51 protein-coding genes and 2 pseudogenes (2 of these 53 running past the window's edge) are annotated in these 55537 nt (G+C 68.4%); 27 read left to right on the forward strand and 26 right to left on the reverse strand.

Annotated elements, in window-relative coordinates; translation table 11 throughout:
- Window positions 1–21, forward strand: the 3' portion of a protein-coding gene (locus ABGI63_RS17055) for an inositol monophosphatase family protein (protein ID WP_349743543.1). It extends 912 nt beyond the left edge of the window; only the last 21 of its 933 coding nucleotides appear in the window; its start codon lies beyond the left edge, outside the window; its stop codon occupies window positions 19–21.
- Between the two features lie 54 nt (window positions 22–75).
- Here ABGI63_RS17055 and ABGI63_RS17060 read toward each other — a convergent pair whose 3' ends face one another.
- The 18 genes from ABGI63_RS17060 to gcvPA all read right to left on the reverse strand — a co-directional run bounded on the left by ABGI63_RS17060 (window position 76) and on the right by gcvPA (window position 22333).
- Entirely contained in the window at window positions 76–444 is a 369-nt protein-coding gene (locus ABGI63_RS17060) for a cupin domain-containing protein (RefSeq protein WP_349743544.1), read from the reverse strand.
- 35 nt (window positions 445–479) lie between these two features.
- Window positions 480–3104 (reverse strand): TonB-dependent receptor domain-containing protein, encoded by a 2625-nt coding sequence (locus tag ABGI63_RS17065; RefSeq protein ID WP_349743545.1) that lies wholly within the window; start codon window positions 3102–3104, stop codon window positions 480–482.
- A gap of 167 nt (window positions 3105–3271) precedes the next feature.
- The gene (glk, locus tag ABGI63_RS17070; RefSeq protein WP_349743546.1) at window positions 3272–4258 is read right to left on the reverse strand and encodes a glucokinase; all 987 of its coding nucleotides are present in this window, start codon (window positions 4256–4258) and stop codon (window positions 3272–3274) included.
- Window positions 4255–5418 (reverse strand): Gfo/Idh/MocA family protein, encoded by a 1164-nt coding sequence (locus ABGI63_RS17075; protein ID WP_349743547.1) that lies wholly within the window; start codon window positions 5416–5418, stop codon window positions 4255–4257. Before ABGI63_RS17075 ends, glk begins: the two co-directional genes overlap by 4 nt.
- Entirely contained in the window at window positions 5415–6479 is a 1065-nt protein-coding gene (locus ABGI63_RS17080; RefSeq protein ID WP_349743548.1) for a sugar phosphate isomerase/epimerase family protein, read from the reverse strand. Before ABGI63_RS17080 ends, ABGI63_RS17075 begins: the two co-directional genes overlap by 4 nt.
- Window positions 6476–7516, reverse strand: a complete 1041-nt coding sequence (locus tag ABGI63_RS17085) for a LacI family transcriptional regulator (RefSeq protein WP_349743549.1) — start codon at window positions 7514–7516, stop codon at window positions 6476–6478. Before ABGI63_RS17085 ends, ABGI63_RS17080 begins: the two co-directional genes overlap by 4 nt.
- Window positions 7513–9216: an amylo-alpha-1,6-glucosidase gene (locus ABGI63_RS17090; protein WP_349743550.1), complete on the reverse strand. Its 1704-nt coding sequence runs from the start codon at window positions 9214–9216 to the stop codon at window positions 7513–7515. The genes ABGI63_RS17085 and ABGI63_RS17090 overlap by 4 nt, the downstream gene beginning before the upstream one ends.
- Window positions 9213–10052 (reverse strand): carbohydrate ABC transporter permease, encoded by an 840-nt coding sequence (locus ABGI63_RS17095; protein WP_349743552.1) that lies wholly within the window; start codon window positions 10050–10052, stop codon window positions 9213–9215. Before ABGI63_RS17095 ends, ABGI63_RS17090 begins: the two co-directional genes overlap by 4 nt.
- On the reverse strand, window positions 10049–11020 hold the full coding sequence (locus ABGI63_RS17100; RefSeq protein WP_349743553.1) for a carbohydrate ABC transporter permease: 972 nt from the start codon (window positions 11018–11020) through the stop codon (window positions 10049–10051). The genes ABGI63_RS17095 and ABGI63_RS17100 overlap by 4 nt, the downstream gene beginning before the upstream one ends.
- A complete protein-coding gene (locus ABGI63_RS17105; RefSeq protein ID WP_349743555.1) occupies window positions 11017–12222 on the reverse strand; it encodes an ABC transporter substrate-binding protein in 1206 nt (401 codons plus the stop codon). Before ABGI63_RS17105 ends, ABGI63_RS17100 begins: the two co-directional genes overlap by 4 nt.
- Window positions 12219–13280 carry an ABC transporter ATP-binding protein gene (locus ABGI63_RS17110; RefSeq protein WP_349743556.1) on the reverse strand — a complete coding sequence of 354 codons (1062 nt, stop codon included), beginning with the start codon at window positions 13278–13280 and terminating at the stop codon, window positions 12219–12221. The genes ABGI63_RS17105 and ABGI63_RS17110 overlap by 4 nt, the downstream gene beginning before the upstream one ends.
- Window positions 13281–13286: 6 nt before the next feature.
- Complete coding sequence (locus tag ABGI63_RS17115) at window positions 13287–14045, reverse strand: sugar phosphate isomerase/epimerase family protein (protein ID WP_349743557.1); 759 nt, start codon at window positions 14043–14045, stop codon at window positions 13287–13289.
- On the reverse strand, window positions 14042–15157 hold the full coding sequence (locus ABGI63_RS17120; protein WP_349743558.1) for a Gfo/Idh/MocA family protein: 1116 nt from the start codon (window positions 15155–15157) through the stop codon (window positions 14042–14044). The genes ABGI63_RS17115 and ABGI63_RS17120 overlap by 4 nt, the downstream gene beginning before the upstream one ends.
- Window positions 15154–17190 carry an aldo/keto reductase gene (locus tag ABGI63_RS17125; protein WP_349743560.1) on the reverse strand — a complete coding sequence of 679 codons (2037 nt, stop codon included), beginning with the start codon at window positions 17188–17190 and terminating at the stop codon, window positions 15154–15156. The genes ABGI63_RS17120 and ABGI63_RS17125 overlap by 4 nt, the downstream gene beginning before the upstream one ends.
- Before the next feature lie 100 nt (window positions 17191–17290).
- Window positions 17291–18094 carry an SDR family NAD(P)-dependent oxidoreductase gene (locus tag ABGI63_RS17130; RefSeq protein WP_349743561.1) on the reverse strand — a complete coding sequence of 268 codons (804 nt, stop codon included), beginning with the start codon at window positions 18092–18094 and terminating at the stop codon, window positions 17291–17293.
- A 25-nt stretch (window positions 18095–18119) separates the two neighbouring features.
- Window positions 18120–19217: an ATP-NAD kinase family protein gene (locus ABGI63_RS17135; protein ID WP_349743562.1), complete on the reverse strand. Its 1098-nt coding sequence runs from the start codon at window positions 19215–19217 to the stop codon at window positions 18120–18122.
- Between the two features lie 18 nt (window positions 19218–19235).
- Complete coding sequence (locus tag ABGI63_RS17140) at window positions 19236–20912, reverse strand: glycine dehydrogenase subunit 2 (RefSeq protein WP_349743563.1); 1677 nt, start codon at window positions 20910–20912, stop codon at window positions 19236–19238.
- A 20-nt stretch (window positions 20913–20932) separates the two neighbouring features.
- Entirely contained in the window at window positions 20933–22333 is a 1401-nt protein-coding gene (gene gcvPA, locus ABGI63_RS17145) for an aminomethyl-transferring glycine dehydrogenase subunit GcvPA (RefSeq protein ID WP_349743564.1), read from the reverse strand.
- Window positions 22334–22438: 105 nt separating this feature from the next.
- Here gcvPA and ABGI63_RS17150 point away from each other — a divergent pair, with 105 nt between their 5' ends.
- From ABGI63_RS17150 to ABGI63_RS17200, 11 genes are all read left to right on the forward strand, one after another.
- Window positions 22439–23332 carry a LysR substrate-binding domain-containing protein gene (locus ABGI63_RS17150; protein WP_349743565.1) on the forward strand — a complete coding sequence of 298 codons (894 nt, stop codon included), beginning with the start codon at window positions 22439–22441 and terminating at the stop codon, window positions 23330–23332.
- 76 nt (window positions 23333–23408) lie between these two features.
- Window positions 23409–25988 carry a DNA mismatch repair protein MutS gene (mutS, locus tag ABGI63_RS17155; RefSeq protein ID WP_349743566.1) on the forward strand — a complete coding sequence of 860 codons (2580 nt, stop codon included), beginning with the start codon at window positions 23409–23411 and terminating at the stop codon, window positions 25986–25988.
- Window positions 25989–26040: 52 nt separating this feature from the next.
- Entirely contained in the window at window positions 26041–26865 is an 825-nt protein-coding gene (locus tag ABGI63_RS17160) for an alpha/beta hydrolase (RefSeq protein ID WP_349743568.1), read from the forward strand.
- A 44-nt stretch (window positions 26866–26909) separates the two neighbouring features.
- Complete coding sequence (gene pyrG / locus ABGI63_RS17165; RefSeq protein WP_349743570.1) at window positions 26910–28553, forward strand: CTP synthase; 1644 nt, start codon at window positions 26910–26912, stop codon at window positions 28551–28553.
- Between the two features lie 13 nt (window positions 28554–28566).
- Window positions 28567–29424 carry a 3-deoxy-8-phosphooctulonate synthase gene (kdsA, locus tag ABGI63_RS17170; RefSeq protein ID WP_349743571.1) on the forward strand — a complete coding sequence of 286 codons (858 nt, stop codon included), beginning with the start codon at window positions 28567–28569 and terminating at the stop codon, window positions 29422–29424.
- A 41-nt stretch (window positions 29425–29465) separates the two neighbouring features.
- Entirely contained in the window at window positions 29466–29756 is a 291-nt protein-coding gene (locus ABGI63_RS17175) for a DUF1330 domain-containing protein (protein ID WP_349743572.1), read from the forward strand.
- Window positions 29757–29854: 98 nt separating this feature from the next.
- Complete coding sequence (eno, locus tag ABGI63_RS17180) at window positions 29855–31141, forward strand: phosphopyruvate hydratase (protein ID WP_349743573.1); 1287 nt, start codon at window positions 29855–29857, stop codon at window positions 31139–31141.
- Window positions 31142–31166: 25 nt separating this feature from the next.
- Window positions 31167–31436 (forward strand): cell division protein FtsB, encoded by a 270-nt coding sequence (gene ftsB / locus ABGI63_RS17185; protein WP_137945018.1) that lies wholly within the window; start codon window positions 31167–31169, stop codon window positions 31434–31436.
- A 12-nt stretch (window positions 31437–31448) separates the two neighbouring features.
- Complete coding sequence (gene pnuC, locus ABGI63_RS17190; RefSeq protein ID WP_349743574.1) at window positions 31449–32090, forward strand: nicotinamide riboside transporter PnuC; 642 nt, start codon at window positions 31449–31451, stop codon at window positions 32088–32090.
- 7 nt (window positions 32091–32097) lie between these two features.
- On the forward strand, window positions 32098–32802 hold the full coding sequence (locus ABGI63_RS17195; protein WP_349743575.1) for an AAA family ATPase: 705 nt from the start codon (window positions 32098–32100) through the stop codon (window positions 32800–32802).
- Window positions 32803–32865: 63 nt separating this feature from the next.
- Window positions 32866–34533, forward strand: a complete 1668-nt coding sequence (locus ABGI63_RS17200) for a bifunctional metallophosphatase/5'-nucleotidase (RefSeq protein ID WP_349743576.1) — start codon at window positions 32866–32868, stop codon at window positions 34531–34533.
- Window positions 34534–34539: 6 nt separating this feature from the next.
- On the opposite strand, the gene hslO is transcribed toward ABGI63_RS17200, so the two are convergent.
- Together hslO and ABGI63_RS17210 are read right to left on the reverse strand one after the other, a co-directional pair.
- Window positions 34540–35496: an Hsp33 family molecular chaperone HslO gene (gene hslO / locus ABGI63_RS17205; RefSeq protein WP_137945015.1), complete on the reverse strand. Its 957-nt coding sequence runs from the start codon at window positions 35494–35496 to the stop codon at window positions 34540–34542.
- A complete protein-coding gene (locus ABGI63_RS17210; protein ID WP_349743577.1) occupies window positions 35496–36020 on the reverse strand; it encodes a gamma carbonic anhydrase family protein in 525 nt (174 codons plus the stop codon). The genes hslO and ABGI63_RS17210 overlap by 1 nt, the downstream gene beginning before the upstream one ends.
- Before the next feature lie 38 nt (window positions 36021–36058).
- Here ABGI63_RS17210 and ABGI63_RS17215 point away from each other — a divergent pair, with 38 nt between their 5' ends.
- The 7 genes and pseudogenes from ABGI63_RS17215 to ABGI63_RS17240 all read left to right on the forward strand — a co-directional run bounded on the left by ABGI63_RS17215 (window position 36059) and on the right by ABGI63_RS17240 (window position 40250).
- Window positions 36059–36847 carry a ferritin-like domain-containing protein gene (locus tag ABGI63_RS17215; RefSeq protein WP_349743578.1) on the forward strand — a complete coding sequence of 263 codons (789 nt, stop codon included), beginning with the start codon at window positions 36059–36061 and terminating at the stop codon, window positions 36845–36847.
- Between the two features lie 26 nt (window positions 36848–36873).
- Window positions 36874–37206: a hypothetical protein gene (locus tag ABGI63_RS17220; RefSeq protein WP_349743579.1), complete on the forward strand. Its 333-nt coding sequence runs from the start codon at window positions 36874–36876 to the stop codon at window positions 37204–37206.
- Between the two features lie 123 nt (window positions 37207–37329).
- A complete protein-coding gene (locus tag ABGI63_RS17225; RefSeq protein WP_349743580.1) occupies window positions 37330–38082 on the forward strand; it encodes a TerC family protein in 753 nt (250 codons plus the stop codon).
- A gap of 28 nt (window positions 38083–38110) precedes the next feature.
- Window positions 38111–38260 (forward strand): annotated as a pseudogene (locus tag ABGI63_RS25900) (BAX inhibitor (BI)-1/YccA family protein); the annotation flags it as partial.
- 135 nt (window positions 38261–38395) lie between these two features.
- Window positions 38396–38959, forward strand: a pseudogene (locus ABGI63_RS17230) (Bax inhibitor-1 family protein); the annotation flags it as partial.
- A gap of 146 nt (window positions 38960–39105) precedes the next feature.
- Window positions 39106–40017, forward strand: a complete 912-nt coding sequence (locus ABGI63_RS17235) for a DMT family transporter (protein ID WP_349743582.1) — start codon at window positions 39106–39108, stop codon at window positions 40015–40017.
- An 80-nt stretch (window positions 40018–40097) separates the two neighbouring features.
- Window positions 40098–40250, forward strand: coding sequence for a hypothetical protein (locus ABGI63_RS17240; protein WP_269841368.1), 153 nt, complete (start codon window positions 40098–40100; stop codon window positions 40248–40250).
- 33 nt (window positions 40251–40283) lie between these two features.
- On the opposite strand, the gene ABGI63_RS17245 is transcribed toward ABGI63_RS17240, so the two are convergent.
- Entirely contained in the window at window positions 40284–40754 is a 471-nt protein-coding gene (locus ABGI63_RS17245; protein WP_137945008.1) for an Lrp/AsnC family transcriptional regulator, read from the reverse strand.
- Window positions 40755–40887: 133 nt separating this feature from the next.
- Between ABGI63_RS17245 and aptA the strand changes: the two genes are divergently transcribed.
- The 8 genes from aptA to ABGI63_RS17285 all read left to right on the forward strand — a co-directional run bounded on the left by aptA (window position 40888) and on the right by ABGI63_RS17285 (window position 50587).
- Window positions 40888–42210 (forward strand): omega-aminotransferase AptA, encoded by a 1323-nt coding sequence (gene aptA / locus ABGI63_RS17250; protein ID WP_349743583.1) that lies wholly within the window; start codon window positions 40888–40890, stop codon window positions 42208–42210.
- A 41-nt stretch (window positions 42211–42251) separates the two neighbouring features.
- Window positions 42252–43022, forward strand: a complete 771-nt coding sequence (locus ABGI63_RS17255) for a gamma-glutamyl-gamma-aminobutyrate hydrolase family protein (protein ID WP_349743584.1) — start codon at window positions 42252–42254, stop codon at window positions 43020–43022.
- Between the two features lie 48 nt (window positions 43023–43070).
- Entirely contained in the window at window positions 43071–44438 is a 1368-nt protein-coding gene (locus tag ABGI63_RS17260; RefSeq protein WP_137945005.1) for a glutamine synthetase family protein, read from the forward strand.
- Between the two features lie 12 nt (window positions 44439–44450).
- Window positions 44451–45860, forward strand: coding sequence for an aspartate aminotransferase family protein (locus ABGI63_RS17265; RefSeq protein WP_349743585.1), 1410 nt, complete (start codon window positions 44451–44453; stop codon window positions 45858–45860).
- A 74-nt stretch (window positions 45861–45934) separates the two neighbouring features.
- Window positions 45935–46264, forward strand: a complete 330-nt coding sequence (locus ABGI63_RS17270) for an antibiotic biosynthesis monooxygenase family protein (RefSeq protein WP_262972743.1) — start codon at window positions 45935–45937, stop codon at window positions 46262–46264.
- Between the two features lie 3 nt (window positions 46265–46267).
- Window positions 46268–46678 (forward strand): hypothetical protein, encoded by a 411-nt coding sequence (locus ABGI63_RS17275; RefSeq protein WP_137945004.1) that lies wholly within the window; start codon window positions 46268–46270, stop codon window positions 46676–46678.
- Window positions 46675–49044, forward strand: a complete 2370-nt coding sequence (locus ABGI63_RS17280) for an NB-ARC domain-containing protein (RefSeq protein WP_349743586.1) — start codon at window positions 46675–46677, stop codon at window positions 49042–49044. Before ABGI63_RS17275 ends, ABGI63_RS17280 begins: the two co-directional genes overlap by 4 nt.
- A gap of 40 nt (window positions 49045–49084) precedes the next feature.
- Entirely contained in the window at window positions 49085–50587 is a 1503-nt protein-coding gene (locus tag ABGI63_RS17285) for an aldehyde dehydrogenase (RefSeq protein WP_349743587.1), read from the forward strand.
- Between the two features lie 15 nt (window positions 50588–50602).
- Here the strand turns inward: ABGI63_RS17285 and ABGI63_RS17290 are convergent, their stop codons facing one another.
- From ABGI63_RS17290 to ABGI63_RS17310, 5 genes are all read right to left on the reverse strand, one after another.
- A complete protein-coding gene (locus tag ABGI63_RS17290; RefSeq protein ID WP_349743588.1) occupies window positions 50603–51418 on the reverse strand; it encodes a hypothetical protein in 816 nt (271 codons plus the stop codon).
- A gap of 94 nt (window positions 51419–51512) precedes the next feature.
- On the reverse strand, window positions 51513–53111 hold the full coding sequence (locus ABGI63_RS17295; RefSeq protein ID WP_349743589.1) for an MFS transporter: 1599 nt from the start codon (window positions 53109–53111) through the stop codon (window positions 51513–51515).
- Window positions 53104–53496 carry a DoxX family protein gene (locus tag ABGI63_RS17300; RefSeq protein WP_262972737.1) on the reverse strand — a complete coding sequence of 131 codons (393 nt, stop codon included), beginning with the start codon at window positions 53494–53496 and terminating at the stop codon, window positions 53104–53106. The genes ABGI63_RS17295 and ABGI63_RS17300 overlap by 8 nt, the downstream gene beginning before the upstream one ends.
- A 2-nt stretch (window positions 53497–53498) precedes the next feature.
- On the reverse strand, window positions 53499–55376 hold the full coding sequence (locus ABGI63_RS17305; protein ID WP_349743590.1) for an amidohydrolase: 1878 nt from the start codon (window positions 55374–55376) through the stop codon (window positions 53499–53501).
- Window positions 55369–55537: the 3' portion of a XapX domain-containing protein gene (locus tag ABGI63_RS17310; protein ID WP_137944997.1), read on the reverse strand. It continues 104 nt past the right edge of the window; 169 of the gene's 273 nt are visible here — the last part of the coding sequence; its start codon lies off the right edge, out of view; it ends in the stop codon at window positions 55369–55371. The genes ABGI63_RS17305 and ABGI63_RS17310 overlap by 8 nt, the downstream gene beginning before the upstream one ends.

The raw sequence follows: 55537 nt of genomic DNA on the forward strand, positions 1-55537 counted from the left end.
AAGGGCAGCGACGCCGCCTGAGCGGGCGACGCCCTGCCCCGACAGACAGAGCCCTCGCAAGAGGGCTCTGTCTTTTCAGGCCTCCGTCTGGAAGCCAAAGGCCCGCTCGTGCACATAGACCAGCTTGCAGTCCTGCAGATACTGGGCATCGTGGATGCGTCCGGCCGCCACATAGCCGGTCTCGCCGGCATTCAGCAGCAGCGGCGCGCCGTCGGGCAGCAGCGCCCCGCCCTCGCGCCTGAAGAACTGGATGCGCATCCGGCCCTCCACCACCACGGTCATGTCGCTGCCGGGATGGCTGTGCGGCGGCTCGCTGCTGCCGGCCTCCCAGCGCTCCAGCATCACCTCGACCCCGTCGGGGTTGGCCGGCACGCAGGTCCGCACGGTAAAGCCCGGCGGCGCATCGGGCACCGCCACATGATGGTCCCAGATCGCGTTTGTCATGGGTTTGCCAGTTTGTGACTGCATGAAGTGTCTCCTCAGAAGCTCATGGTCGCCGACAGCTGGGCGTTGCGGCCCAGGATCGGACGAGCATAGTAGTAGTCGCTGCCAGCCGGCGCCTGCACAAAGCCCGAGCGCGGATTGCCCTCGGTCAGGCCGACGGTGTTGGTCAGATTGCGTACCGCCGCATTCAAGGTGATGGTGGGTGTCAGCTCGTAGCGCAGGCTCAGATTGATGGTCTTGTAGGCCGGCAGGCGCACCGAGTTGGACACATCGGCGAAACGGTCACCGACGTAGTGCCAGGCCACGGTGAATTCGCCCTTGCCATCGTTGAAGAACAGGGTCGGCGCGAGCGTGAAGTTGCGGTCGGGCGTGCGCTCCGGGCGGTTGCCCGACCAGCTGGTGGCCTCCTTCAGCAAGGCTTCCAGATCGGTGCCGCTGCCGCGCAGCACCCGCAGGTTGTTGACGCTGAAGCGCGAGCGCTGCAGCACGCCGGTGGCCGCGAACTCGAACCAGCGCAGCGGCCGCCAGCTCACTTCGAACTCCAGGCCTTGCGACTTCACGCCCTGCAGCATCTCGACCTGGGCGTTGTCCACCTCGGCGCTGTTCGGATCGCCCTTGAAATTGGCCTTGTAGAAGGTCAGCGTGGCGGCGACGTTCCTGGCCTGCATGCGCGCCCCCAGCTCACCGAACTCGATCTTGGTCACCGGCAGATCACCGGTGCTCTGGTAGCTCTTGGCGAATCGACCGTAGAGAGCGATATTGTTGTTCAGCAGATAGTTGCCGCCAACAGTCCAGGAGGGTTCGGTCCAGCGGTTGCGCACCGTCTCGTACTGACCGTTGTTCGGGTAGGCCCAGTAGTTGTTGGCGATGACGTTGTCCACATCGCAGGCCGCATCGCCCAGCGCGTCGCGATCACAGCCCGGCTTGAAGGCGCCGGGGATGGGTTCGTACTCGCCATAGCCGCCGCGTTCCTGCCGATAGCGGAATCGCTCGATGCGCAGGCCGGCGTCCAGGCGCAGGGTGTCGCTGAGCTTGTACTCGTCGTTCAGGTAGACGGACATCGATTTGTTGCGGTTGCGGTCATTGCTGTCGCCCCAGGTGGAGTGCTCGCGCACACCGTTCTCGGTGTAGGAACCCACCACCTTGCCGGACGGGTCGAGCGCCACCAGATCGACCCGCCTGGCGTGGTTGCGCACATCGCTGACAAAGCGCGCCGACACCGGGCTGCCCCCCTCGCTGCGCGTGTTGAAGGTCAGCAGGCCCAGGCCGAGGCTGTTGCGCTCGGTGTTCCAGCTCAGGCGCATATCGTTGACGAACTCCCGTATCACCTGCTTGTCGGCCTGCAGCACGTTGTCGGACAGCAGGCCGTTGCCGTTCAGCGCATTGAGCTGCTCGGGGGTGGAGAGCACCTCCCCGGTCGAGACGATGCGGACCGCCGGCTTGCAGCTGCCGCCGCAGGCCGGGCCGAAACGGTCCAGCATCTCCTTGATGTAGCCGAACTTGGTCGGATCCAGCCGGTCGACGGCCGGGCGCAGGCTGTTGTTGCTGGACGAGAACACCACGCTGGCGGTCACGTCGGAATCGGTATAGCGGCCCTTGGATGAGAACTTCCAGGCCGGCGCCAGGGCTTTCTCGAAGTGGTAGCCCAGCGCGAAGGCCTTGTGGTCATAGCCATCGCGCGAGTCCACCCTCTGCGTGAAGGTTCCGGGCACCAGCGATGTGCGCACCGTCTGTATGCCCGAGTCGAGGCCTATCATGGTGCCGTAGTTGGCGTTCATGCCGGGCAGGCTGCGCGGCTTGTCCTTGCCGATCACGGGAATGGGCAGATAGAACATGGTGTGGTCGCGCATGACTTTGAGGTTCACGCCCCACTCGCCGTCATCGATCTTGCGGCCGATGTGCGCACGCAGCGTGCCGCCCTTGTTGCCGGTGAACTCGGGATGGCGCACGCCGTCGTCGACGCGGTAGTAGCCCGACACGCCACCAAACCAGCCCTCGCCCAGGCCACCGGCATAGCGCAGGTCCACGCGGCGCTGCTGGTAGTCGGAGGTGGTCAGGCGCAGCGCGCCCTCGGGCTTGCCCTTGTTGCGGAAGGTCAGGAAGTTGATGGTGGCGCCGGCACCGTTGGCGGTCAGGATGGCCGAGGTGCCGCCGCGCACCGCCTCCATGCGGTCGATGCCGAGTTCCGACTTGACCAGGCCATCGGCCGACCAGCTCGGATAGTAGAAGATGGGCAGGCCGTCCTCCTGCACCTGCACCCAGCGCTGGTTGCCGCCGGACATGCCGCGCACCGAGTAGTTGTTGGACATCTCGCCGGCCGAGGCCTCGATATACATGCCCGGCACCAGCTCCATGGCCTCGGCCGCCGAGTACGGCGCCTTGCGATCCAAGGCCTCGCGGTCGGCCACGGTCACGGCCACCGAGCTCTCGCGCACCGTGCGGTTCAGCCCGGTGCTGCCGGTCACGACGACGCGGTCCAGCTGATTGGTCGACTCGTCCTTGCCCTTCTCATCCGGCTTGGCCGCCGCCGGCTGGGCCAGCGCCGGCAGGGCCGCGAGCTGCAGCAGGGCCGCAGCCAGCCAGGCCGCGCGCAGCTTGAAACGATTCGATTCCTGGCCGCAAAGCAGGGGCTGCGGCTGATGTCCAACTCTCTTCTTCATGCTTTTGTCTCCGTGGGTCGCTTGCTTGTTGAATGGACTGCATCAATGAAAACAGCGGGCAAAGAGAAGCCCCTGCAGGGCCGCGGACGGCCTCGCATCGGTACTTCGGGAAGGAACACGGTCGCGCCCAGCCCCGGGCGCACCGCGTGGTGCTTAGTGCGGCGGGCTCATAGCGCTCGACTCGCTCCGAGCAGGGCCGGCGGCTCCTGGCTCGCGATCACATAGGCGGGCACCTCGTGCATATAGCCGGCCAGGCGCCCCTTGGCCTCGAAACGTTGGCGAAATTCCGACCCGATGAAGCGCTCAGGCCCCAGGCGCGGCACGATGCCGCCGCCGATGTAGAGGCCGCCACGGGCACCCAGCGACAGCACCAGATCGCCGGCCACATCGCCCAGCAAGGCGCAGAACAGGGCCAGCGCCTCGGCGCTTGGCGGCTGGCCGGCCAGGGCCTGCTGCAAGACCTCGGCCGGGCTGGGCTCGGCCGGCAAGGGCTGGCCATCAAGCTCGGCGATGGCCCGGCGCAGATTAGCAAGACCTGGCCCCGACAGCACCCGCTCGGCCGAGACGCGCCCGAAGCGCCGGCGCAGCCGGTCCAGCAGCGCCGCCTCGCGTTCGGTCTGCGGCGCCAGGCCGACATGGCCACCCTCGGTTTGCAGGGCCGTCCACTGCCCGTCGCCTTGGGGGATCAGGCCAGAGACGCCCAGGCCGGTGCCCGGCCCTATCACCGCCAGCGGCCCCGGCGCGCCGCGGCTCGGCCCGCCCATATGCCAGAAGTCAGGCTCGGGCAGCGCCGGGATCGCCAGCGCCAGCGCGGTGAAGTCGTTCAGCACCACCAGGCGCTGCAAGTCCAGCTGCCGGGCCAGAGCCTGGGCCGAGAAGGCCCAGTCGCGGTTGGTCAGGCGCACCCGGTCGTCCAGCACCGCGCTGGCCACGCCCAGCGCCGCCTGGGTCGGCCGCGCAGCGCCGGCCGCGTCCAGGCCTTGCAGATAGCGCCCCAGGCAATCTCCCAGATCGCGGTGCGCATCGCAGGCCAGGGTCTGCACATGCTCGATGGCCGCGTCGGCGCCGTTCTGCCAACCCAGGCGCACATGGGTGCCGCCCACATCGGCCAGCAGCCTGGCCGCACGGGGGTTGCGGATGCCGATCTCGATCATGGGAGCACTCCTTCGGTGTCCAGTGCTGTCCAGGCGCTGCCGGCGCGATCGCTGGCCAGCATGGCATCGATGAAAGCCAGGCCGGCGACGCCGTCCTCGGCCGTCGTCAGCCAGCGGCTGCCGATGTCCGGTGCCCGGCCCTCGCGTCGCGCCCGTATCTGCTCGGCCGCATCGCGGTAGAGCTGGGCAAAAGCCTCCAGATAGCCCTCGGGATGGCCTGCCGGCAGCCGAGTGGCGGCCCCGGCCTCGGCGCTGCTCGCACGCCCACGGCTCAGGCGCCGGCTCGCGCCGCCCAGTGGGGTGATCAGCAACTCGTCGGGCCGCTCCTGCGCGAACTCCAGGCCGGCGCGGCTGCCCCAGATGCGCAGGCACAGCGCGTTCTCGCAGCCGGCCGCCACCTGGCTGGCCCAGAGCATGCCGCGCACACCGCCGGGAAAGCGCAGCATGGCCTGGGCATGGTCGTCGAGCCGACGGCCCGGCACCAGGCGGCTCAGCTCGGCACAGACCGCCTCGGCGCGCAGGCCGCTGACAAAGCAGGCCAGGTGGTAGGCATGGCTGCCGATATCGGCCAGCGCGCCGGCCGGCCCGGCCAGCGCCGGGTCGCAGCGCCAGGCCGCCTGTTTGTGGCCCTGCGCTTCGATCGCTTCGGTCAGCCAGTCCTGCGCATACTCGACCTGGATCAGGCGCAGCGTGCCGAGCTCGCCGGCCGCCACCAGGGCGCGGGCCTCGCGCACCATCGCATAGCCGCTATAGGTCTGGGTCAGGCACAGCAGGCGCTCGCGCCGCCGCGCCAGCGCGGCCAGCGCGCGGGCCTCGGCCAGCGAGGTGGCCAGCGGCTTGTCGCAGATCACGTCAATGCCCGCCTCCAGGAAAGCCGTGGCCACCGGCGCATGCAGATGATTCGGCGTGACGATGGCCACCGCATCGATGCCGTCGGGCCGCTCGGCCTCGCGCCGTGCCATCTGCTGCCAGCTGGCGTAGCTGCGCGCCGGATCGAGCCCCAGCTCGCGGGCGCTGGCGGCGGCGCGCTCGGGCTCGCTGGACAGGGCGCCGGCCACCAGCTGCCACTGCCCATCGAGCCGTGCCGCGATGCGGTGCACGCCGCCGATGAAAGCGCCCTGCCCGCCGCCGACCATGCCCAGCTTCAGGGGCTTGTTCATGCCTCGCTCCCCAGGCCCAGCATCTGGCGCAGCTCGGCGCGCGGCGTCTGCGCATCGGCGAAATCGTCGAAGGCCCGGTCCGCCACGCGGATGAGGTGGCGGCGGATGAAGTCAGCCCCCTCGCGTGCACCGTCTTCCGGGTGTTTCAGGCAGCACTCCCACTCCAGCACCGCCCAGCCCGGATAGTCGTGCCGGGCCAGCTTGGAGAAGATCGCGCCGAAGTCGATCTGCCCGTCGCCCAGCGAGCGGAAGCGCCCGGCCCGCTCCAGCCAGGGCGCATAGCCGCCGTAGACGCCCTGCCGACCGTCCGGGCGAAACTCGGCATCCTTGACATGGAAGGCGCGGATGCGGGCGTGGTAGATGTCGATGAAGGCCAGGTAGTCGAGCTGCTGCAGCAGCAGATGGCTGGGGTCGTAGAGGATATGGGCGCGCGGGTGCTGGCCGACGGCATCGAGAAAGCGCTCGAACGTCAGACCGTCGAACAGGTCTTCGCCGGGATGCAGCTCGTAGCAGACATCGACGCCGGCCTCGTCGAAGGCATCGAGCACCGGCCGCCAGCGCCGCGCCAGCTCGGCAAACGCCTCCTCGATCAGGCCGGCCGGCCGCTGCGGCCAGGGATAGAGATAGGGCCAGGCCAGCGCACCGGAGAAGGTGGCGTGGGCTTGCAGGCCCAGGCGCGCCGAGGCGCGCGCCGCGAGCCTGAGCTGCTGCTGCGCCCAGGCGCTGCGCTGGGCCGGGTCGCCACGCACCGCCGGCGCGGCAAAGCCGTCGAACTGGCGCTCATAGGCCGGATGCACGGCCATCAGCTGGCCCTGCAGATGGGTGGACAGCTCGCTGATCTGCAAGCCCTGCTCGGCCAGCCGGCCGCGCAGCTCGTCGCAGTAGGTCTGACTCTCGGCCGCCAGCGCCAGATCGAAGAGGCGCGCATCCCAGCTGGGGATCTGCAGCGCCGCGAAGCCGAGGCCGGCCGCCCAGCGGGACAGATGGTCGAGCGTGTCGAACGGCGGTTCGTCGCCGGCGAACTGGGCCAGGAACAGGCCCGGGCCTTGCAGCGTTTTCATGCCTGGCCCTCCTGCAAGGCATCGCTCTGGCGCTCGATCAGCTCGGCCTGTTCCAGCAGCCGCAGCTGCTCCAGCGGCTCGCCGTCCAGCCGGCGCAGCAGCAGCTGGCCCAGCTGGCGGCCGGCGCCATGCAGCGAGGCGTAATAGGTCGACAGCGGCGGCACGAAGAAGGCGCTGACATTGCTGTCGTCGGTGGCCACGACCACGGCCTCGCGGCCGGCCTGCCAGCCCAGCTCGGCAAAGGCCGACAGGGCGCCCAGCGCGCCGTATTCATTGGCACAGACAAAGGCGGTCGGCCGGGACTCGAGCCGGGCCAGCTCCAGCACCAGGCGGCGGCCGTCACTGGCCGACAAGCCCGAATGCCGGGTCAGTGCCGGGTCTTGCGCCAGCCCGGCCTCCTGCAAGGCGCGATGGTGGCCGCGGTCGCGGTGCTGGCTGTACATCAGCTCGGCCGGCGGGTTCAGCATCGCGATGCGGCGATGGCCGCGCGCGATCAGGCGCCGGGTCGCGCGGTAGGCCATGTCCTCATGGTCGGTGTCGTACCAGGGATGGGCCTGCGCCAGCTCGCTGCGGCCATAGCTGACGAAGGGGAAGTCCTGCGCCAGCAGATAGCGGATGCGCTCGTCCTGCGGCCGGGTCTGGGTCAGCACCAGGCCGTCGACGCGGCGTGTCTCGACCAGCTTGCGCAGGCCGGCCACCGGGTCGTCGTCGGGCAGCTCGGGCTGGACCACCAGGCTGTAGAAAGTGCCGGCCAGCGCGGCATGCAGGCCCGAGACCAGGGCCATGAAGCCGCTGTCGCTGAAGTCCTGCTCGGCGTTCTCGACCGGCAGCACGATGGACAGCGTGTAGGTCTTGCCGGTGCGCAGCTTGACGCCGGCCAGATTGGGCGTGTAGCCCAGCTCGCGCGCGGCGGCCTTGACCAGCTCGCGGGTTTCGCGCCGGACCTCGGGGCCGTCCTGCAGCGCCCGCGAGACCGTGCCCAACGACAGACCGGTGTGGCGCATCAGGGTTTTCAAAGTGACTTTGCTATCGCTCATGAGGAGGTGCCATTCAACAAGCGCTGGCCCAGCAGCAGAGCCACGCTGGAGGTCCAGGTGAACGCGGGGTCGCGCAGCGGCGCGCCGCTTTGCGCATCGAAGTTCTCGGCCAGGCCCTTGCTCGCGCACAGCGCGGTGAAGCGCCGCGTCAGCTCGTCGCCCAGGTCGGGCCGGCCGCAGCGGTCCATCGCGTCGACGAAGAGCAGCGTCGTCGGCGCCCAGATCGGGCCGCGCCAGTAGCCGTCGGCGCGGTAATGCGGGCTGCGCTGCGATTCGGTGGCCAGGCCATGGGGGCTCAGGAAGCGGCCCGGCTCGAAGAGCTCGGCCAGCAGACGCTCGCGCACGGCCGGCGGCAGGCGCGGGCCGAGCAGCAGCGGCATGTAGGCGATCAGGCTGTCGCCCTGCTCGACCACGCGGCCATCGGCCAGCCGGGCGACGAAGCGCTCGCCGGTCCAGAGCCGGGCCATCAGGCGCTCGAACAAGGCATCGGCCCGGGCACGCCAGTCCTGCGCCTGCGCCGGCCGGCCCAGCAGCTCGGCCAGCGCGGCCAGTTCCTCCAGCTGCAGCACCAGAAAACTCGCCAGATCGGGGCTTTGCAGCGGCGTGCCGGCAAGAAACACCGTCGCGTTGTCCCAGCCGGCGTCGTTGCCATGGTCGTAGGCGGGCAGACCATCCTCCGCTGCGGTGTCCAGCCAGCTGCGCGCCTGCGCCGCCAGCCAGTCGTGCATCTGCGCGCAGCGCTGCGGCGACCAGGGTGCCAGGCGACGCAGCCGGGCCACGGTCCAGCCATGGACCGGCGGTTTGGTGAAGCGCCAGTAGGCTTGCAGATCGTTGGCGAAGTCCGGCAGGCGGCCGCTCGGGTGCTGCAGCTCGAACATCAGCGCCAGCTGCTGCCAGGCCAGCTCGGGCTGGCGCGCGCCCAGCGCCAATGCGTTGAAGCAATGGTCCCAGCTCCAGATATTGGTCATCCAGTTCTTGGACATATACATGGCCGGGTAGTGCAGCCGGCCTTCGGCGGGCACGATGCAGGACCAGGTGATGTAGGCGGCCAGCCGGCGCAGCGGGGCCAGGTCTTGCGGCAGGGCCGGGGTCAGGGCCAGCCAGGCCTCGAAATCGGCTTCGGTATCGGCACGCGCGGCGGCGAAGTCCGCGACGTCGCGGCGCGCCGGCAGCACGCGGTAGAGATGGACGGCGGCCGCCAGCGCGCCGGCCTCGTCCGGCAGCAGGTCCAGCGCGATGTGTTCGGCGCGCTGGCCCTGCCAGGGGGCGTCCAGCCGCAGCCGCCCTTCGGCCAGCGCGACCCGGGCCGACAGGTCCTGGCCGGCACAGCTGATGTGCACGGCCCGGTCGTCCAGGCGCTGGGCATAGTCGTAGCGCTTGCTCTGCAGGCTCAGATGCAGGCCCAGGCCACGGCCTTGCAGCGCCAGCGTGTCGGCATCGGCAAGGGCCAGATGGAGCGCGCCGGCCTCGGCCTGGAAGCTCAGCGAATCGGCTTGCAGGCACCACTCCCCCTGGACCTCCCTGCCTTCAGCGTCCACGGGCAGCAGCCGGAACAGCCGGCCCAGATCGGTGTGCTCGTCGCCACCGCGCAGCTGGCGCAGCCAGAAGGCCGAGTCCTCCGCTATCCAGGAGACGCAATACCAGCTGCCGCGCCGCGACAGCGGCACGGAGCGTGGGTCGAACAGGGTCGAGAGCATCATCCCTTCACGGCGCCGGCGCTGGCGCCCTCCATGATGTGGCGCTGGGCCAGGAAGAACAGCAGCAGCGGCGGCAGGCAAAGCAGCACGGTCATCGCGGCGATCGCGGTCAGGTTGTTGGCATGCAGGCCACGGAACTGGGCCAGGCCCAGCGGCAGGGTGTAGAGGCTCTGGTCGTTCAGGAAGATCAGCGGGCCCAGATAGTCGTTCCAGCTGCCGAGGAACTGGAAGGTGCCGACCAGCACCAGGGCCGGCGCCATCAGCGGCAGATGGATGCGCCAGTAGATCTGCCAGGCATTGGCACCGTCCATGCGTGCGGCCTCGTCGAGCTCGCGCGGGATGCTCATGATGAATTGGCGCAGCAGGAAGATGTAGAAGGCCGCGCCGAAGAAGTTGGGCACGATCAAGGGCTTGAGCGTGTTGATCCAGCCTAGCCAGTTGAATTGCATATAGAGGGGGATCATCGTGACGTCCCAGGGAATCATCATCGAGCCCAGCACCACCATGAACAGCGTGTCGCGGCCACGAAACTCGAAGCGCGCAAAACCATAGGCCACCAGGCTGGACGAGAACAGCTGGCCCAGCGTCGACAGCGTGCCCACCAGCAGCGAATTCCACAGGAACAGGCCGAAGGGCTGGGCGGCCCAGGCCTCGGCGAAGTTGTGCCAGCGCGGCAGCGCCGGCCACCACACCGGCGGCCAGGTGTAGAGCTCGCTCCTGGCCTTCAGCGCGGTCACCAGGGTCCAGTACAGCGGCAGCACGAACAGCAGGGCCAGGCCCAGCATCAGCGTGTAGTAGGCCAGGCGGCGGGCATGGCGGGCAGAGTTGAACGGGGTCATGCCTGGCCCTCCCCCGACTCGCGCTTGACCTCGTTTTCGTAGAACACCCACAGGCTGGAGAAGCGCATCACGCTCAGGGCCAGCAGCAGGATGATCAGGAACAGCAACCAGGACAGCGCCGAGGCATAGCCCATGTCAAAGTACTTGAAAGCGGTGTCGTAGATGTACATGGCCAGCATATAGGTGGACTTCAGCGGCCCGCCCTCGGTCAGCAACAGGGCCAGGGTCAGCTGCTGGAAGGCGGCGATCAGGGTCGTGACCAGGTTGAACAGCAGCACCGGCGACAGCAGCGGCAAGGTGATGTGCGTGAACTGCTTGAGCCGCGACACGCCCGACAGCGCGGCCGCTTCGTAGAGATCGACCGGTATCGCCTTCAGCCCGGCCAGGAACACCAGCATCGTGCCGCCCAGGCTCCACAGGCTGGCGATCACCACCGACCAGATGGCCCAGCGCGGGCTGCCCAGCCAGTTCAGCGGCGCGATGCCGATCAGGCCCAGCAGATAGTTCAAGAGCCCGTACTCCTGGCTGTAGATCCAGGTCCAGATCGTCACCAGGGCCACGCCCGACAGCATGCTGGGCAGATAGAACAGGGTGCGGAACAGGCCCTGGCCCCAGCCGCGCCGGTTCAGCAGCAGGGCCAGGCCCAGCGCGGCCACCAGATGGATGGGCACATAGAGGCCGGCAAAGCGGCAGGTGACCCAGAGCGCATCGCGGAAGTCGTCGTCCACCGTCAGGATGCGGCGGTAGTTCTCCAGCCCGACGAAGCGTTCGCCGCCCATCAGCGGCCAGTCGAACAGGCTGGTGTAGAGCGAGTACAGCAGGGGCCCCAGCGTGAAGGCCACAAAGCCCAGTAGCCAGGGTGCGACGAAAAGCCAGGGCGTCAGGCCGCGCGGCCAGCGCCGACGGCTCGGCGGGACCAGGTCTTGCGCGGGGGCGGTGGCGCCGGACAGCATCACGCGGGCGCTCATTGCAGCTTCCTCTCGGCCTTCAGCGCGGCCTTGCTGAGGATGGGGCCGACCTCGCCCTGCTTCAGGAACACTGCCTGGATCGCATCGCGCACCACGGCCGAGGCCCGGGTCCAGCGCGGGTTCAGCAGAAAGGCCGGCACCTCCTGCATGCTCAGCGCCATCGCATAAAAGGGCTGGACCTGCGGATCCTCCTGCAGCCGCAGCTCGCGCGCCACGCTCATCAGCACCGGCAGATCGCCCTGGCGCAGGCGCACCGCCTCGGCGCTGCTGTAGAACCTGATGAACTGCCAGGCCAGGGCCTTCTGTGTCGAGTCGCGGGCGATGGCCAGCGAGGAGACGCTGACGACGCTTTGCGCCGGCCGGCCCTGGAAGCTGGGCAGCGGCGCCACGCCGTAGCGCTTGCCGTCCTGGGCCAGTTCGAGCCGGAAGGCCGCGCCGTCCATCAGCATCGCAACGCGATCGGCAACGAAGAGCTGGCGCTGGTTCCTGCCGTCGCCCACGCCCAGCGTCGCCGCCAGCCCCTGGTCCAGCAGGCCCAGCAGCATCGTGAACATCGCCTGCGAGCCGGCGCTGTCGAGCTCGCCCTGCACCCGCCGCCCATCGGCGCCCAGCATGCGGGCACCGGCGCTCCACAAATAGCCCTGGAAGTCGTAGGGATCGGGGGCCACGTCCAGGCCATAGCCATAGACCTTGGCGGCCGGGCGGCTGAGCTTGCGCGACAGCGCGGCCAGATCCTCCCAGCTCCAGCCCGGCTGCGGATAGGCCAGGCCGGCGCGGTCGAACATGTCCTTGTTGTAGTAGATGACCTGGCTGGTGAAGCCGGCCGGCACACCGTAGAGCCGGCCCTCGGCGCTGGCAAAGCGCAAGAGGCCCGGCACCAGATCGGCGCTGGCGAAGGCCGGCTCGCGGGCCTGCCAGGCATCCAGCGGCTCCAGCACGCGGTGGTAGAGCGGGAAGTTCCACATCATCATCACATCGGGCGGGTTGCGCGCACCGAAGGCGGCCGACAGCTTCTGGTTGAAACCCCCGCCATAAGCCTCCAGCTGCACCCGCACACCGGGATGGCGCTGCTCGAAGGCGGCGGCGATGCGGCGCTGGATGCCCAGGTTCTCGCTACCGTCCCAGGTCGCGAAGCGCAGCACCTGGGCGGCGGCCGACAGCGGCAGCAGCGCGAGCGCAAGGAGGATCAGGCGCTTGTTCATGCCAGCGCCAGTGCGTCTTGCACCGCCTCGCTCGGGACTCGCGGCAGCGCGCGGCCATCGGTACCGAAGGCATGGACATGCTCGGCCGCCACCGTCAGACCCAACTGATCGCCGATCTGCACCGCACGCGCACCCTCGACGCTGGCCGTCATCGCATGGCCATCGGCCAGGCGCAGATGGACCAGGCTTTGCGCGCCCAGGCACTCGACCATCTGCACCTGGGCGCGCAGGCCGCCCCCGCTCCCGGCATCGCCCAGGCGCAGATGCTCGGGCCGTATGCCCAGAGTCATGGCCCCGGGCCTGGCGGCAATAGCCCCCAGCACCTCGGCCGGCAGCAGATTCATGCGCGGCGAGCCGATGAAGCCGGCCACAAACAGATCGGCCGGCGCGTGATACAGCTCCAGCGGCTTGCCGACCTGGGCGATGCGGCCCTGGTTCAGCACCACCACCTTGCTGGCCAGGGTCATGGCCTCGATCTGGTCGTGGGTCACATAGATCATCGTCGCCTGCAGGCTCTGGTGCAGCCGGGCCAGCTCCATGCGGGTGTTCTCGCGCAGCGCCGCGTCCAGATTGGACAGCGGCTCATCGAACAGAAAGATGCGCGGCTGGCGCACGATGGCGCGGCCGATGGCCACACGCTGGCGCTGGCCACCGCTGAGCTGGCGCGGCTTGCGCTCCAGCAGCTCCTCCAGCTGCAGCATGCGCGCCGCTTCCTGGATGCGGGCCTCGATCTCGCCCTTGGGCCGGCCCCGCAGGCTCAGGCCGAAGGCCAGGTTCTTGCGCACCGACATATGGGGATAGAGCGCATAGCTCTGGAACACCATGGCCAGATCGCGCTCGGCCGGCGGCAGCTCGTTGATGCGCCGGCCGGCGATGCGCAGCTCGCCGCCCTGCACCTCCTCCAGCCCGGCGATGCAGCGCAAGAGCGTGGACTTGCCACAGCCCGAGGGGCCCAGGAAACAGACGAACTCGCGATCGGCGATCTCGAGGTTGATGTCCTTCAGCACCTCGACGGGCCCGAAGGTCTTGCGCAGATGCTGGATGCTGAGGTCGGCCATATGTCGTCAGCCCAGGCGTTTTGAAAGATATTGATGACCGAGCCGCGCGCTGCGCGCCGGCTGGCTGGGATGGTCGTGCTCGACGATGAAGGTCTGCAGCCGGCCCGCCAGGCCCGGCAGCCACTGGGCCCAGGGCAGCCTCCCTTCGCCCAGCGTGGCCCAGCCCTGCTCGGCCGCGTCGGCACCCTCGCCGGCCAGGTCCTTCACATGCACCGACTGCAGGCGCGCCGCATAGCGCGCCAGCCAGACGGCCGGGTCCTCGCCGGCGCGCGCCACCCAGGCCACATCGGGCTGCCAGCGCAGGCTCTGCGCGGCCTCGAACAGCGTCTCCAGCACGGTCCGGCCATCGGTCAGACGCTCGAACTCGAAGGCATGGTTATGATAAGCAAGGCCTATGTCCAGCGGGGCCAGGTCTTGCGCATGGGCCTGCAGCCGCGCGGCCAGCGCCAGCCAGCCGGCCTGGTCGGCGGGGCGCTCGGCCTCGTCCAGCCAGGGCATCACGAGCTGGCGGCAGTCCAGCGCCGCCAGGGCCTGCAGGATCTCGGCCCGGCCGGCGTCCAGCTCGCTCATCTCCACATGCATGGAGGCCAGGCCCAGGCCCGAGGCCCGCAGCGTGGCGATGAAGTCGGCCGGGGCCAGGCCGTGCAGGCCCTCGGTCTCAACCCAGGCATAGCCGGCCTCGCGGGCCAGCGCCAGCCGCGCCGCCAGCGCGCCGGCGCTGCGCACCGTGTAGAGCTGCAAGGCGATCTTGTGATGTTTCGTCATGCGCCCACCTCGCAGGCGATCTGCCGGGCAAAGGCCGGCGGCAGCGGCGCGGGCCGCTCGCAGCCCGTGCTCAGCGCCACCGGGCCGCCCTGGGCGGCGGCGCGCAGGGTCGCGTCCATCACCTCCAGCACATGCAGGGCCAGCTCGCCGCTGGCGCGGTGCGGCTGGCCCGCGGCGATGGCCCAGGCCATCTCGGCCACGCCCAGGCCGCGCAGCCGGCCGGTGAAGGCACGGGGGGCCAGGTCTTGCCAGGCGCCGTCCTGCTCGCAGAACTGCAGGCCGCCGCCGAACTCGTTCGGATCGGGCAGCAGCAGCGAGCCCTGCTCGCCGTAGAGCTCGATGGGGCTGGACTTGTGCTTCCAGACATCGAAGCTGGTGCTCAGCGTGACGAAGGCGCCGCCCACGAACTCCAGGCCGGCGACCACATGGCTGGGCGTCTCGACGGCGATGCGCTGGCCCTGGCGCGGGCCGCGCGGCACCTGGCGCGGCGACCAGCTGGTATGGGCCATGCCGCTGACCCGGCGCACCGGGCCCAGCAGCTGCACCAGCTGGGTCAGGTAGTAGACGCCCATGTCCATCAGCGGGCCGGCACCGGGGCGGTAGAAGAACTCGGGGTTGGGGTGCCAGTCGTCCGGGCCGCGCTCCATCATGCAGGCCTGGCCGGCAACGATGCGGCCCAGCCGGCCGCTGTCCAGCAGCGCGCGCGCGGCCTGGCCGGCGCCGCCCAGAAAGGTGTCGGGCGCGCAGCCGATGCGGCGGCCGGCGCGCGCGGCGGCCGCCATCAAGACCTGGCCCTCGGCGAAGCTGGCGGCCAGCGGCTTCTCGGTATAGAGATGCTTGCCGGCCTCCAGCACCTGGCGGCCCACCGCCAGATGGACGGCCGGCGGGGTCAGGTTGATGACGATGTCCGCCTCGCCGGCCAGCAGCTCGGCAGGCGTCAGCGCGCGGATGCCGAAGGCCTCGGCACGCGCGCGGGCCGCGTCGGCGCGCGCATCGGCCACCGCGATCAGCTCGAGATGGCCGAAGGCCCGCAGGCCCTTGGCATAGGCCGGGAAGATGTCGCCGGCGCCGATGATGGCGACCCGGGTCGTGGCGCCGCTGATGCCGCTCATGCCGGACTCCCCAGATCGGCCAGGTCCAGCCAGGCCAGTTCCTCGGCGCTGAGATTGACATCGAGGCCGCGCATCGAGCTGGCGGTCTCGGCGATGCTGCGCGGGCCGATCAGGCTGAAAGCGGGGAAGTCCTGGGCCAGCACCCAGGCCAGCGCGATATTGATCGCGGCACAGCCCTTCTTGGCGGCCAGCTCGCGGGCCCGCGCCAGGCGCAGGAAGTTGGCCTCGCTATACCAGCAGCGCACCAGCTCCTCGTCCTCCTGATGGCCCGGCGCGGCGCGGCCGTCGACGAAGAAGCCGCGCGCCTGCGAGGACCAGGCAAACAGCGCCAGGCCCTGCTCGGCCAGCCAGCGCCGCGAGTCCGGTGTGCCGGCCGAGACACAGCCGCGCCAGATCGGCGACTGCATGCGTGCCAGGCTCAGCTGGTTGTTGACCAGGGCGAAGCCCTGCTGGCCGGTCCGGGCCGCATAGGCATTCGCCTCGGCCACCCGCGTCAGCGACCAGTTGCTGCCGCCAAAGGCCTGGAAGCGGCCCTGGTTGCGCTGCTCGTTGAGCGCGTCGATGAACTCGCCGACCGGCACCTCGGGGTTGTCGCGGTGCAGGATGTAGAGGTCGGCCGACTCGGTGCGCAGGCGCTCCAGGCTTTCGGCCAGCTCGCGGGCCATCCCCTCGGGCGTGCAGTGGGGCGTGTGTGCGCCCTTGGCGATCAGCACGATCTCGTCGCGGATGCCGCGCGCGCTCAGCCAGTCGCCGAAGATGGACTCGCAGTGCCCGCCCTCGAAGTCATAGACCCAGGCGGTGTCGAAGGCATTGCCGCCGCGCTCCAGATAGTCATCGAACAGCGCTGCCGCATAAGGCAGGGTTTCCTGGTGGTCCACCCCCATGACCAGGCGTGACACCGGCTTGGCAAGACCCGGCACCTGGCCGTAGCGCATGTTCGCATCGGGGCGGCGCGTGATCGGCAGGCCGGCCAGGGTCTTGCGGCCGACCAGCGCGGGCACCTGCTCCTTCGGGTAGCTCAGGCCGATGGCGCGGCGCCAGCGGTCCAGCGCGGCCAGGTTGGCGATCGAGTCGGCCGGGCTCATCGCCGGATGCGGCACGGCACCGGTGCTGACCGCCCGGGCGAAGACATCGGCCTCGTGGGCATAGAGGCCGCGATCGGTGGCGACGGTCCAGCTCTGGGCCAGGGCCTCGTCCACCCACAGCTCGATGCGGCTCTCGCCGGCCTGCGCACCGGCGCCGTACCAGGGATTGGCCACGACCAGGGCGCCCTTGCTGCCGCCCAGGCGCAGCGATTCCTCCTGCTCCAGGCTGATCGCGGTGGCGATCTGCGCCGTGATGTCGCCGGGAAAACGCAGCGTGGCCAGGGCCCAGGCATCGACACCCATCGTCTCGTGCAGCCGCCCCATGGCCTGCAGCTCCAGCGGCTCGGCAAAGTCCTGGCCCTGGGCCACACCGGCCAGCAGGCGCGCCATCGACATCGGATAGCAGCCCACATCGAGGATGCCGCCGCCGGCGAGGCCCGGCTCCCAGCTGCGCGAGCCGGCGCGCGGCGTCGAGGCGTAGCAGAAGGAGGCCTGGATATGGCGCAGCTCGCCGATCACGCCGCGCTTCAGCAAGTCCAGCAGCTGGGCGGTCTGCGGCAGGCAGCGGTACATGAAGGCTTCCATCAGCACGCGGCCGGCGCGCTCGGCCGCCTCGAACGCGATCATCGCCTCGGCCTGGTTCAGCCCCAGCGGCTTCTCGCACAGCACATGCTTGCCGGCGCGCAGCGCCCGCACCGTCCAGTGCAGATGCTCGGTGTGCGGCAGGCCGATATAGACGGCGTCCACGGTCGGGTTGGCCAGCAAGGACTCATAGCTGGCATGGGCGATGACCGCCGTGCCTGGCGCCGCATGGGCATCGGCAAAGGCGCGGGCCCTGGCCTCGTCGCGGCTGGCCACCGCCACCAGGCCGCCGCTGTCGGTCTGTTGCAGGCCCTTGGCAAAAGCGCCCGAGATGTTCCCGGCGCCGATGATTCCCCAGTTCAGCATGGTTGGTTTTGAAACGTTTTGAATTGTGAATGCCAGAAATATATTTACTGCATTTCGGGCTTGAATCGAGGCTTACCCTAGGAGCGGCAGCGTGCAGACCCTAGGCCGAGCCGGCCAGGCCGCCGCCGTCGACGACATAGGCCGAACCAGTGACAAAGGAGGCGCGGTCGCTGGCCAGGAAGAGCACGACCTGGGCGATCTCCTCGGCCTGGCCCACCCGCATCAGCGGCCGGGCATTGCCGGCCTCGACCAGGGCCGTCTCGGCCAGGCCCAGCTGGGCCGCTTCATCGCGCAGCATGGCCGTGTCGGTATCGCCGGGGCAGACGCTGTTGACCCGGATCCTCTGCGGCCCGTGATCCACCGCCATCGCCCGCGTCATATTGACCACCGCGCCCTTGGCCGCGCAGTAGGACACCGCGTCCTTGCCGCCGACCAGGCCCCAGCCGGAGCCGGCGTTGATGATGCTGCCGCCCCCCTGCTCCGCCATCACCGGCACCGCGTACTTGCTCATCAGAAAGATCGACTTGACGTTGACCGCCATCACCGCGTCCCAGTCGGCCTCGCTGGTGTCCACCACATTGGCGCGCCGGGTGATGCCGGCGTTGTTGAACAGCACATCGAGCCGGCCGAAGGCGGCCAGGGTCTGGTGCACTGCCCGCTCGCAGTCGGCAGCGCGAGCCACATCGGCCTCCACAAACACGGCTTCGCCGCCGGCTCCGCGGACCGCCGCCACCGTGGCCGCGCCGCCGGCGGGGTTCAGATCGCAGACCGCGACCCGGGCACCTTCACGGGCGAACAGCAGGGCCGTGGCCCGGCCGATGCCGGAGCCGGCGCCGGTGATCAGGGCCACTTTGCCGGCCAGTTCGCCGCCGCTTCCTGTCTTGTCCTTCATCTTGTCGCTCATCTTGTCGTCCTTCTTGGTGTTTTATTCAGTCGGCCACCAGGTGCAACATGGCCTGCTCGCGCGGGCCGGTCAGCGCGCGCACCGGGCCGGCATAGAGCGCATCGACGGCAGCCGAGCCGCTGTCCACCCGCAGCTGCGCGCCGCCCAGGGCCTGCAGCTTGCGCGGCGTGATCAGCACCGTCAGCGCCTGCGGGCCCAGGGCCTGCAGCACACGCGGGCTCAGCGGCGCATTGCCGCGGCCCAGCACATGGCCCTGGCCACCGATCGCGGTCAGCCACAGCCGCGCCGGCGCTTGTTGTCCTTGCAATAGTTCCCACAGCCGGGCCTCGTCGGCATCGCGCAGCCCCAGCTGCCCGTCCACCACCACGTCCACACCGATCAGGCTGCCGTCCAGACCCAGGGCCTGTTTCAGCGCCCAGGTGGTGGAGCCGGGGCCGATCAGGTGCAGGCCCTGGCGCAGCTGCGGCGCCAGGCTCTGGGCCAGCAGCTCGGCATCCACCGCATCGCCGGCCTCGCTGCGCGATTTGCGGCCCTGCAGCCAGCGCGCATCGACCGGCGTGCGCAGCTGGCCATAGAGCCGGGCCTGCACCCGGCCCTGGCCCAGCACGGCCTCGTCCAGGTCCAGCACCTCGCGGGCCTCGCTCAGGCGGCGCTGGCCGGACAGAAAAGCCGCCGCCAGCCGCCCGGCCGCCCGCGGGCTGACGCCGAAGCAGGCCGATTGCAGCTTGACCCCGGCCGGGACGCCCAGCACCGGCAGCGCCTCGCCCACCGCATCCAGCACATCGCGGGCCGTGCCGTCGCCACCGACGAAAAGCAGGAGAGCCAGGTCTTGCGTCAGCATCTGTGCCGCCAGCCGGCGCGTGTCCTGCGCCGTGCTGGGCCAGCACCGCTCGCCCAGCACCTCGGGTACCTGGCCCAGCGCCCGCAGCAGGTCCTCCCCCATGGCCCCGGCCCCGCAGACCCACAGCGGCGCACAGCCGGCCAGCAGCACGCGCAGGGCTTCTTCGGCGCGGCCCGCGGCCCAGTCCGGCGGCGCGGCGCCCGGGCGCAAGGCATCGCTGCCATGCAGGGCCAAGGGCCCGCCGGCACCGGCGATGGGATTGATCAGGAGGCCGACGCGCATGCTCTCTTCTCGCTCGCTTCAGGCCTTGGCGCCATGTTCGGCCAGCTTGCGCTGCCAGGCCCGCCTGGTGATGGCCCAGAGCCTGGGGTCTTCCAGATACTCGTCCTTGACCCGGGTGGTCGGGCAGTTGTGCGGCGCACCCAGCACCAGCGCGGGATCCGTGCGCGCCTCGTCCGCGACCCGGGCCATGATCTGCACAAACTCGTCCAGGTCGGCGCGTGAGTAGGCCTCGGTGGGCTCTATCGTCGCGGGCTCGGGCACCACATAGGGATGGTGGCTGGTCCAGTAATGCGTGCCGTAGTCGGCGGCGCGCAGGCCGATATCGCCCGAGCCGACGCCGGTCTCTTCGCTGAGCTGCGCCCAGCTGTAGCGCACCTGCTCGATGCGGCGTTTGCCGGCAGCATAGGGCGCGCTCAGACCGGGGATCTGCAGCAGCCGGCTCATCATGTAGTTGTTGTTCAGCACCGCGACCTCGGCCACCTCGCGCAGCCCTTCGGCGCCCAGATTCATCACCCAGGCATAGGCCCGCAGCACCACGCTGGCCGTACCCATGAAGGCCGCCACCTTGCCGATCGATTGCGCCTCGCCCTGATCGATGCGGTACTGCGCGCCGTCCTTGACGATGCGCGGACGGGGCAGAAAGGGCGCCAGCGCCGCCGTCACCGCGCAGGCGCCGACGGCGGGGCCGCCGCAGGCATGGGGCGTCGCGAAGGTCTTGTGCAGATTGAAGTGACACAGATCGAAGCCGGCCTCGCGCGCCCGGGTGATGCCCAGCAGGCCGTTGGCATTGGCCTGGTCATAGCAGGCCAGCGCACCCACCGCATGGGCGGCGGCGACAAACTCGGCGATCCGGGGGTTGAAGATGCCGGTGTCCTCGGGATTGGTGATGATCAGGGCCGCGGTGCGCGGGCCGACCGCCGCCTGCATCGCGGCCAGATCGGGGTAGCCGTCGGCATCGGGGTATAGCGTGACGACCTTGTAGCCCAGCACCTTGGCGCAGGCGGCATCCGAGGGGTGGGAGAAGATCGTCGTGATGATCTCGTCCCTGCAAACCTTTGAGCCCCCAGAGCTGTCGCTTTGCGCCAGCCCCCCCGAGGGGGTCGAGTTGTCTTGGGAACGGCCCGGCGACAACTCGCCGGCTTCGCCACGCGACTCGAACCAGGCGCGCATCATCGCGATATTGGCGTAGATCGCCTGCGAGCCCGAGCGCGGCTGCAGGCTCACCGCGTCCATGCCCGAGACCTCGCAGATCACCTGCTCCATCTGGTGCATCACCTGCAGAATGCCCTGCACGGTGGACTCGTGCTGCAAGGGATGCAGCTCGCTCATCCGGGCATCGCGGGCCAGCTGCTCGTTGATCTTGGGGTTGTACTTCATCGTGCAGGTGCCCTGCCCGACATCGACATTCAGATCCGCGCCCAGGTTCTCCTGCGACAGGCGCAGATAGTGGCGCAGCACCCGGTTCTGGCTCAGCTCCGGCAGGGCCGGGGCCTTGGCGCGGCGCATGCCGCTGGGCAGCCGGTCCAGCGCCTGCGCGGTGGCAGCCGCGATGCCGGGTTCCAGCTCGGGCACCAGGATGGCCCGCTCGCCGGCCTGGCTCAGCTCGAAGATCAGCGGCTCGTCCCAGCGCGCCTGCTGGTAGCGGCGCAGATTGGGCTTGCCGTCGCTGAAGCGATGGGCGGAGATGTTTTCCATGGTGCTGGGGTTTGTCGCAGTCATTGGCTCAGCAGTTCGCGCAGGGCCGCCACCAGACGGTCGATATCGGCCTGGCTGTGCAGCTCGGTGAAGGCATAGAGGGCACTCTGGCCCAGGGCGGGGAAGGCGGCCGACAGGTCATGGCCGCCGAAGATGCCGTGCCGCTCGCGCAGCGCCGCGTTGATCTGGGCCACCGTGAAGCCGCTGGCGCCGAAGTCCAGCGCGAACTCCTTGAAATGGGCCGTGTCCGCATGGGCCAGGCGCAGACCCGGCAGCTCGGCCAGGCGCTGGCGGGCATAGGCAACGCGGCGCGCAATGCCCTCGCCCAGCTCCACCATGCCCTGCGGGCCCAGGCTGGCCAGATAGACGCCGGCCGTGATGCCCCACAGCGCGGCGGCGGTGCCGACGAACTCATTGCCCTGCTCGCGCTTGTCGAAGGAGGTGCGGTGATAGGCCACATCGCCGAAGCCGTACTGGCCCGGCACCGAGGTCGGCGCGATGCCGAACAGGCGCGAGGGGTATTGCAGCACCAGGGCCTCCTCATCGCGGCTGGCGATGAAGCCGCCATGGCCGCCGCCATAGCTCATATGCATGCCCAAGGGCTGGATGTCGCCGCAGACGATGGTCGCGCCATAGTCGCCCGGCGGGGTCAAGAGGCCCAGCGAGCCGGGGTCCACGCCGACGATCAGCAGCGCGCCGGCCGCCTTCACCAGGCCGGCCAGCGCCGCGCCCTCGTCGATGCCGCCGAAATAGTTCGGCACGTCCACATAGAAGGCCGCCACCTGCGGGCCCAGCTTGGCCTGCAGATCGGCGCGGTTCACCAGGCCGGTGGCGGCGTCGAAGGCCACCTCGATGAACTCGATCTCGCTGCGCCCGTAGGTCTGCATATGCGAGCGCTTGTCGGGGTTCACATTGGCGGCCACCAGCACCTGACGGCGCTCGCCCCCCTGGTAGCGCACGGCCATGCAGCAGGCGGTGGCGGCGGCCTGCAGCCCGTCATAGGTGGGCACGCTGACCACATCCATATTCAGCAGCTCGCCCATCATCGAGACGTACTCCCACAGCGCCTGGAAGCGGCCATGGTCGTCATAGGGCTCGCCGGCATAGGCGGTCAGGAACTCGCTGCGGCCATTGATCTCGTCGCAGATCGCCGGCACATGGTGCTGGTAGCAGCCGCCGCCCAGAAAGCTCAGCACCTCGCCGCAATGCCTGTTCTGAGCCAGCAGGCCCTGCACATGACGCTTGAGCCGCGCCTCCGACAGCAGCGGCGCCGGCAGGTTCAGCGGCCGCGACAGGCGCAGCGCGGGCGGGATGTCGGCATAGAAGTCCTCGACCGAGCTCGCGCCGGTGGCCGCCAGCATCGCCGCCTTGACCTCGGGCACCGAGTTCGGGATATAGGGGTAAACCTGAGATTTGTTCATGACCCTGTGCGTGGCTTGAAACGTTTCGATGAACGCTATTGCACAGGTAGCAGCGGAATCGTACAAACGACATATATTTGCGCCATACATAAATACAGCTAATCCATGCGACGCCATCTGCACCATCTGAACGCGCTGCGCTGCTTCGAGGCGGCGGCGCGCCAGCTGTCCTTCACCCAGGCGGCGGCCGAGCTGCATGTGACCCAGGCGGCGGTCAGCCACCAGGTGCGGGCGCTGGAGCAGGCCCTGGGCCAGCCGCTGTTCGAGCGCCGGCCGCGCCAGGTGCGGCTGACCGCCGCCGGCGAGCGCCTGGTGGGCGTGTTGTCGAGCAGCTTTGACCGCATCGACGAGCTGCTGGGCCAGCTCAAGCAGGGCAGCCGGCAGACCCAAAGCCTGCAGCTGGCCGTCACGCCCAGCTTCTCCGGCCGCTGGCTGATGCCGCGGCTGCCGCGCTTCTGGGATGCCCACCCCGAGGTCGAGCTGCACCTGCACCACAGCACCCAGCCCGATGCGCTCGCCCGCGGCACAGCCGAGGCAGCGGTGGCCTGGCTGCGCGAACCGCCGCCGCGCCTGTGGGCCCAGCGCCTGTTCGGCACCGCGCTGAGCCCGGTCTGCGCGCCCACCCTGCCCCGGCCCGAGCAGCCGCTGGAGAGCCCCGAGGCGCTGCGCGACTACCCGCTGCTGCACGAGGACAGCTTCGATGACTGGGCGCGCTGGCTGCGCGCCGCCGGCGTGGCCGAGGGCGGGCAACAACGCCAGGGCCAGCTGATCGACGACAGCAATGCCCTGCTGCTGGCTGCGATGGCCGGCCGCGGCCTGGCGCTGGGCCGGCTGGCCCTGATCGAGGACGAGCTGCGCGCGGGCCGGCTGCTGCGGCCTTTTGCGCTCAGCATCGAGGCCGACGGCGCCTACTGGCTGCTGGCGGCACCGGCCCTGGCCGAGCAGCCGCGCTTTCGCGCGCTGGCCGATTTCATGCTGGGCGAATGCCCGGCCGGCTGAGCGGCGCGCCGCAAGCCTTGTCCTACACTCTGGCCCCAAGCCCTCGACCGAGGGCTTTGCCTTTCCCCTTGCCGCAATGACCACCCAAGACTTCAGCGCCCACACCCCCGTGATGGCGCAATACCTGCGTATCAAGGCCGAGCACCCCGATGTGCTGGTGTTCTTCCGCATGGGCGACTTCTACGAGGTCTTTTTCGACGATGCCCGCAAGGCCAATGCGCTGCTGGACATCACGCTGACCACGCGCGGCCAGAGCGCCGGCCAGCCGGTCGTGATGGCGGGCGTGCCGGTGAACGCGCTGGAGAGCTATCTGGCCAAGCTGATCAAGCTGGGCGAGGCGGTCGCGATCGCCGAGCAGGTCGGCGATGTGGCGACGGCCAAGGGGCCGGTCGAGCGCAAGGTGGTGCGCGTCGTCACGCCCGGCACGGTCACCGACACCGAGCTGCTGGCCGACAAGCAGGACTCCATCCTGCTGGCCGTCGCCGCCCAGGGCAAGACCTTGGGCCTGGCCTGGCTGTCGCTGACCAAGGGAGAGCTGGGTCTGGCCGAATGCAGCGAGCGCGAGCTGCCGTCCTGGCTGGCCCGCATGAGCCCGGCCGAGGTGCTGGTGGACCGCGAGCGCCAGCCCGCCGGTGTGCTGGCCGCAAGGCTGCCGATCACCAACCGGCCCAGCTGGCAGTTCGACACCGCGCTGGGCGCGCGCAAGCTCTGCGAGCAGCTCGGCGTCGCCAGCCTGGCTGGCTTCAACGCGCAAGGCCTGAGCGCCGCCCAGGCCGCCGCGGCCGCACTGCTGAGCTATGCCGAACACACGCAGGGCCGGGCGCTGGCCCATGTCAAGAGCCTGCAGGTGCAGCGCAGCAGCGATCTGCTGGACCTGCCACCGGCCACCCAGCGCAATCTTGAACTGACCCAGACACTGCGCGGCGAGAGCGCGCCGACCCTGCTGTCGGTGCTCGACAGCTGCCGCACCGGCATGGGCAGCCGCGCGCTGCGCCACTGGCTGCTGCATCCGCGGCGCGAGCGCGGCGAGGCGCTGGCCCGGCATCAGGCGATTGCCAGCCTGCTGGCGGCCAGCCCCGAGCCGCTGCGGGAAGCGCTGCGCCATGTCTCCGATGTCGAGCGCATCGCCGCCCGCGTAGCGCTGCGCCAGGTGCGTCCGCGCGAGCTGACCGGCCTGCGCGCGACCCTGCAGATCCTGCCCGAGCTGGCCCGGACCCTGCCCAGCGGCGCGCCGCTGATCGCCCAGCTGGCCAAGGGCCTGGCCGCCTCACCGCATATCGAGGAGCTGCTGAACCGCGCCATCGCCGAGGAGCCGGCCGTACTCCTGCGCGACGGCGGCGTGATCGCCGCCGGCTTCGACGCCGAACTCGACGAGCTGCGCGGCATCAGCCAGAACTGCGACGCCTTCCTGCTGGACCTGGAGGCGCGCGAGCGCGCCCGCACCGGCATCGCCAATCTGCGCGTGCAGTTCAACAAGGTGCATGGCTTCTATATCGAGGTCACCCAGGGCCAGGTCGACAAGGTGCCGATGGACTACCAGCGCCGCCAGACCCTGAAGAATGCCGAGCGCTACATCACGCCCGAGCTGAAGGCCTTCGAGGACAAGGCGCTGTCGGCCCAGGAGCGCTCGCTGGCGCGCGAGAAGCTGCTTTACGAAGCGGTGATCGACCATCTGGTCGAGGAGCTGCAGCCGCTGACCGCGCTGGGCCGCGCGCTGGCCAGCCTGGATGCGCTGGCGGCGCTGGCCGAGCGGGCCGCCAGCCTGCGCTGGTGCCGGCCGGAGTTCGTCGGCCAGCCCTGCATCGAGATCGGCGCCGGCCGGCATCCGGTGGTCGAGATGCGGCTGCGCGAGACCGGCGCCGGCGAGTTCATGGCCAATGACTGCCGGCTCGACGCCCGCACCCGCATGCTGATCATCACCGGCCCGAATATGGGCGGCAAGAGCACCTTTATGCGCCAGGTGGCCCTGATCAGCCTGCTGGCCGCGATCGGCTCCTATGTGCCCGCCACCAGCTGCCGGCTCGGGCCCATGGATGCGATCCACACCCGCATCGGCGCGGCCGACGACCTGGCCAATGCGCAGTCGACCTTCATGCTGGAGATGACCGAGGCGGCCGCCATCCTGCACAGCGCGACCGAGCAGTCGCTGGTGCTGATGGACGAGATCGGGCGCGGCACCTCGACCTTCGACGGCCTGGCGCTGGCCGGTGCCATCGCCAGCCATCTGCATGACAAGAGCCGCGCGTTCACGCTGTTCGCGACCCACTACTTCGAGCTGACCGAGTTCCCGGCCAAGCATGCCGGCGCGCTCAACAGCCATGTCGGCGCGGTCGAGAGCGGCGACGACATCGTCTTCCTGCACGAGCTGCAAGCCGGCCCGGCCAGCCGCAGCTATGGCGTGCAGGTGGCGCGGCTGGCCGGCATGCCCGCCAGCCTGGTGCGCCAGGCCCGCGCCACGCTGGAGGCGCTGGAGGCCAAGGCCAGCGAGGACGAGGCGCAGATCGATCTGTTCGCGACGCCGCCCGAGCCGGTGGCCGCTGTCACCGAGGCGACCAGCCCGGCCCTGCTGGCGCTGCAAGATCTGGATCCCGACGCAATGAGCCCGCGCGAGGCGCTCGACGCGCTGTACCGATTGAAGAAACTCAGCAAGACATGACCCTCGCCGCCGCGCCCAAGACCCTGGTTTTCTGGCGAAAGACTCGCTGCATATGAATCAAGGCACGCTCGTCTTTTCCCATGCGAACGGCTTCGGTGCCGGCTGCTACCGCGTCTTGTTCGAGACCTGGCGCGCGGCCGGCTGGGAGGTCCACGCCCTGCCCCGCATCGGCCATGACCCGGCCTACCCGGTCACGAGCAACTGGCCGCATCTGCGCGATCAGCTGATCCACTTCATCGAGCGGGACGTCAAACCCAGCGGCCCGGTCATGCTGGCCGGCCATTCGCTGGGCGGCATGCTGAGCCTGCTGGTGGCCTGCCGCAGGCCCGATCTGGTCGAGGGTCTGCTGATGCTGGACAGCCCGGTCGTCAGCGGCTGGCGCGCCCACAGCGTGCGCATGGCCAAGGCGACGCGGCTGATGCCTCGCGTCTCGCCCGGCAAGATCTCCAGCCAGCGCCGCCATGAATGGCCGACGCGGGCGGCGGTGCAGGAGCACTTCGCCGCCAAGCACAAGTTCGCCCGCTGGGACCCGCGGGTGCTGGCCGACTATGTGGCCAGCGGCTTCGAGGAGCAGGGAGACAAGACCCGGCTGGCTTTTCAGCGCGAGATCGAGACCCGCATCTACAACACCCTGCCCCACCATTTGCCGGCCCTGCTGCGCCGCCATCCGCCGCGCTGCCCGATCGGCTTTGTCGCCGGCACACAGTCCGAAGAACTGCGCCAGGCCGGGGCCGCCGCCTCGAAGGCGCTGGCGCGCCAGCACTTCCGCTGGATGGAAGGCAGCCACCTCTATCCCTTCGAGCGACCCGACGACACGGCCACCCTGGTACTGCAAATGCTCGACGAGCTCCGGGCAGCGCGGGCCACCTCGCTATAATCACGCTTTACCACCACAGCGTTCTTGTACGGGCGCTGCAAGACATGACCAAGTACGTCTTCGTCACAGGCGGTGTGGTGTCCTCACTCGGCAAGGGCATCGCATCGGCCTCACTGGCTGCCATCCTCGAATCGCGCGGCCTCAAGGTCACCCTGATCAAGCTCGATCCCTATATCAACGTGGATCCGGGCACGATGTCGCCCTTCCAGCATGGCGAGGTCTTCGTCACCGATGACGGGGCCGAAACCGATCTGGACCTGGGCCACTACGAGCGCTTCATCACCACGCGGATGAAGAAGAGCAATAACTTCACCACCGGCCAGATCTATATGTCGGTGCTGGAGAAGGAACGCCGCGGCGACTACCTCGGCAAGACCGTGCAGGTGATTCCCCACATCACCAATGAGATGCAGGACTTCATCCGTCGCGGCGCCGGCCAGGGCACGCCCGATGCCGTCGATGTGGCCATCGTCGAGATCGGCGGCACGGTCGGCGATATCGAATCGCTGCCCTTCCTCGAAGCGGCGCGCCAGATGAGCCTGAAGGCCGGTCCGAACAACGTCGCCTTCGTGCACCTGACCTATGTGCCCTGGATCGCTGCGGCCGGCGAGCTCAAGACCAAGCCGACCCAGCACACGGTGCAGAAGCTGCGCGAGATCGGCATCCAGCCGGATGCGCTGCTGTGCCGCGCCGACCGCCGCATCCCGGACGATGAGCGCGAGAAGATCTCGCTGTTCACCAATGTGGCCGAGTACGGTGTGATCTCGATGTGGGACGTGAACACCATCTACAAGGTGCCGCGCATGCTGCACGAGCAGGGCCTGGACCAGCTGATCTGCACCAAGCTGCAGCTCAACACCAAGTCCGCCGACCTGAAGCGCTGGGACACCCTGGTGCACGAGGTCGAGCATCCGACCAAGCATGTCACGATCGCGATGTGCGGCAAGTACACCGATCTGAGCGACTCCTACAAATCGCTCAACGAGGCATTGCGCCACGCCGGCATCCACAACCACTCGGGCGTGAAGATCGAGTATGTCGATTCGGAACTGCTGACCCCCGACAACATCGACCAGCTGGGCCAGTACGACGCCATCCTGGTGCCGGGCGGCTTCGGCAAGCGCGGCGTCGAGGGCAAGATCCTGGCGGCCAAGTACGCCCGCGAGCACAAGCTGCCTTATCTGGGCATCTGCCTGGGCATGCAGGTCGCGACCATCGAGTACGCCCGCCATATGGCCGGCCTGGCCGGCGCCAATTCGACCGAGTTCGAGCCCGAGACACCGAACCCGGTGATCGCCTTGATCGACGAATGGCAGGACGCCGACGGCACGATCCAGAGACGCGACGAAAAGAGCGATCTGGGCGGCACGATGCGCCTGGGTGCGCAGAGCTCGGACGTCAAGCCCGGCACTCTGGCCCACGACATCTACGGCCCGGTGGTCACCGAGCGCCATCGTCATCGCTACGAGGCCAACGAGCACTATCTGGACCGTCTGCAAGAGGCCGGTCTGGTGATCTCGGCCATCACCCAGCGCGAGAAGCTGACCGAGATGGTCGAGCTGCCGCGCTCCGTCCATCCCTGGTATGTCGGCGTGCAGTTCCACCCGGAATTCAAGTCCACGCCCTGGGACGGCCACCCGCTGTTCACCGCCTTCATCAAGGCGGCGCTGGAACACAAACAGGCCTGAAGGAGCTCCTGCCATGAAGCTGTGCGATTTTGAGGTCGGCATCGACCGCCCCTTCTTCCTGATCGCTGGCACCTGCTCGATCGAGGGCCTGGAGATGAGCATGGAAGTGGCAGGCCGGCTCAAGGAGGCCTGCTCGGCCCTGGGCATCCCGCTGATCTACAAGGGCTCCTTCGACAAGGCCAACCGCTCGTCGGGCAGCACCAAGCGCGGTGTCGGCATGGAGGCCGGCCTGAAGATCCTGGACGAGGTGCGCCGTCAGCTGCAGCTGCCCATCCTGACCGATGTGCATGACGAAGCCCAGGTGGCCGATGTGGCCGCCGTGGTCGACGTGCTGCAGACCCCGGCCTTCCTGTGCCGCCAGACCGACTTCATCCGCGCAGTGGCCAAGTCGGGCAAGCCGGTGAACATCAAGAAGGGCCAGTTCCTCGCGCCCTGGGACATGAAGAACGTCATCGACAAGGCGCGCGACGCGGCTCGCGAAGCCGGCCTGTCGGAAGACCGCTTCCTGGCCTGCGAGCGCGGCGTGAGCTTTGGCTACAACAATCTCGTGGCCGATATGAGCAGCCTGGCCGAGATGCGCAAATCCGGCGCGCCGGTGGTGTTCGACGTGACCCACTCGGTGCAGAAGCCCGGTGGTCAGGGCACCAGCAGCGGCGGCGCCCGCGAGATGGTGCCCGTGCTGGCCCGCGCCGGCGTGGGCGCTGGCGTGGCCGGTCTCTTCATGGAAACCCATCCGCGCCCGGCAGAGGCCTGGTCCGACGGACCCAACGCCGTGCCGCTCCAGCATATGCGGACGCTGCTGGAGCAGCTCGTTGCGCTGGACCGCATTGTCAAGACCCAGCCCCTTCTTGAAAATGACTTCTCCTGCTAAGGAGAGGTCATTTCGCCAGAATGATTTCTCCTGCTGAACCCATGCCCAACGCCTACATCCTCGCCAACGTCCAGGTCACAAACCCCACGCAGTACGAGGAGTACAAAAAGTTCTCCTCGGCCGCGATGCAAGCCCATGGCGCCGAAGTCTGCGTGCGTGGTGGCCACGTCGAGGTGCTGGAGGGCGACTGGACGCCCGACCGTGTCGTGCTGCTGAAGTTCGCATCGCTTGAGGCCGCCCGTGCCTTCAATGACTCGCCCGAGTATGGACAGGCCCGCGCGGCGCGCCAGGGTGCGGCCGTGATGCGCATGGTGCTGATCGAAGGCGTTTGAGCCCCCACACAGCCGGCATCTTGTTGTGCGCTGGTAACGAAAATCCGGCACCATCGCGCCGCCCCAAGATTTTTTGACCTTCTGGAGACCTCGAGAATATGAGCGCTATTGTTGACATCGTCGGCCGTGAAATCCTGGACAGCCGCGGCAATCCCACCGTCGAGTGCGATGTGCTGCTGGAGTCCGGCGTGATGGGCCGCGCCGCCGTGCCTTCGGGTGCATCGACCGGTTCGCGCGAAGCCATCGAGCTGCGCGACGGTGACAAGAGCCGTTATCTGGGCAAGGGCGTGCTGAAGGCCGTCGAGCACATCAACACCGAGATCTCCGAGGCCGTGCTGGGCCTGGACGCCTCCGAGCAGGCCTTCCTGGACCGCACGCTGATCGATCTGGACGGCACCGAGAACAAGAGCCGCCTGGGTGCGAACGCGATGCTGGCCGTCTCGATGGCCGTGGCCCGCGCCGCCGCCGAAGAGTCGGGCCTGCCGCTGTACCGCTATTTCGGCGGCATGAACGGCAACCAGCTGCCGGTGCCGATGATGAACGTCATCAACGGTGGCGAGCACGCCAACAACAATCTCGACCTGCAAGAGCTGATGATCATCCCGGTCGGCGCACCGAGCTTCCGCGAAGCGCTGCGCTGGGGTGCCGAGGTCTTCCACGCACTGAAGAAGATCCTGCACGACAAGCACATCAGCACCGCGGTCGGCGATGAAGGCGGCTTCGCCCCCAACGTCGAGAATCATGAGGCTGCGATCCAGATGATTCTGGAAGCGATCGACAAGGCCGGCTACACCGCCGGCGAGCAGATCGCCCTGGGCCTGGACTGCGCCGCCAGCGAGTTCTACAAGGACGGCAAATACGTGCTCGAAGGCGAAGGCGGCATCAAGCTGTCCTCGCAAGAATGGACCGATATGCTGGCCACCTGGGTCGACAAGTACCCGATCATCTCGATCGAAGACGGCATGGCCGAGGGCGACTGGGACGGCTGGAAGATCCTGACCGACCGCCTGGGCAAGAATGTGCAGATCGTCGGCGACGACCTCTTCGTCACCAACACCAAGATCCTGAAGGAAGGCATCGACAAGGGCATCGCCAACTCGATCCTGATCAAGATCAACCAGATCGGCACCCTGACCGAGACCTTCGCCGCCATCGAGATGGCCAAGCGCGCCGGCTACACCGCCGTGATCTCGCACCGCTCGGGCGAGACCGAGGACTCGACCATCTCCGACATCGCCGTCGGCCTGAACGCCGGCCAGATCAAGACCGGCTCGCTGAGCCGCTCGGACCGCATGGCCAAGTACAATCAGCTGCTGCGCATCGAAGAAGACCTGGGCGATGTGGCCGTGTACCCCGGCCGCGCGGCCTTCTACAACCTGCGCTGATCGCGCAAGCAGCTAGACTGCGGGCGTGAAAATTCTCAGCATCATCCTGGCCGGCTTTCTGCTGGCCATCCAGGCCCAGCTCTGGTTCGGCAAGGGCGGCATGCCGCGTGTCGTTCAGCTGCGGGCCGAGCTGGCTGAGCAGCAGCTGGCCAATGACAAGGCCCGCGCCCGCAATGCGCAGCTCGACGCCGAGCTGCGCGATCTGCGCGAGGGCCTGGAGATGGTCGAGGAAAAGGCCCGCTTCGAGCTGGGCATGATCAAGCCCGACGAGATCTTCGTCCAGTTGCGCCGCTGAAATGGCCCCGTCATGATCGACGCGCTGCTGCAGCCGCTGCAACCCTTGCTCGCGCCGGCCTTCGAGGCCTTCGGCAGCCCGATCACCTGGACCGAGATCCTGGCCTTTGTGCTGGCGGTCTGGATGGTGGTGTGCAATATGCGCGTCCATGTGCTGGCCTGGCCGCTGGCCTTGTTGAGCTCCCTGCTCTACTTCCTGCTGTTCTGGAGCGGCAAGCTGTATGGCGAGGCGAGCTTGCAGCTGGTCTTTGCCAGCCTGGCGATCTGGGGCTGGTGGCAATGGCTGCGCGGCAAGGACGAGCGGGGTCAGGACTTGCGGGTGCGCCTGCTGAGCCCGCGCGGGCGCTGGCTGGCGGTGCTGGCCGTGCTGCTGGCGTGGCCGTTGCTGGGCCTGTTCCTGCAACGCCAGACCGACTCCCCCGCGCCCTATTGGGATGCCTTCCCGACCGTGGCCAGCCTCTTGGGCCAGTACCTGCTGGGCCGCAAGTACCAGGAGAACTGGAGCGTCTGGGTGCTGGTCAATGTGGTCAGCGTCAGCCTGTTCGCCTACAAGGGCTACTGGCTGACCGTGCTGCTGTATGCGGTCTTCATCCCGATGTCGGTGGCCGGCTGGCGTGCCTGGCAGCGCCAGCTGCGGCCTGCCGTCACGGCCTAGTCACCTGATGGCAGGCCTGTGCATTGCCATCGTCGGCGCCGAGAGCACCGGCAAGAGCCGCCTGGCGCAAGACCTGGCCCTGCGGCTGGCAGCCGATACCGGCCTGCGCTGCAGCTTCGTCCCCGAATATCTGCGCGACTGGTGCGAGCGGGCCGGGCGCACACCGCGCGCCGATGAACAGGCGTCGATTGCCCGCGTCCAACTCGAGCTGATCGATGCGGCCCGCATCGCCAACGAGGTCGTGATCGCCGACACCACGCCGCTGATGACGGCCGTCTACAGCCAGCTGCTGTTCGACGACGCCAGCCTGCTGCCAGGCGCTCTGGACGCGCAGCGCCGCTGTGCGCTGACCCTGCTGACCGCGCTGGACCTGCCCTGGGTGGCCGACGGCCTGCAGCGCGACGGAGCCCATGTGCAGGCCCCGGTCGACGCGGCGCTGCGGCAGGCGCTGATCCGGTCCAAGCTGAGCTGGGCCGTCATTGCCGGCCAGGGCCAGGACCGGCTGGAAGCCGCGCTGACAGCGGTAACACCGCTGCTGAGTCCGCAGCTCAAGGCCGGCCAAGGCCTGTTCACCCGCTTGCAGGCACGCCAGGACGCCCTGCCCTCGCAGGCCTGGATCTGCCGCGACTGCGATGTGCCGGAGTGCGAGCACGCCAGCCTGCAGCGCATGCGAGGACGGGAATCGGCCGGCTCTCCGGGTTTCGACACTTGACGTTGCCGAGCTCGGCCATCGACACTTGGTACTTGCTTGCAAACGTTTGCCTGGAGTGTCCCGATGATGAAGAGTTCCGCCCTCACCCTGCTGGCCTCGGCCCTGGTCCTGTCGGGCTGCGCAATGCTGAGCCCGGCGCCCAGTGGCCCGGTGGCCGTCAAGGTGCTGGCGATCAATGACTTCCACGGCAATCTGAAGCCGAGCGGCGGCATCCGCATCAAGGACCCGGCCGACCCAAGCAAGACCATCACCGTGCCGGCCGGCGGCGCCGAGCATCTGGCCACCGCGGCGCGGCAGCTGATCCAACAGAATCCCAACCACATCTTCGTCGCCGCCGGCGACCTGATAGGCGGCAGCCCGCTGTTGTCGGCGCTGTTCTATGACGAGCCGACGATCGAATCGCTGAGCCTGATGGGGCTGGAAGTCGCGGCCGTCGGCAACCATGAGTTCGACGGCGGCATCGCCGAGCTGCTGCGCAAGCAGTATGGCGGCTGTCACCCCGAGCATGGCTGCAAGGGCCCGACCCAGTTCAAGGGCGCCAAGTTCCAGTATCTGGCCGCCAGCACCTGGGATACCAAGACCGGCAAGACCGTGCTGCCGGCCTATCACATCAAGCGCTTCAACGGCGTGCCTATGGCCTTCATCGGTCTGACCCTGAAGGGCACGCCCGAGATCGTCACGCCCAGCGGCGTGGCCGGGCTGCGCTTCGATGACGAGGCCGAGACCGTCAACAAGCTGGTGCCCGAATTGCGGGCCCAGGGCATCGAGGCCATCGCCCTGCTGATCCACGAGGGCGGCTTCCCGACCGGCGACTACAACGAATGCCCCGGCATCTCCGGCCCCATCGTCGACATCGTCAAGAAGCTGGACAAGGCGGTCGACCTGGTCGTCAGCGGCCATACCCACCGCGCCTATCAGTGCAATATCGACGGCCGCCTGGTCACCAGCGGTGACAAGTACGGCACCATCGTCACCGAGATCGATCTGCAGCTCGACCCGAAGAGTCGCGACGTCATCAGCGCCAGTGCCAACAATGTGATCGTGCGCACCGATCGCTATGCCAAGGACCCGGCCCAGACCCAGCTGATTGCCGCCTACGAGAAGCTGGCCGAGCCGCTGGCCAAGCGCGTCGTCGGCCGCATCAGTGACAGCATCTCGCGCGAGGCCAGCCCGGCCGGCGCGATGCCGATGGGCCAGTTGATCGCCGACGCCCAGTTGGCCGCGACGGCCGGCGCCAACGAGGGCGGTGCGGTGATCGCGCTGATGAACGCCGGTGGCGTGCGTGCCGCGTTGACGAAGAGCGCCAGCGGCGAGGTCACGTACGCCGACGCCTTCGCGGTCCAGCCCTTCTACAACAACTTGGTCACGCTGACGCTGACCGGCGCGCAGATCCACCGCCTGCTGGAGCAGCAGTGGCGCAGCGAGGATGTGCGCGGCGCCTTCCTGCAGGTCTCCAAGGGATTCAGCTACAGCTGGGATGCGAAGAAGCCGCTGGGCTCGCGCGTGCCGGCCGAGAGCATCAAGCTCAATGGCCAGACGCTGGACCCGCAGACCGGCTACCGCGTCACCGTCAACAGCTTCATCGCCAGCGGCGGCGATGGCTTTCGCGTGCTGACCGAGGGCAGGAACGCCCGCACCGGCGTGATGGATGTGGACGCGCTGGAGCGCTATCTGAGCACCCAGCCCAATATCACGCCCAGCGCGCTGGACCGGGTCCAGCGCCTGAACTGAGCCGCCTTACTGCAGGGTGCCCGAGCTCGGCTGGGCCTGATGGCCGACGGTGAAAAGCTCGGCCACATCGACCGCGTCGTAGTGGTACTGCAGGCCACAGAACTCGCAACCGACCTCGACATGACCGCGCTCGGCCACCACCGAGTCGATCTCCTCGCGGCCCAGGCTCTTCAGCATCGAGCCCACGCGCTCGCGTGAGCAGCTGCAGGCAAAGCTCGGGGTCTGCGGCTCGAAGCGGCGCACTGTTTCCTCCCAGAACAGCCGGCGCAAGATCGTGTCGGCATCCAGGGTCAGCAGCTCCTCGCTGGTCAGGGTCGCGGCCAGGATGCTGATGCGGTTGTAGGCATCGGACAGGCCGATATCGTCCTCGTTCTTCGCGCCGGCCAGATTGCCCTCGCCCTGCACCGGCAGGCGCTGGATCAGCAGGCCGGCAGCGATCTGGTCATTGGCCGCCAGCACCAGCTTGGTGTCCAGCTGCTCGGACTGCAGCATATAGTGCTCCAGCACCTCGGACAGCTGCTGCAGTGGCTCGCGCTGGTCGCCATGCAGAGGCACGACGCCCTGGTAGGGCTGCTGGCCGGGGAACTTGTCCTTGGGATCCAGCGTGATCGCGCAGCGGCCCTTGCCGTGCACATTCAGCATCGCCTCCAGCTTGGCACCCTCCGGCACCTCGCCGACCAGCTTGGCGGTGGCGCGGAAACTCAGATCCGGCTGCACCTCGGCCACGGCCAGCTTCACCGGGCCGTCGCCGAAGACCTGCAGCACCAGGGCGCCGTTGAACTTGATGTTGGACTGCATCAGCACGCCGGCAGCCGCCATCTCGCCCAACAGCGAACGCAGCTCGGGCGGATGGGCGCCGACCGTCTCGCGGCGCTTCAGCACCTCTTGCCAGCTGCCGGTCAGGCGCACCAGCATGCCGCGCACCGGCAGGCCTTCGAACAGGAATTTATGCAGTTCACTCATCACTTGATCTTTTTCAAACCCGTCGAATAGCGCCGGGAGTTGTCTATGTAGTGGCGGGCGCTGGCTTTTAAACCTTCGATCTGGGCCGGGCTCAGCTCGCGCACCACCTTGGCCGGGCTGCCGACGATCAGCACCCCGTCCGGAAATTCCTTGCCCTCGGTCACCAGCGCGCCGGCACCGACCAGCGAGTTCTTGCCGATCTTCGCGCCATTGAGCACCACCGCAGCGATGCCGATCAGCGAGTTCTCGCCCACCGTGCAGCCATGCAGCATGACCTGGTGGCCGACGGTGACGTTCTCGCCCAGCTGCAGCGGGAAGCCGGCGTCGGCATGCAGCACCGAGCCGTCCTGGATATTCGTGCCCCGGCCTATGCTCAGCGTGTCGCTGTCGCCACGCAAGACGGCGTTGAACCACACGCTGCAGTCCTCGCCCAACGTGACCCGGCCGATCACCTGGGCGCTGTCTGCCACCCAGGCCGAATCGGCAATATCGGGCTTGTGCTCGCCCAGCTCATAGATGGCCATCGCTCGTCCCTTCTGGGCGCAAAGCGATAATTGTAAGAATGGAAGCCCGTAGCCGTGCCCTGAAGGTCTTGTGTATCGCCGATCCGGCGGAAAAAGCGACAGCCGCACGTGATCTCCATGATGCCGCCCGCGCCGATCTGCCGCTGGACAGGGTCCGGGCATTCAGCCGGCCGGACGGCCTGCCGGGCCGTCCCGAGCGCCCGCAGCTGGTGCCGACGCTGCAGGTGCCCAAACGCTCCCCCTTCACGACCGAGGGCCGCGCCGCGCTGCTGCACGCGATCGCCCATATCGAGTTCAACGCCATCAATCTGGCGCTGGACGCGGTCTGGCGCTTTGCCGGCATGCCGCGCGAGTTCTATCTGGACTGGCTCAAGGTCGCGGCCGAGGAGGCCCTGCATTTCACGCTGCTGCACGAGCATCTGCAAGGCCTCGGCCGGCGCTATGGCGATTTCGACGCCCATGACGGCCTGTGGACCATGGCCGAACGCACCGCCGGCGACGTGCTGGCCCGCATGGCCCTGGTGCCGCGCACGCTGGAAGCGCGCGGCCTGGACGCCACGCCGCCGCTGCAGGCCAAGCTGGCCCGCGCGGGCGACAGCCGCGCGGTCGAGATCCTGAACATCATCCTGCGCGACGAGATCGGCCATGTCGAGATCGGCAACCGCTGGTATCGCCAGCTGTGCCGCGAGCGCGGTCTCGATCCGGTGGCCCTCTATCCCGATCTGGTCCGCCAGTACGAGGCGCCCCGCCTGCGCCCGCCCTTCAATCTGTCGGCCCGCCATGCGGCCGGCTTCAGCGCGGAAGAGCTGGCTTATCTGCAGTCCTAGCCACGGGCAAGTACACTAGTGCCCGTATGCCTCGCTGGATTCTTGCCATCCTCGCCGCCTTGATGCTTGTGCTCGCGCTTGCGCCTGCATTGGCACAGGTGCAAGCGCCCATGAGCGGCCAGCAAGCGCACTGCGACAGTCTGGAGCTGCCAGGCCAGGACGCCCCCGCCGGCGCGCTCGCCGAGCATCTGCCCATGGACGGCCCGGTGGAGATCCCCGAGCTGTTCGATGCCCCCCGCCCGCACCGATCCGACGAGCGCGCCGATAGGGCGCCGCCAAGTTTGAATGCGGCCGTGATGCCGCCGCCCTATCTGAAGGGCCCGCAACGGCCTCCCCGCGCCGCTGCCCTGCACGCCTGAGCGCCCCACACGGCGCCCCAGGCGTGGCTTCTCCGCGCCTTTGCCTCTTCGCCTCTTCTTTCGTTCTTGAACTCAATCGGCGCGACCAGCCCCTGAAGCTGGCCGCCATCGGACCTACCGGCCATGGACTTTCTTCTCGACCCCAATATCTGGATCGCCTTCGCGATGCTGACCGCCCTGGAAATCGTCCTGGGCATCGACAACATCATCTTCATCTCCATCCTGGTCGGCCGCCTGCCGCCGCATCTGCGCGACAAGGCGCGCCGCCTGGGCCTGGGTTTTGCAATGGTGTCGCGCCTGGCTTTGCTGTTCACGCTGAGCTGGGTGATGGGGCTGACCGCAACCCTGTTCACCCTCTTCGGCCAGGAGATCAGCGGGCGAGATCTGGTGCTGCTGTTCGGCGGCCTGTTCCTGCTCTACAAGGCCTCTCACGAGATCTTTGTCGAGGTGGAAGCCCATGAGCAGGACGGCCCGCCGGCCACCGATGAGGCGGTCATGAAGGCCGCGAGCCAGCGCCTGTTCTGGGGCATCATCGGCCAGATTGCCATCATCGACATCGTGTTCTCGCTGGACTCGGTGATCACGGCGGTCGGCATGGTCGACCAGATCAGCGTGATGGTGGCGGCCGTGGTCGTCTCGGTCGGCGTGATGCTGGTGGCCGCCAAGCCGATCGGCGACTTCGTCGACCGTCACCCCTCGGTCAAGGTGCTGGCCCTGGCCTTCCTCGTGATGGTGGGCATGGCGCTGACCGCCGAGGCCTTCGATCAAGAAATTCCCAAGGGCTATATCTACGCCGCGATGTGCTTCTCGCTGGCCGTCGAAGCCCTGAACATCCGGGCCCGCAGCAAGCGCCAGGCGCTGGCCAAGTCCGAGTAAACATCATTCCCCACTCCAAGGAGCTGACATGAACCAAAACCTGCACCAATACGCCGACATCTCGGTCGGCAACACGAGCAGCGTCGAACGCAACCGCGTGCTGCGCAACACCTACTGGCTGCTGGCCCTGTCCATGGTGCCCACCGTGCTGGGCGCCTGGCTGGGCGTCAGCACCGGCATCGCCCGCGCGATGTCGCCGATGGTCAGCCTGATCGTCTTCATGGCCGGTGCCTTCGGCTTCATGTACGCGATCGAGAAGACCAAGAACTCGGCCGCCGGCGTGCCGATGCTGCTGGCCTTCACCTTCTTCATNCTGGGCGTCAGCACCGGCATCGCCCGCGCGATGTCGCCGATGGTCAGCCTGATCGTCTTCATGGCCGGTGCCTTCGGCTTCATGTACGCGATCGAGAAGACCAAGAACTCGGCCGCCGGCGTGCCGATGCTGCTGGCCTTCACCTTCTTCATGGGCGTGATGCTGTCGCGTCTGGTCGGCACCGTGCTGGGCCTGGCCAATGGCGCCAGCCTGATCATGACGGCCTTCGCCGGCACCGGGGCGATCTTCCTGGGCATGGCCTCGCTGTCCTCGGTGATCAAGCGCGATCTGAGCTCGATGGGCAAGTTCCTCTTCATCGGCATGATCATGTTGCTGGTGGCCGGCATCGCCAACATCTTCCTGCAGTCCAGCGCGCTGATGATCACGCTGTCGGTGCTGGCGATCGGCATCTTCTCGGCCTTCATCCTGTATGACCTGAAGCGTGTGCAGGACGGCCTGGAAACCAACTACATCACCGCCACCCTGGGCGTCTACCTGAGCATCTACAACGTGTTCCAGTCGCTGCTGGCCCTGCTGGGCATCTTCGGTGGCCGTGACGAGTAAGTAGAGCCCCCGCCCGCGAGTACGCGGACGCCCCCCGAGGGGGCGCAAGTCGTTCTTGGGGCGGCCCGGCGAACGACTTGTAGCTGATCGAGAAGCAAGGGCGGGACTTATCATCCCGCCCTTGCTCATTTCTGCGCCCGCCGTCTGTGTCCCGCGTCCAAGCCAATCTGCTGCTCGTTCTCATCGCCCTGATCTGGGGCTCGGCCTTTGTCGCGCAAAGCCATGGCATGGCCGATGTCGGGCCTATGGCCTTCACCGGCGTGCGCTTCCTGATCGGCGCCCTGGTCGTGGCCCCGCTGGCCTGGCGCGAGTGGCAGGGCCTGCAGCGGCAGAACCGCGCGCTGCAGCCGGTCGACGGGCTGAAGATAGCCGGCCTGGGCAGCCTGCTGCTGCTGGGCGCAGCGATGCAGCAGATCGGCATCGTCAGCACCACGGTCACCAATGCCGGCTTCCTGACCGCGCTGTATGTGCCGCTGGTGCCGGTGCTGGGCTGGCTGCTGCTACGCCAGCTGCCGCACTGGTCGGTCTGGCCCGGCGCACTGGCCTGCCTGGTGGGCGCCTTCCTGCTGTCGGGGGCTCACACGCTGCAGGTCAGCCTGGGAGACAGCTGGATCATCGCCTCCGCCCTGCCCTGGGCCCTGCATGTGCTGCTGGTCGGCCGGGTGGCCGACCGGATGAACGCGCCCTTTCTGGTGGCGGGCGGGCAGTTCCTGGTCTGCGGTCTGCTGGCGCTGGCCTGGGCCCTGCTGTTCGAGCCGCTCAGCTGGGCCGGTCTGCAGGCGGCGTCGCTGCCGATTGCCTATACCGGGCTGCTGTCGGTCGGCGTGGCCTTCACCGCCCAGGTGGTGGCCCAGCGCTATGCCCATGCGGCCGATGCCGCCATCATCCTGTCGTCAGAAACGCTGTTCGCGGCCCTGTTCGGCTATCTGCTGATGGGGGACCGGCTGGGTGAGGCCGGCCTGCTGGGCTGTGGCCTGATCCTGGCCAGCATGCTGGCGATCCAGCTGCTGCCCCTGCTGCGGACCCGGAAACCGGTGTTTATTAGCGAAAACCCTTAGGTTTTTCACAGGGTTTTCACTTAGTCATGCCAGAATCACTCCCGAAGTCATTCATTTGAATGGCAACGGAGACTCAAATCATGACCAATGCTAATATTTCGCTGAGCCAGAACAACGCCTACCTGCTGGCCGATTCCGCCAGCGCGTCCAGCGGCCGCATCGAGACCTATGCTTTTGCAGCCCTGCTGGCCCTGTTCGGCGCCACCTCGCTGCTGGCCCTGCTGGGCGCCTGATCGACCGGGCAGTTCGCCCGGGCACAGTGCCCGCTAAAGTTCGAACGCCGTCGTCTTCTTGACGGTTCGCAGCACCAGCATCGAGTTCGAGCGCGCCACGCCGGGCAGATGCATCAGCACATCGCTGTGCAGGCGCTCCAGGTCTTCGGCATCCTTGTAGGCAAAGCGCAAGAGATAGTCATTGGTGCCGGCCACATAGAAGCAGTCCAGGATCTCCGGCACATCGCGCACCGCCTGCTCGAAGGCACCCAGCGCCTGCGGCGTCATGCGCTCCAGATTGATGATGGTGTAGCTGGTGCCGGGCTTGCCCACCGCCTTCGGGTTGACCAGGGCCACATAGCCGGCGATCACCCCCGCATCCTCCAGCTGCTTGACCCGGCGCAGACAGGCCGATGGCGACAGATGCACCCGCTGCGCCAGCTCCACATTGGAGCGCCGGCCGTCCTGTTGCAGCTCCCTGAGGATGGCCCGGTCAATCGCATCCAGTTGCACTTCTGAGCCCATCGTTCGAATTTCCTGCGGTTTGATCGACAAATCATCGCACGAAGATGCGAAAACACGGGTTAACGCCAGGCCATTGCGCCTGCATATTGCGCGCATCCCTGTCTAGACTGGTCGGCATTCAAGGAGCCCTGCCATGTCTGACCACGCCCCCAATCCCGCGATGGACGCCTACTGGATGCCGTTCACCGCGAACCGCCAGTTCAAGAAGGCGCCGCGCCTGCTGACCCGCGCCGACGGCATGTACTTCACCGACGACAAGGGCCGCCAGATCCTGGACGGCATTGCCGGCCTGTGGTGCGTCAACGCTGGCCACAACCGGCCCAAGATCGTCCAGGCCATCCAGCAGCAGGCGGCCGAGCTGGACTTCGCCCCGCCCTTCCAGATGGCCCACCCCAAGGCCTTCGAGCTGGCCGAACGGCTGGCCGCGCTGACCCCGGCCGGGCTCAACAAGGTGTTCTTCACGAACTCGGGTTCGGAGTCGGTCGAGACCGCGCTGAAGATGGCCATTGCCTACCACCGCGTGCGTGGCGAGGGCGCGCGCACCCGGCTGATCGGCCGCGAGCGCGGCTATCACGGCGTCAATTTCGGCGGCATCTCGGTCGGCGGCATGGTGGCCAACCGCAAGATGTTCGGCACCCTGCTCAGCGGCGTCGACCATATCCGCCACACCCATGACCACGCGCGCAATGCCTTCTCGCTCGGCCAACCGGCCCATGGCGCCGAGTTCGCCGACGATCTCGAGCGCCTGATCGCGCTGCATGACGCCAGCACCATCGCCGCGGTGATCGTCGAGCCGGTCGCCGGCTCCACCGGGGTGCTGATCCCACCGCAGGGCTATCTGCAGCGCCTGCGCGAGATTTGCGACAAGCACGGCATCCTCTTGATCTTCGACGAGGTCATCACCGGCTTCGGCCGCACCGGCAACCCCTTCGGTGCCCAGACCTTCGGCGTCACGCCGGACCTGATGACGGTGGCCAAGGGCCTGACCAATGGCTGCGTGCCTATGGGCGCGGTGTTCGCCAAGCAAGGCATCCACGATGCCTTCATGAACGGGCCCGAGCACCTGATCGAGTTCTTCCACGGCTACACCTACTCGGCCCATCCGCTGGCCTGCGCCGCCGCGCTGGGCACCCTGGATACCTATGCCGACGAGGGCCTGCTGACCCGCGCGGCCGAGCTGCAGGGCTATTTCGCCGAGAGCCTGCATGCGCTGAAGAACGAGCCCCATGTGATCGACATTCGCAATATCGGCCTGGTCGGCGGCATCGAGCTGGCGCCGCTGCCGGGCGAGCCGGCCAAGCGTGCCTTCAACATCTTCCTGGACTGCTATGAGAAGGGCCTGCTGATACGCACGACCGGCGACACCATCGCGCTGTCGCCGCCGCTGATCATCGAGCGCAGCCATATCGACCAGATCGTCGACACCTTGCGCGGCGCCTTGAAACGGGCGGCTTGAAACAGGGCATGATGGGGTCACTTCGGTGGCCCTTTGTGTTTATGACGCTGTCTTCCCGAAAACCCGTGGTGCTGGTGCCGGCCTGCAACCGCATGATGGGTGAGCATCCCTTCCAGATGGCCGGCAAGAAATACATCGATGCGGTGCGCCTGGCCGGCTGCCTGCCGCTGATCGTGCCGGCCAGCACGCCCGACGAGCTGGACGAGTTGCTGGCCCTGGCCGACGGCCTGCTGCTGACCGGCTCGCAGAGCAATGTCCACCCCAGCCATTTCGGCGAGACCGTGCATGACCCGAGCCTGCCGCTGGATCCGCTGCGCGATGCCTGGACCCTGCCGCTGATCCCCAAGGCGCTGGCCCTGGGCCTGCCGCTGCTGGGCATCTGCCGCGGCTTCCAGGAGGCCAATGTGGCGCTGGGCGGCAGCCTGCACCAGGCCGTGCAGGAGCAGCCGGGGCTGCGGGACCATCGCGCCGTCAAGGGCCAGCCGCCCGAGATCCAGTACGCCAGCGCCCACCCGGTCCAGGTCCTGCCCGGTGGCCAGCTGGCCGCGATCCTGGGGTCGAGCGCGCCCATCGAGGTCAACTCGCTGCACGGCCAGGGCATCAAGCGCCTGGCGCCGGGCCTGCGCGTCGAGGCCCTGGCCGAGGACGGCCTGGTCGAGGCCTTCACGGTGGCCGATGCGCCGGGTTTCTCGCTGTGCGTGCAATGGCATCCCGAGTGGCTGGCGCACAGCAACCCGATTTCCCAACATCTGCTGCAGGCCTTCGGACAGGCCTGTCGCGAATACCCAAGCAAGCGCGGTATGCGGACCTAGGAGCCCCGCCCGCCAACCGGCCAAGTCAATCAATCGAGGAGGTGCAGCATGGTGGTGCGAGACAAGTTCACATTCAGCGAGCTGGAGCAGTGGTTCCGCGAGCACGGGGTCACCGAGATCGAGTGCCTGGTGCCCGATCTGACCGGCGTGGCGCGCGGCAAGATCCTGCCGCGCGAGAAGTTCACCGAGGACCGCGGCATGCGCCTGCCCGAGGCCGTGGTCGCGATGGGCGTCACCGGCGAGTTTCCCGAGGAAGGCCCTTACTACGATGTCATCAGCCCGAACGACCGGGACATGCATCTGCGCGCCGACCCCACCACCGCCCGCCTCGTGCCCTGGGCCAGCGATCCGACCGCGCAAATCATCCACGACTGTTTCGACCGCCATGGCCAGCTCGTGCCCTTCGCGCCGCGCTCGGTGCTGCGCCGGGTCTGCGGCCTGTTCGACGACGAGGGCTGGGAGCCGGTGGTCGCGCCCGAGCTGGAGTTCTATCTGGTGGCCCGCAACAGCGACCCTGACATGCCGCTGAAGCCGCCGGTGGGCCGCAGCGGCCGCGCCGAGACCTCGCGCCAGGCCTACTCGATCGACGCGGTCAACGAGTTCGACCCGCTGTTCGAGGATGTCTACGACTACTGCGAGAAGATGCAACTCAATGTCGACACCCTGATCCACGAGATCGGCGCCGGCCAGATGGAGATCAACTTCTTCCACGGCCATCCGCTGGGCCTGGCCGACGAGGTCTTCTTCTTCAAACGCACGGTGCGCGAGGCCGCGCTGCGCCACGATATGTTCGCCACCTTCATGGCCAAACCCATCGCCGGCGAGCCAGGCAGCGCGATGCATGTGCACCAGAGCCTGGTCGACAAGCGCAGCGGCCGCAATCTGTTCAGCAACGAGGACGGCACGCCCAGCCGCGAGTTCTTCTGGTACATCGGCGGCCTGCAAAAACACATCCCGGCCGCAATGGCGCTGTTCGCGCCCTATGTCAACAGCTACCGCCGCCTGGCCCGCCACACCGCCGCGCCGATCAATATCCAGTGGGGCACCGACAACCGCACCGTCGGCATCCGCGCGCCGCTGGCGCCGCCGGCCGCGCGGCGCGTCGAGAACCGCGTGATCGGCGCCGATGCCAACCCCTATGTGGCGCATGCCGCGACCCTGGCCTGCGGCTATCTGGGCATCAAGAACCGCATCGAGCCGACGGCCGAATGCAAGGGCGATGCCTATCTGGGCGACTACCAGCTGCCGCGCAGCCTGGGCGAGGCGCTGGCCCTGCTGCGCGCCGACAAGGAGCTGGCCGCCGTGCTCGGCGAATCCTTCATCACCGTCTATTCGGAGATCAAGGAGATCGAATATGCCGAGTTCATGAAGGTGATCTCGCCCTGGGAGCGCGAACACCTGCTGCTGCATGTCTGAGGAGGACCCGCGATGAGCCAGATCCATCCACAAGCCGCGCTGATCGAGCGCCGCAGCACCGGCGAATGGCAGCGCGCCGACGCCGCGCATTTCCTCCACCCCTTCACCGACTTCAAGGGCCTGGCCGCCAAGGGCTCGCGCATCATCGAGCGGGCCGACAACATTTATCTGTGGGACAGCGAGGGCCACAAGATCCTCGACGCGATGAGCGGGCTGTGGTGCGTCAATGTGGGCTACGGCCAGCAGTCGCTGATCGATGCCGCCGCGCGCCAGATGAAGGAGCTGCCCTTCTACAACGCCTTCTTCCAGACCGCGACGCCGCCCGCCATCGAGCTGGCCGAGCTGCTGGCCGAGGTCACGCCACCGCAGTTCCAGCATGTGTTCTTCACCGGCTCGGGTTCGGAGGGCAATGACACGGTGCTGCGCATGGTGCGGCGCTACTGGGACATCCTGGGCCAGCCGCAGCGCCAGACCGTGATCGGCCGCATCAACGGCTATCACGGCTCGACGATGGCCGGTGCCTCGCTGGGCGGCATGAGCGGCATGCATGCCCAGGGCGGGCTGCCGATACCGGGCATCGCGCATATCGATCAGCCGCACTGGTTCGCGCTGGGCCGCGAGCAAAGCCGCGAGGATTTTGGCCTCAGCGCCGCGCGCTGGCTGGAGGCCAAGCTGCTGGAGCTGGGCCCGGAGAACGTCGCCGCCTTCATCGGCGAGCCGGTCCAGGGCGCCGGCGGCGTGATCGTGCCGCCGGCCAGCTACTGGCCCGAGATCCAGCGCATCTGCGACCAATACGGCGTGCTGCTGGTCAGCGACGAGGTGATCTGCGGCTTCGGTCGCACCGGCGCCTGGTTCGGCTGCGAGACCCAGGGCTTCAAGCCCGATCTGATGACCTTCGCCAAGGGCGTGACCTCGGGCTATATCCCCCTGGGCGGCGTGATGGTGGGCGAGAGGATCGCGCGGGTGCTGATTGAGCAGGGCGGCGAGTTCGAGCATGGCTTCACCTACTCGGGACACCCGACCGCCTGCGCCGTGGCGCTGGCCAATATCCGGCTGCTGCGCCAGCTCAATCTGGTCAAGCATGTGCAGGCCAGCACTGGCCCCTATCTTGCCGCGCAGTTTGCCAAGCTGGCCGAGCAGCACCCGCTGGTCGGCGAGGCGCAGAGCTGCGGCCTGATGGGCGCGCTGCAGCTGGTCAGGAACAAGACCACGCTGCAGACCTTCGCGCCCGAGCTGGGCGTGGGCATGCTTTGCCGGGCCCACTGCTTCGGCAACGGCCTGATCATGCGCGCGGTCGGTGACCGCATGATCGTCGCGCCGCCGCTGGTGACGACGCTGGCGCAGATCGACGAGATGCTGGGCCTGATTCGGCGCTGCCTGGACCTGACCCTGGACGATGTGAGCCGGCGCGGCTGGCTCTGAGGCTCGAAAGCTGGGGGGATGTAGGGCGCCGCCGTGCGCAGTAGACTGGCCGCGCCTTCTCCGAGGAGTGCGCCATGATGATGACTGCGACCGAGAAACTGGTGGTGGTGTTCCGTTCACGGCTGCGCGCCGATGCCGATATGGCCGCGCTGGAGCCGCTGGGGCAGCGGATGTATGAGGTGGCCAGCACGATGCCGGGCTTTCTCTCCTACAAGGACTTCGCGGCCGCCGATGGCGAAACGCTGACCCTGGTCGAATTCGCCGATGCCGACACGCTGCGGGCCTGGCGCGAGCATCCCGAGCACCGTGAGGCACAGCGCCGCGGCCGCGAGGAGTTCATGAGCGAGTATCAGATCGATGTCTGCCGGCCCGAGCGTTCCTATGCCTTCCGGGCCGGGGGCTGAGCCATGGACCCCGCCGCCATCGCCGCCGGCGTCATCGCCGCCCTCGCCCCCTATCTGGCCAAGGCCGCCGGCAAGTTCGCCGAGGGCGCCGGTCAGGCCGCTCTGGATCAGGGCGGCAAGCTGTTCGACAAGCTGAAGGCCCGCTTCGCCGCCGCGCCGGTCGAGCACAAGCAGTTGCAGGACCTGCAGGCCGCGCCGCAGGACCCACTCAACCAGATGGTGGTTCAGAAACTGCTGCGCGACGCGCTGGAGCGGGACCCCGCCTTCGCACGCGAGCTGGCCGAGCTGCTGCAGGGTCTGGCTGCGACCGGCCCGGCCCAGCAGTTCAATGTGCGGGCCGACAGCATAGGCAGCGTCGTCAACGCCGGTTCGGTCCAGACCCTGAACATCGGGCGCGGGTCCGACAAGCCATGAGCGGCGACACCTCGGCCGATCGCATCGAGAACCTGATCCAGATCGCCAGCCTGGGTGCGCTGAACCTGGGCCAGCCCGCGCGCGACGCGTCGCATGTGATTCCCGAACCCGAGCTGCGCCTGCCCCAGCACGCCATCGTCGGCCGCAGCGAGCTGGTGGCCGCCGTGCTGGCGGGCATCGAGGCCGGCCAGCAGGACTTCGCCTTCGAGTTCCTGCCCGGCATCGGCAAGACCACGGTGGCGGCCGAGCTGATACGCCACCAGGCGCTGCGCGGCCGCTTCGACGGCGTGCTGTGGGCCCATCTGGGCCAGACGCCCGATGTGCATGGCGAGCTGGTCAAATGGGCCGAGGCCGTCGGCCTGGACGAGGCCACGATCGCCAAACGCAAGAACGATGGCGAGCTGGGCCGCGCGATCGCGGCCCGTATCGGCGAGCGCCGGGTGCTGCTGGTCGTTGACGATGTCTGGACCTCGGCCGAGGGCCAGTACTTCATGCTGGCCGGCCCCCACATCACGCGGGTGCTGACTTCGCGCAAGCGCGGGGTCGCGCGCGATCTGAACCCCCGGGCCCAGGTCCATGTGGTGCCCAAGCTGGCACTGGACGAGAGCCTGCGCCTGCTGCGCGCGCTGGCGCCGCAGGCCGCCGAGGCCGAGCCCGAGGCCCTGCGCATGCTGGCGGACCGGGTCGACGGCCTGCCGCTGGCCCTGGTGCTGCTGGGCCGCATGCTGCGCAACAACGAGGATGAGAGCCGGCCGGTGCAGGATCTGCTGGCCTCGCTGAGCGATATCCGCCGCATGTTCGCGGCCAAGAAGCCGATGGAGTTTGCCGAGAACGCCAGCTTCAGCCTGGCCGAGGTGGTCGAGGCCGGCTACAGCCAGCTGGGCAGCTCGGGCCTGCTCAACGGCGAGCCCACCGACGCCCAGCAGCTGCGCGAGGCGGTCACGGCGCTGGCGGTGCTGCGGCCCGATCCGATCTGGTTCGACGAATCGCTGGCGCTGAGCGTCGCCGAGGTCAGGCCGGTGCTGCTGCGCCAGCTGGTCCAGGCCGGCATGCTGGAGCGGCGCGCGGCGGCCCGGCCCGGCGGCGAGCCGCGCTACACGATGCACCGGGTGATCGCCGAATACCTGCGCAGCAAGCTGCCGACGGAGCGGCTGCAGCTGCTGAACACCCGCGCCGCCTACTACTACCTGGCCCAGCTGAAAGCCATCGAGGAGCAGTACCAGAAACGCAGCCACTATCTGGGCCTGTACCGCTACGAGAACCCCGACTGGCGCGAATCGCAGGACAACTGGCTCTACCACTTCGCCCAGGCCGGCTACAGCCGCGACGCGACGATGGCCTTTCTGCGTGTCTGGCTGACCGCGTTCTGGTGGTGGAGCTGCTTCACCGACGAGGGCTTCGACTTCTGCGACCAGTTGCTCAATGAATGGGCCCACCGGCTGAGCCTGTCCGCGCCCGAGGCCGGCAGCGGCGCGCTGCTGCAGGCGCAGAGCGGCGAGCGCATCAACCAGCTGCTCGAGGGGCTGGACCTGTTGCGCCGCTTCAAGCTGGCCTATCCCAAGGAGACGGTCGAGCGCAGCCAGGGCTTCTGGCCGGACGTCGAGGCCACGCTGGGCGAGATCCGCAGGCGCGCCCAGCTCGACGCTGCACCGCCCGACGGCGACAAGCCCGATGCCTGCGTCGTGCGCGGTCTCACGAGCATCTTCCTGGCCGAGGCGGCGCGCTTTGGCCGACAGGATTTCTCCGCCGCCGAGACCCGCTATCGCGACGCACTGGCCCTGTTTGTCGAGATCGGCGACGAGTGGACCCAGGCCTGGGTCCTCTACCACCTGGCCGATATGCAGATCCAGCGCGGCCAGCCGGCACTGGCCCGGCCCTTGTGCGAGCAGGCGCTGCGCCTGGCCGAGCGCGAGCAGGATCCCGAGGTCGTGGCCCTGCTGCAGCGCGCGCTGGGCGATGTCGAGCTGCAGGGCGGCGAGCTCGATGCGGCGCGCCAGCACTATGCGCAGGCCTTGCAGGCGGCCTATCTGTTCCAGGTCAGCCCCGAGCCACCCGATGCCTACACGGTGAGCTTCTACCCCGAGCTGGCCGAAGCCGTGGCCGAACGCCTGCTGGTCCTGCAGGCCAGCGAACCGGCGGCCGCCCAGGCGCTGGCCCGTGACCTGCGGCACCCCTGGCTGCGGGCCCAGGGCCTGCCGGACTCGGCCGAGCCTGTCGAGATTGCCGGCAGCACGGCCGCCGCGCTGGCCGCCCGGCTGTTCGCGCCGGCCCTGCCGCTGGAGCAGCTGGGCGCCGAGGGTGCGGCCTATGCCCAGCGCGTGATCGAACATCTGTCCCGCATGCAGCAAACAGCGGCCGACGAATAGGCCATGATGTCGGCTGTCGCACAGCCCCAGGCTCAACACCATGACTCAGACTTCCCGCATCGACTGGCACGCCCGTGCCGCCAGCCTGCAGGCCGACGGCCGCGCCTTCATCGCCGGCCAGCGCGTCGCCAGCGCCAGCGGCGAGACCTTCGCCAAGCATTCGCCGATCGACGGCCGGTTGCTGGGCGCCATCGCGCGCGGCCAGGCGGCCGATATAGCCGCCGCCGTCGCCAGCGCCCGCGCCGCCTTCGATGATGGCCGCTGGTCCGCCCGGCCGCCGGCCGCGCGCAAAAAGGTGCTCTTGCGCTTCGCCGATGCGATCCTGGCGGCCCGCGACGAGCTGGCCCTGCTGGAGACGCTGGACATGGGCAAGCCGATCCAGTACGCGCTGACGGTCGATGTGCCGGCCGCCGCGCGCTGCATCGCCTGGTATGCCGAGGCCATCGACAAGGTCTATGACGAGATCGCGCCGACCGGGCCGAATGCGCTGGCCCTGATACAGCGCGAGGCCATGGGCGTGATCGGCGCCATCGTGCCCTGGAACTACCCGATGATCATGGCGGCCTGGAAGCTGGGCCCGGCCTTGGCGGCCGGCAATTCGGTGGTGCTCAAGCCCAGCGAGAAGTCGCCGCTGACCGCGCTGCGCCTGGCCGAGCTCGCGCTGGCCGCCGGCCTGCCCGAGGGCGTATTGAATGTCGTGCCCGGCTACGGCCATGAGGCCGGCGAGGCGCTGGCCCTGCATATGGAGGTCGACGCGGTGGGCTTTACCGGCTCGACCCGGGTCGGCCGCAAGATGCTGGAGTACGCCGGCCGCTCGAACCTGAAGCGGGTCTACAACGAGCTGGGCGGCAAGTCGGCCTTCATCGTCTTTCCCGATTTCGACGACATCACCCGTGCCGCCAAGACCGTGGCCGGCGCGATGTTCTTCAATCAGGGAGAAAGCTGCAACGCGCCCTCGCGCGTGCTGGTGCACGAGAGCATCGCCGATCAGTTCGTCGAGCTGGTCGCGGCGCAAGCGCCCAGATACCAGCCCGGCGACCCGCTGGACGCCGGCACCGTGATGGGCGCCATCGTCGACGAAACACAGCTGAAGACCGTGCTGGGCTATATCGAGTCCGGCACATCGGAAGGAGCCCGCGCCATCGTCGGCGGCCGCCAGGCGCGCAGCGACAGCGGCGGCTTCTATGTCGAACCCACCGTGTTCGACGGCGCCACCAACCAGATGAAGATCGCCCGCGAGGAGATCTTCGGCCCGGTGATGAGCGTGCTGCGCTTCAAGGACGAGGCCGATGCCGTGGCCCAGGCCAATGCCAGCGCCTACGGCCTGCAGGCCAGCGTCTGGAGCTCGCACATCGACCGCGCCCACCGCGTCGCCCGCGCGCTGAAGGCCGGCACCGTGCATGTCAACCAGTACGACGAAGACGACATCACCGTGCCCTTCGGCGGCTACAAGCAAAGCGGCAATGGCCGCGACAAGTCGCTGCACGCCTTTGACAAGTACACAGAGCTGAAGACGACCTGGCTGCGTATCAACGCCGGTTGAACAGCGGCGGCGCCCTCATTTCGAGGTCTGGCCCAGGTCCCCGCTCCTGAGCTTGTTGGCCAGCCGCGGATCATCGATCCGTATCTCCATCTGGCCTTCGCGCTGCTGACGCGGATCCTTCCAGAGCAGGCGCACCGGCAGGATCAGCCGACCGACATAGCGCTGGCTTCCCACCACATGGGCCACGGGGATCAGGATCTCGTTGCTCAGGCGCTGCGACTGCTGGGCCGGCTCCATCAGCTGACCCAGGCCATGGGGTTTGGGCTCACCCTGGAAGCTGGCCGTCATCGCGCTGTAGAGCCCGCCCTGGCCGCCGCGCTGCGCATCGAAATCGCGCTGATGGGCCAGCAAGCGCAGCTCGGTGGCCGGGGTGTTGCCGACATTCATCAGGCGCAGGCAGACGACCTGGCGCAGCAGCAGGCTCTGATCGGCCGCCCGGCTCATCAGGTGATAGTGGGCCTTCCAGGCCTTGGCGGCGTCGCGCATCTGCTGCTCCTGCTGATCGTCCAGCCAGACCAGGTTCAGCAGGCCGTCGTCCATGCCACGGGCAAAGTCGTTGGCGGTCAGCACCTGCCACTCGGCCACCAGCCGCACCGAGTTCTCGAAAGCCTTGTTCTTCAACTCCAGCTGGCGCAGCTCCGCCTCCAGCAGGGTCGAGCGGTTCCTGGCCTCCTTGACCTGGGTGTCGATCTCGCTGGTCACCGTCGCGATGAAATTCGTCTTTATCGCGACGAAGACGCCCAGGCCGGTCGAGATCAGGCCCAGCACCAGACCCAGGGACTTGAGCCGCTCATCCAGGCTGGGCGTGGCGGGCTTGTCGGATTCCGGCATGGTCGGCTCCTGTGGCGGCGATGCCGGAATCCTGCCTCGTCGGGGAGCGCGACGCAAACCCGTCCTCCATTCGATGCGGGATCCGCCGTCCGGTTCACAGCGCCAGGAAGTGATGCACGGCTGGCCGCTCCGGGCCGATATGGAACTTCAGCGCCTCGCCCTGCAGATCGGCGTCGGCCTGCGAGACGCGCTGGTGCTGGCGCAGATGCTCGGCCCAGGACTCGACCAGGAACCACTCCATCAGCCGCTCCGGCTCGGCCGTGTGCTCGGTGATGCCCCAGGCATAGGCACCGTCGCGTCGGCGCTCGATGGCCAGGCGCTTGAGCGCGAGCAGGAAGGCCTCGCGGTCTTCGCGGCGAACGCGGTACTCGATCTGAATCATTACCGGCCCGCGATCATCAGCGACCGGCTCGGCCAGCAGCGGCTCGGGCCAATGATTGGCGGGCTGCAGATCGGCCTCGCCGGCGGGCAGCTTGAGCCGGTGGAAGATCAGCGCGACCACCGTCAGACCTGCAGCGCCGGCGGCCAAGGTGGCCGGCACGCCGATCTGCTGCGCGATCAGGCCCCAGCCCAGGCTGCCGGCCGCCATCGCGCCGTTGAACACGGTCAGATAGACCGCCAGGCCGCGGCCGCGCACCCAGTTCGGCAGGATGGCCTGGGCCACACCGTTCAGCGTGGTCAGCGCGATGATCCAGCCCAGGCCGAGCAGCAGCATCAGCACGACGGCGGCCCAGCGCGGCGGCGCGGCCACCAGGGCCGCCATCACGGCGGCCGCCAGCAGCGAGGCCAGCAGTACCAGGCCGTCGACATCCAGACGCTGGCGCAGGCGCGGCATCAGCACCGCGCCGAGGATGGCGCCGGCGCCGACCGCGCCCAGCATCAGGCCGTAGAAGCCGGCCGTGCCGCCCAGCATCTGCCGTGCCACCAGTGGCAGCAAGGCCCAGACGGCGCTGGCGAACAGGAAGAACACCGCCGCACGCAGCAGCACGGTATGCAGCTCGGGGCTGGCGCGGGTGTAGCGCAGGCCGGCGCGGAAGGCACCAAGAAAATCTTCTGACAGCGCGCTCTCGCTCGGTGCCGGACGGCGCCACCACAGCAGCGCGGCGATCACGAAGACATAGCTCAGCACATCGACGCCATAGGTCAGCGCGGCGCCGAAGCTGGCCAGGATCAGGCCGCCGGCCGCCGGCCCGATGGCGCGGGCGATATTGACGCCTAGCGAGTTCAGCGCCACCGCATTCCTCAGGTCTGAACGCGGCACCAGCTCGGGCACGATGGACTGCCAGGTCGGCCCCATCAGCGCCGCGCCGATGCCGCCGACAAAGGTCAAGGCGATCAGCGAGCCGACCGACTGCAGGCCCAGCCAGGACAGGGTCAGCAAGGTCGCGCTGACGGCGCCCAGCAGCACTTGCACGCCGATCAGGAAGCGGCGCCGGTCGAGGATGTCGGACAGCACGCCGGCCGGTATCGCCAGCAGAAAGACCGGCAGGGTCGCGGCGGTCTGTATCAGCGCGACGGCGGTCGGGCTGGCCGACAGATCGGTGATCAGCCAGGCGCTGGCGACATCGCGCATGAAGCTGCCGATATTGCCCAGCACCGTGGCCGCCCACAGCACCGCGAACACCGGCTGGCGCAGCGGCGCGAAGCTGCCCGAGGACGATGGCGAGGAGGAGGCCTTGCTCGCTTCAGCCATGGCGGTCCTGCCAGTCGTGCCAGGCCACCAGCAGCAAGCCGCCGACCAGGCCCCAGTGCTCGAAGAAGGCATTCATCAGCATGAAGCGCTCATGGCCCGAGGATTCCCAGTAGCGGTTGGCCATGAAGGTAGCCGCCGCGGTGAAGACCGCCAGCGCCAGAGCGCCGAGCCAGCGCAGCCGGCCCGTCAGGATCAGCGCGGCGGCGCCCAGCTCCAGCACGATCACCGCCACCGCAAACAAGGGCGCCGGCTGCAGGCCGAAGTGCCTCATCTCGCCGACGGCACCGGGGAAGTCGAAGAGCTTTACCAGACCGCCCTGCAGATAGGCAGCGCACAGCAGCAGCAGGCACAGCCAGCGCAGGCCCGCATTCATCCTGATTGCCATGTTCACACCGCCCAGCAGGCGCAACCCAGCGCACCCCAGAAACTCTTGAAATCGGACACCGGCGCATTGCTGGCCCAGGACTTGGCATGCTGGTGGCCGTGCACCTGGCAGGCGGTGGCGCAGGCACAGGCCTGCTCTTGCATGACCGCTTGCAGTGGCTTGCCCTCCTGCTCGCCCCAGGCGCCATAGCCCTTGAAGCTGCGCACCGGCGACCAGTCCGGCATGGCCGGCGGCAGCGTGGCCTCGTCATCCGAGGCGAAGGGGCCGGCGCCATAGACCACCTTGCCGCCGACCACGGTCAGCAGCGCGGTGGTGTCGATGATCTCGCTCTCGGCGCAGGCGAAGAAGTCGCGGTCCGGTACCAGCAGGTCGGCCAGCATGCCCTCCTCGATGCGGCCCTTCTTGCCCTCCTCGTTGGAGAACCAGCAGACGTTCTCGGTCCACATCCGCAGCGCCTGTTCGCGATCCAGGCAGTTGCGCTGCGGCGTCAGCTGCAGGCCGCCGACGGTCTTGCCGGTGATCAGCCAGGCCAGCGAGACCCAGGGGTTGTAGGAAGCGACGCGGGTCGCGTCGGTGCCGGCCGAGACCTTCATGCCCTTGCTCAGCATCTTGGCCACCGGCGGCGTGGCCTCGGCCGCGCCGGAGCCATAGCGCTCGACGAAGTACTCGCCCTGGTAGGCCATGCGGTGCTGCACCGCAACGCCGCCGCCCAGCGCCGCGATGCGGTCCATCGAGCGTTCGGAGATCGTCTCGGCATGGTCGAAGAACCAGTTCAGCCCGGCCAGCGGCACGTCCCGATTGACCCGCTCGAACACATCGAGCGCGCGGCTGATGGTCTCGTCATAGGTCGCATGCATGCGCCAGGGCCAGCGGTTCTGCGCCAGGATGCGCACCACCCCGTCGAGGTCGTCCTCCATCTCCGGCCCCATCTCCGGGCGCGGCTGGCGGAAGTCCTCGAAGTCGGCGGCCGAGAACACCAGCATCTCGCCGGCGCCGTTGTGGCGGAAGTAGTCGTCGCCCTGCTTGTAGCTGGAGCTGGCGGTCCAGTTCAGGAAGTCGGCTTTTTCCTGCTTGAGCTTTTGCGTGAACAGGTTGTAGGCCAGGCGAATGGTGAGCTGGCCGGCATCGGCCAGCTGCTGGATCACCTGGTAGTCGTCGGGATAGTTCTGGAAGCCGCCGCCGGCATCGATGGCGCCGGTCACGCCCAGGCGGTTGAGCTCGCGCATGAAGTGGCGGGTCGAGTTCAGCTGGTATTCGACGGGCAGCTTCGGCCCCTTGGCCAGCGTGGCGTAGAGGATGGACGCATTCGGCTTGGCCAAGAGCAGGCCGGTCGGGTTGCCGGCGCTGTCGCGCAGGATCTGCCCGCCGGGCGGCTCGGGCGTGTCGCGGGTGTAGCCGACGGCGCGCAGCGCGGCGCCGTTCAGCAGCGCGCGGTCGTAGAGATGCAGGATGAAGACCGGGGTGTCGGGTGCCACCGCGTTCAGCTCCTCCAGGGTCGGCAGGCGCTTCTCGGCGAACTGGTGCTCGGTGAAGCCGCCGACCACGCGCACCCATTGCGGCGCCGGCGTGATGTCGACCTGGCGCTTGAGCATGGCCATCGCATCGGCCAGGCTCTTCACGCCGTCCCAGCGCAGTTCCAGATTGAAGTTCAGGCCGCCGCGGATGATGTGGATATGGTTGTCGATCAGGCCCGGCAGCACGCGGCGGCCGCCCACATCGATGATCTTGGTCATCGGCCCGGCCAGGGCCATCACGGCCTGCTCATCGCCGACGCGCAGGAAGCGGCCGTCCTTGATGGCCACCGCCGAGGCCGTGGGCTGGGCCCGGTTCAGCGTCGTGAACTGGCCGCGATGCAGGATCAGATCGGCGGTTTCAGACATGCCTGGACTCCTGGACGGCGGACTTCTCGGCGCACTTGGGCAGCTCGCCGAACATATGCGGCTTGACCTGATGATGCAGCCAGGAGACCGGCGCGGCCTCGGTCTGCATCAGCTTCTTCACCAGCGGCGGCAGCTGCTCGCCGACAAGAATGCCCAGAAGC

The sequence above is a fragment of the Roseateles cavernae genome, assembly GCF_040187885.1.
Lineage (GTDB): Bacteria > Pseudomonadota > Gammaproteobacteria > Burkholderiales > Burkholderiaceae_C > Roseateles_E > Roseateles_E cavernae.

Excerpts from the sequence above, each read along its gene's own strand:
- ABGI63_RS17105 (WP_349743555.1), bottom strand. The coding sequence starts at position 12,222 with ATGAACAAGCGCCTGATCCTCCTTGCGCTCGCGCTGCTGCCGCTGTCG.
- ABGI63_RS17130 (WP_349743561.1), bottom strand. The coding sequence starts at position 18,094 with ATGAGCGACAAGATGAAGGACAAGACAGGAAGCGGCGGCGAACTGGCC.
- ABGI63_RS17160 (WP_349743568.1), top strand. The coding sequence starts at position 26,041 with ATGAATCAAGGCACGCTCGTCTTTTCCCATGCGAACGGCTTCGGTGCC.
- ABGI63_RS17060 (WP_349743544.1), bottom strand. The coding sequence starts at position 444 with ATGACAAACGCGATCTGGGACCATCATGTGGCGGTGCCCGATGCGCCG.
- pyrG (WP_349743570.1), top strand. The coding sequence starts at position 26,910 with ATGACCAAGTACGTCTTCGTCACAGGCGGTGTGGTGTCCTCACTCGGC.
- ABGI63_RS17265 (WP_349743585.1), top strand. The coding sequence starts at position 44,451 with ATGAGCCAGATCCATCCACAAGCCGCGCTGATCGAGCGCCGCAGCACC.
- ABGI63_RS17175 (WP_349743572.1), top strand. The coding sequence starts at position 29,466 with ATGCCCAACGCCTACATCCTCGCCAACGTCCAGGTCACAAACCCCACG.
- ABGI63_RS17110 (WP_349743556.1), bottom strand. The coding sequence starts at position 13,280 with ATGGCCGACCTCAGCATCCAGCATCTGCGCAAGACCTTCGGGCCCGTC.
- ABGI63_RS17100 (WP_349743553.1), bottom strand. The coding sequence starts at position 11,020 with ATGAGCGCCCGCGTGATGCTGTCCGGCGCCACCGCCCCCGCGCAAGAC.
- ABGI63_RS17120 (WP_349743558.1), bottom strand. The coding sequence starts at position 15,157 with ATGAGCGGCATCAGCGGCGCCACGACCCGGGTCGCCATCATCGGCGCC.
- ABGI63_RS17300 (WP_262972737.1), bottom strand. The coding sequence starts at position 53,496 with ATGGCAATCAGGATGAATGCGGGCCTGCGCTGGCTGTGCCTGCTGCTG.
- ABGI63_RS17245 (WP_137945008.1), bottom strand. The coding sequence starts at position 40,754 with ATGGGCTCAGAAGTGCAACTGGATGCGATTGACCGGGCCATCCTCAGG.
- ABGI63_RS17215 (WP_349743578.1), top strand. The coding sequence starts at position 36,059 with ATGGAAGCCCGTAGCCGTGCCCTGAAGGTCTTGTGTATCGCCGATCCG.
- ABGI63_RS17150 (WP_349743565.1), top strand. The coding sequence starts at position 22,439 with ATGCGACGCCATCTGCACCATCTGAACGCGCTGCGCTGCTTCGAGGCG.
- ABGI63_RS17140 (WP_349743563.1), bottom strand. The coding sequence starts at position 20,912 with ATGGAAAACATCTCCGCCCATCGCTTCAGCGACGGCAAGCCCAATCTG.
- gcvPA (WP_349743564.1), bottom strand. The coding sequence starts at position 22,333 with ATGAACAAATCTCAGGTTTACCCCTATATCCCGAACTCGGTGCCCGAG.
- glk (WP_349743546.1), bottom strand. The coding sequence starts at position 4,258 with ATGATCGAGATCGGCATCCGCAACCCCCGTGCGGCCAGGCTGCTGGCC.
- pnuC (WP_349743574.1), top strand. The coding sequence starts at position 31,449 with ATGATCGACGCGCTGCTGCAGCCGCTGCAACCCTTGCTCGCGCCGGCC.
- eno (WP_349743573.1), top strand. The coding sequence starts at position 29,855 with ATGAGCGCTATTGTTGACATCGTCGGCCGTGAAATCCTGGACAGCCGC.
- ABGI63_RS17125 (WP_349743560.1), bottom strand. The coding sequence starts at position 17,190 with ATGCTGAACTGGGGAATCATCGGCGCCGGGAACATCTCGGGCGCTTTT.
- ABGI63_RS17095 (WP_349743552.1), bottom strand. The coding sequence starts at position 10,052 with ATGACCCCGTTCAACTCTGCCCGCCATGCCCGCCGCCTGGCCTACTAC.
- ABGI63_RS17255 (WP_349743584.1), top strand. The coding sequence starts at position 42,252 with ATGACGCTGTCTTCCCGAAAACCCGTGGTGCTGGTGCCGGCCTGCAAC.
- ABGI63_RS17225 (WP_349743580.1), top strand. The coding sequence starts at position 37,330 with ATGGACTTTCTTCTCGACCCCAATATCTGGATCGCCTTCGCGATGCTG.
- ABGI63_RS17085 (WP_349743549.1), bottom strand. The coding sequence starts at position 7,516 with ATGAGCGATAGCAAAGTCACTTTGAAAACCCTGATGCGCCACACCGGT.
- ABGI63_RS17285 (WP_349743587.1), top strand. The coding sequence starts at position 49,085 with ATGACTCAGACTTCCCGCATCGACTGGCACGCCCGTGCCGCCAGCCTG.
- ABGI63_RS17290 (WP_349743588.1), bottom strand. The coding sequence starts at position 51,418 with ATGCCGGAATCCGACAAGCCCGCCACGCCCAGCCTGGATGAGCGGCTC.
- mutS (WP_349743566.1), top strand. The coding sequence starts at position 23,409 with ATGACCACCCAAGACTTCAGCGCCCACACCCCCGTGATGGCGCAATAC.
- ABGI63_RS17260 (WP_137945005.1), top strand. The coding sequence starts at position 43,071 with ATGGTGGTGCGAGACAAGTTCACATTCAGCGAGCTGGAGCAGTGGTTC.
- ABGI63_RS17090 (WP_349743550.1), bottom strand. The coding sequence starts at position 9,216 with ATGATGCTCTCGACCCTGTTCGACCCACGCTCCGTGCCGCTGTCGCGG.
- ABGI63_RS17220 (WP_349743579.1), top strand. The coding sequence starts at position 36,874 with ATGCCTCGCTGGATTCTTGCCATCCTCGCCGCCTTGATGCTTGTGCTC.
- ABGI63_RS17295 (WP_349743589.1), bottom strand. The coding sequence starts at position 53,111 with ATGGCTGAAGCGAGCAAGGCCTCCTCCTCGCCATCGTCCTCGGGCAGC.
- ABGI63_RS17210 (WP_349743577.1), bottom strand. The coding sequence starts at position 36,020 with ATGGCCATCTATGAGCTGGGCGAGCACAAGCCCGATATTGCCGATTCG.
- aptA (WP_349743583.1), top strand. The coding sequence starts at position 40,888 with ATGTCTGACCACGCCCCCAATCCCGCGATGGACGCCTACTGGATGCCG.
- ABGI63_RS17115 (WP_349743557.1), bottom strand. The coding sequence starts at position 14,045 with ATGACGAAACATCACAAGATCGCCTTGCAGCTCTACACGGTGCGCAGC.
- ABGI63_RS17075 (WP_349743547.1), bottom strand. The coding sequence starts at position 5,418 with ATGAACAAGCCCCTGAAGCTGGGCATGGTCGGCGGCGGGCAGGGCGCT.
- ABGI63_RS17305 (WP_349743590.1), bottom strand. The coding sequence starts at position 55,376 with ATGTCTGAAACCGCCGATCTGATCCTGCATCGCGGCCAGTTCACGACG.
- ABGI63_RS17280 (WP_349743586.1), top strand. The coding sequence starts at position 46,675 with ATGAGCGGCGACACCTCGGCCGATCGCATCGAGAACCTGATCCAGATC.
- ABGI63_RS17200 (WP_349743576.1), top strand. The coding sequence starts at position 32,866 with ATGATGAAGAGTTCCGCCCTCACCCTGCTGGCCTCGGCCCTGGTCCTG.
- ABGI63_RS17135 (WP_349743562.1), bottom strand. The coding sequence starts at position 19,217 with ATGCGCGTCGGCCTCCTGATCAATCCCATCGCCGGTGCCGGCGGGCCC.
- ABGI63_RS17240 (WP_269841368.1), top strand. The coding sequence starts at position 40,098 with ATGACCAATGCTAATATTTCGCTGAGCCAGAACAACGCCTACCTGCTG.
- ABGI63_RS17275 (WP_137945004.1), top strand. The coding sequence starts at position 46,268 with ATGGACCCCGCCGCCATCGCCGCCGGCGTCATCGCCGCCCTCGCCCCC.
- ABGI63_RS17065 (WP_349743545.1), bottom strand. The coding sequence starts at position 3,104 with ATGAAGAAGAGAGTTGGACATCAGCCGCAGCCCCTGCTTTGCGGCCAG.
- hslO (WP_137945015.1), bottom strand. The coding sequence starts at position 35,496 with ATGAGTGAACTGCATAAATTCCTGTTCGAAGGCCTGCCGGTGCGCGGC.
- ABGI63_RS17195 (WP_349743575.1), top strand. The coding sequence starts at position 32,098 with ATGGCAGGCCTGTGCATTGCCATCGTCGGCGCCGAGAGCACCGGCAAG.
- ABGI63_RS17270 (WP_262972743.1), top strand. The coding sequence starts at position 45,935 with ATGATGATGACTGCGACCGAGAAACTGGTGGTGGTGTTCCGTTCACGG.
- ABGI63_RS17080 (WP_349743548.1), bottom strand. The coding sequence starts at position 6,479 with ATGAAAACGCTGCAAGGCCCGGGCCTGTTCCTGGCCCAGTTCGCCGGC.
- kdsA (WP_349743571.1), top strand. The coding sequence starts at position 28,567 with ATGAAGCTGTGCGATTTTGAGGTCGGCATCGACCGCCCCTTCTTCCTG.